The organism is Burkholderia sp. BKH01 (genome assembly GCF_025685725.1).
GTDB lineage: Bacteria > Pseudomonadota > Gammaproteobacteria > Burkholderiales > Burkholderiaceae > Burkholderia > Burkholderia pyrrocinia_C.
On sequence record NZ_JAOTQT010000014.1, the window covers coordinates 55,131 to 111,443 of the forward strand.

51 protein-coding genes and 1 pseudogene (2 of these 52 running past the window's edge) are annotated in these 56,313 nt (G+C 67.3%); 19 read left to right on the forward strand and 33 right to left on the reverse strand.

Annotation, left to right across the window (positions count from 1 at the left end; all coding sequences use genetic code 11):
• Positions 1–224, reverse strand: the 5' portion of a protein-coding gene (locus OEJ37_RS20590; RefSeq protein WP_263345266.1) for a flavin-containing monooxygenase. It extends 1,357 nt beyond the left edge of the window; 224 of the gene's 1,581 nt are visible here — the first part of the coding sequence; its start codon is at positions 222–224; its stop codon lies beyond the left edge, outside the window.
• Between the two features lie 246 nt (positions 225–470).
• Positions 471–1,142 carry a lysoplasmalogenase gene (locus tag OEJ37_RS20595; protein WP_263345267.1) on the reverse strand — a complete coding sequence of 224 codons (672 nt, stop codon included), beginning with the start codon at positions 1,140–1,142 and terminating at the stop codon, positions 471–473.
• 407 nt (positions 1,143–1,549) lie between these two features.
• Here OEJ37_RS20595 and speB point away from each other — a divergent pair, with 407 nt between their 5' ends.
• Complete coding sequence (gene speB / locus OEJ37_RS20600; protein ID WP_175918158.1) at positions 1,550–2,518, forward strand: agmatinase; 969 nt, start codon at positions 1,550–1,552, stop codon at positions 2,516–2,518.
• 244 nt (positions 2,519–2,762) lie between these two features.
• Here speB and OEJ37_RS20605 read toward each other — a convergent pair whose 3' ends face one another.
• Complete coding sequence (locus OEJ37_RS20605) at positions 2,763–2,924, reverse strand: chloramphenicol phosphotransferase CPT family protein (protein ID WP_263345268.1); 162 nt, start codon at positions 2,922–2,924, stop codon at positions 2,763–2,765.
• Between the two features lie 56 nt (positions 2,925–2,980).
• Here OEJ37_RS20605 and OEJ37_RS20610 point away from each other — a divergent pair, with 56 nt between their 5' ends.
• Complete coding sequence (locus OEJ37_RS20610; RefSeq protein ID WP_174416631.1) at positions 2,981–3,214, forward strand: hypothetical protein; 234 nt, start codon at positions 2,981–2,983, stop codon at positions 3,212–3,214.
• Positions 3,215–3,545: 331 nt separating this feature from the next.
• Here the strand turns inward: OEJ37_RS20610 and OEJ37_RS20615 are convergent, their stop codons facing one another.
• The 4 genes from OEJ37_RS20615 to OEJ37_RS20630 form a co-directional block, all read right to left on the reverse strand.
• Positions 3,546–4,526 carry a sulfonate ABC transporter substrate-binding protein gene (locus OEJ37_RS20615; protein WP_263345269.1) on the reverse strand — a complete coding sequence of 327 codons (981 nt, stop codon included), beginning with the start codon at positions 4,524–4,526 and terminating at the stop codon, positions 3,546–3,548.
• Positions 4,527–4,650: 124 nt separating this feature from the next.
• Positions 4,651–5,493 (reverse strand): MerR family transcriptional regulator, encoded by an 843-nt coding sequence (locus tag OEJ37_RS20620; RefSeq protein WP_263345270.1) that lies wholly within the window; start codon positions 5,491–5,493, stop codon positions 4,651–4,653.
• Between the two features lie 9 nt (positions 5,494–5,502).
• Positions 5,503–6,066 (reverse strand): GNAT family N-acetyltransferase, encoded by a 564-nt coding sequence (locus OEJ37_RS20625; RefSeq protein WP_263345271.1) that lies wholly within the window; start codon positions 6,064–6,066, stop codon positions 5,503–5,505.
• 98 nt (positions 6,067–6,164) lie between these two features.
• The gene (locus OEJ37_RS20630) at positions 6,165–7,184 is read right to left on the reverse strand and encodes an AraC family transcriptional regulator (RefSeq protein ID WP_263345272.1); all 1,020 of its coding nucleotides are present in this window, start codon (positions 7,182–7,184) and stop codon (positions 6,165–6,167) included.
• 428 nt (positions 7,185–7,612) lie between these two features.
• Between OEJ37_RS20630 and OEJ37_RS20635 the strand changes: the two genes are divergently transcribed.
• Entirely contained in the window at positions 7,613–8,977 is a 1,365-nt protein-coding gene (locus OEJ37_RS20635; protein WP_263345273.1) for an MFS transporter, read from the forward strand.
• A gap of 76 nt (positions 8,978–9,053) precedes the next feature.
• Here the strand turns inward: OEJ37_RS20635 and OEJ37_RS20640 are convergent, their stop codons facing one another.
• Positions 9,054–9,947 (reverse strand): LysR family transcriptional regulator, encoded by an 894-nt coding sequence (locus OEJ37_RS20640; RefSeq protein WP_263345274.1) that lies wholly within the window; start codon positions 9,945–9,947, stop codon positions 9,054–9,056.
• A 131-nt stretch (positions 9,948–10,078) separates the two neighbouring features.
• Here OEJ37_RS20640 and OEJ37_RS20645 point away from each other — a divergent pair, with 131 nt between their 5' ends.
• A complete protein-coding gene (locus OEJ37_RS20645; RefSeq protein WP_263345275.1) occupies positions 10,079–11,116 on the forward strand; it encodes a quinone oxidoreductase family protein in 1,038 nt (345 codons plus the stop codon).
• Positions 11,117–11,215: 99 nt separating this feature from the next.
• On the opposite strand, the gene OEJ37_RS20650 is transcribed toward OEJ37_RS20645, so the two are convergent.
• On the reverse strand, positions 11,216–12,730 hold the full coding sequence (locus OEJ37_RS20650) for an MDR family MFS transporter (protein ID WP_263345277.1): 1,515 nt from the start codon (positions 12,728–12,730) through the stop codon (positions 11,216–11,218).
• Positions 12,731–12,962: 232 nt separating this feature from the next.
• Between OEJ37_RS20650 and OEJ37_RS20655 the strand changes: the two genes are divergently transcribed.
• Positions 12,963–14,522 (forward strand): methyl-accepting chemotaxis protein, encoded by a 1,560-nt coding sequence (locus OEJ37_RS20655; RefSeq protein ID WP_174416926.1) that lies wholly within the window; start codon positions 12,963–12,965, stop codon positions 14,520–14,522.
• Between the two features lie 56 nt (positions 14,523–14,578).
• On the opposite strand, the gene OEJ37_RS20660 is transcribed toward OEJ37_RS20655, so the two are convergent.
• Together OEJ37_RS20660 and OEJ37_RS20665 are read right to left on the reverse strand one after the other, a co-directional pair.
• A complete protein-coding gene (locus OEJ37_RS20660) occupies positions 14,579–16,246 on the reverse strand; it encodes an ATP-dependent helicase (protein ID WP_263345278.1) in 1,668 nt (555 codons plus the stop codon).
• A gap of 123 nt (positions 16,247–16,369) precedes the next feature.
• Entirely contained in the window at positions 16,370–17,224 is an 855-nt protein-coding gene (locus OEJ37_RS20665) for a helix-turn-helix domain-containing protein (protein WP_174416924.1), read from the reverse strand.
• Between the two features lie 226 nt (positions 17,225–17,450).
• Here OEJ37_RS20665 and OEJ37_RS20670 point away from each other — a divergent pair, with 226 nt between their 5' ends.
• Both OEJ37_RS20670 and OEJ37_RS20675 read left to right on the forward strand, forming a co-directional pair.
• Positions 17,451–18,785 carry an NAD(P)/FAD-dependent oxidoreductase gene (locus OEJ37_RS20670; protein ID WP_263345279.1) on the forward strand — a complete coding sequence of 445 codons (1,335 nt, stop codon included), beginning with the start codon at positions 17,451–17,453 and terminating at the stop codon, positions 18,783–18,785.
• An 83-nt stretch (positions 18,786–18,868) separates the two neighbouring features.
• Positions 18,869–19,963: a potassium channel family protein gene (locus OEJ37_RS20675; RefSeq protein WP_263345280.1), complete on the forward strand. Its 1,095-nt coding sequence runs from the start codon at positions 18,869–18,871 to the stop codon at positions 19,961–19,963.
• 150 nt (positions 19,964–20,113) lie between these two features.
• Here OEJ37_RS20675 and OEJ37_RS20680 read toward each other — a convergent pair whose 3' ends face one another.
• Together OEJ37_RS20680 and OEJ37_RS20685 are read right to left on the reverse strand one after the other, a co-directional pair.
• Entirely contained in the window at positions 20,114–20,878 is a 765-nt protein-coding gene (locus OEJ37_RS20680) for an SDR family oxidoreductase (RefSeq protein WP_263345281.1), read from the reverse strand.
• A 131-nt stretch (positions 20,879–21,009) separates the two neighbouring features.
• Positions 21,010–21,954, reverse strand: a complete 945-nt coding sequence (locus OEJ37_RS20685) for a LysR family transcriptional regulator (protein ID WP_263345282.1) — start codon at positions 21,952–21,954, stop codon at positions 21,010–21,012.
• Between the two features lie 166 nt (positions 21,955–22,120).
• Between OEJ37_RS20685 and OEJ37_RS20690 the strand changes: the two genes are divergently transcribed.
• Positions 22,121–23,335, forward strand: coding sequence for an FAD-dependent monooxygenase (locus tag OEJ37_RS20690; protein ID WP_263345283.1), 1,215 nt, complete (start codon positions 22,121–22,123; stop codon positions 23,333–23,335).
• 116 nt (positions 23,336–23,451) lie between these two features.
• On the opposite strand, the gene OEJ37_RS20695 is transcribed toward OEJ37_RS20690, so the two are convergent.
• Positions 23,452–24,369: a LysR substrate-binding domain-containing protein gene (locus OEJ37_RS20695; protein WP_263345284.1), complete on the reverse strand. Its 918-nt coding sequence runs from the start codon at positions 24,367–24,369 to the stop codon at positions 23,452–23,454.
• 193 nt (positions 24,370–24,562) lie between these two features.
• On the opposite strand from OEJ37_RS20695, the gene OEJ37_RS20700 reads away from it, so the two are divergent.
• Positions 24,563–25,309, forward strand: a complete 747-nt coding sequence (locus OEJ37_RS20700; RefSeq protein WP_263345285.1) for an isochorismatase family protein — start codon at positions 24,563–24,565, stop codon at positions 25,307–25,309.
• Positions 25,310–25,401: 92 nt separating this feature from the next.
• The gene (locus OEJ37_RS20705) at positions 25,402–26,289 is read left to right on the forward strand and encodes a pirin family protein (protein ID WP_263345286.1); all 888 of its coding nucleotides are present in this window, start codon (positions 25,402–25,404) and stop codon (positions 26,287–26,289) included.
• Positions 26,290–26,380: 91 nt separating this feature from the next.
• Here OEJ37_RS20705 and OEJ37_RS20710 read toward each other — a convergent pair whose 3' ends face one another.
• Positions 26,381–27,310: an alpha/beta hydrolase gene (locus OEJ37_RS20710; protein WP_263345287.1), complete on the reverse strand. Its 930-nt coding sequence runs from the start codon at positions 27,308–27,310 to the stop codon at positions 26,381–26,383.
• Positions 27,311–27,371: 61 nt separating this feature from the next.
• Entirely contained in the window at positions 27,372–28,469 is a 1,098-nt protein-coding gene (locus OEJ37_RS20715) for an OpgC domain-containing protein (RefSeq protein WP_174416912.1), read from the reverse strand.
• Positions 28,470–28,850: 381 nt separating this feature from the next.
• On the opposite strand from OEJ37_RS20715, the gene OEJ37_RS20720 reads away from it, so the two are divergent.
• Positions 28,851–30,005: a porin gene (locus tag OEJ37_RS20720; protein WP_174416911.1), complete on the forward strand. Its 1,155-nt coding sequence runs from the start codon at positions 28,851–28,853 to the stop codon at positions 30,003–30,005.
• 39 nt (positions 30,006–30,044) lie between these two features.
• Here the strand turns inward: OEJ37_RS20720 and OEJ37_RS20725 are convergent, their stop codons facing one another.
• Positions 30,045–30,956 carry a LysR family transcriptional regulator gene (locus OEJ37_RS20725; RefSeq protein WP_174416910.1) on the reverse strand — a complete coding sequence of 304 codons (912 nt, stop codon included), beginning with the start codon at positions 30,954–30,956 and terminating at the stop codon, positions 30,045–30,047.
• Between the two features lie 139 nt (positions 30,957–31,095).
• Here OEJ37_RS20725 and OEJ37_RS20730 point away from each other — a divergent pair, with 139 nt between their 5' ends.
• Together OEJ37_RS20730 and OEJ37_RS20735 are read left to right on the forward strand one after the other, a co-directional pair.
• Positions 31,096–32,097 carry an aldo/keto reductase gene (locus OEJ37_RS20730; protein ID WP_174416909.1) on the forward strand — a complete coding sequence of 334 codons (1,002 nt, stop codon included), beginning with the start codon at positions 31,096–31,098 and terminating at the stop codon, positions 32,095–32,097.
• Between the two features lie 133 nt (positions 32,098–32,230).
• Positions 32,231–32,971 (forward strand): sulfite exporter TauE/SafE family protein, encoded by a 741-nt coding sequence (locus tag OEJ37_RS20735; protein ID WP_263345288.1) that lies wholly within the window; start codon positions 32,231–32,233, stop codon positions 32,969–32,971.
• Positions 32,972–33,072: 101 nt separating this feature from the next.
• Here the strand turns inward: OEJ37_RS20735 and OEJ37_RS20740 are convergent, their stop codons facing one another.
• Both OEJ37_RS20740 and OEJ37_RS20745 read right to left on the reverse strand, forming a co-directional pair.
• Positions 33,073–35,238 carry a hypothetical protein gene (locus tag OEJ37_RS20740; RefSeq protein ID WP_263345290.1) on the reverse strand — a complete coding sequence of 722 codons (2,166 nt, stop codon included), beginning with the start codon at positions 35,236–35,238 and terminating at the stop codon, positions 33,073–33,075.
• A gap of 607 nt (positions 35,239–35,845) precedes the next feature.
• Positions 35,846–36,742, reverse strand: coding sequence for a LysR substrate-binding domain-containing protein (locus OEJ37_RS20745; protein ID WP_263345292.1), 897 nt, complete (start codon positions 36,740–36,742; stop codon positions 35,846–35,848).
• A 501-nt stretch (positions 36,743–37,243) separates the two neighbouring features.
• Here OEJ37_RS20745 and OEJ37_RS20750 point away from each other — a divergent pair.
• From OEJ37_RS20750 to OEJ37_RS20760, 3 genes are all read left to right on the forward strand, one after another.
• Positions 37,244–38,104 (forward strand): peptidoglycan DD-metalloendopeptidase family protein, encoded by an 861-nt coding sequence (locus tag OEJ37_RS20750; RefSeq protein ID WP_175918135.1) that lies wholly within the window; start codon positions 37,244–37,246, stop codon positions 38,102–38,104.
• A 210-nt stretch (positions 38,105–38,314) separates the two neighbouring features.
• Positions 38,315–39,214 carry a class A beta-lactamase gene (bla, locus tag OEJ37_RS20755; RefSeq protein ID WP_263345293.1) on the forward strand — a complete coding sequence of 300 codons (900 nt, stop codon included), beginning with the start codon at positions 38,315–38,317 and terminating at the stop codon, positions 39,212–39,214.
• Between the two features lie 97 nt (positions 39,215–39,311).
• Positions 39,312–40,184: a LysR substrate-binding domain-containing protein gene (locus tag OEJ37_RS20760; protein WP_152857136.1), complete on the forward strand. Its 873-nt coding sequence runs from the start codon at positions 39,312–39,314 to the stop codon at positions 40,182–40,184.
• A 53-nt stretch (positions 40,185–40,237) separates the two neighbouring features.
• Here the strand turns inward: OEJ37_RS20760 and OEJ37_RS20765 are convergent, their stop codons facing one another.
• The 9 genes from OEJ37_RS20765 to sapR all read right to left on the reverse strand — a co-directional run bounded on the left by OEJ37_RS20765 (position 40,238) and on the right by sapR (position 48,202).
• Complete coding sequence (locus OEJ37_RS20765; protein WP_174416903.1) at positions 40,238–40,573, reverse strand: type 1 fimbrial protein; 336 nt, start codon at positions 40,571–40,573, stop codon at positions 40,238–40,240.
• A gap of 364 nt (positions 40,574–40,937) precedes the next feature.
• Positions 40,938–41,192 (reverse strand): GlsB/YeaQ/YmgE family stress response membrane protein, encoded by a 255-nt coding sequence (locus tag OEJ37_RS20770; protein ID WP_263345294.1) that lies wholly within the window; start codon positions 41,190–41,192, stop codon positions 40,938–40,940.
• A 129-nt stretch (positions 41,193–41,321) separates the two neighbouring features.
• Positions 41,322–42,098 (reverse strand): ABC transporter ATP-binding protein, encoded by a 777-nt coding sequence (locus tag OEJ37_RS20775; protein WP_174416902.1) that lies wholly within the window; start codon positions 42,096–42,098, stop codon positions 41,322–41,324.
• Entirely contained in the window at positions 42,095–43,009 is a 915-nt protein-coding gene (locus tag OEJ37_RS20780; RefSeq protein WP_174416901.1) for an ABC transporter ATP-binding protein, read from the reverse strand. Before OEJ37_RS20780 ends, OEJ37_RS20775 begins: the two co-directional genes overlap by 4 nt.
• 1 nt (position 43,010) lies before the next feature.
• Positions 43,011–43,925, reverse strand: coding sequence for a nickel transporter permease (nikC, locus tag OEJ37_RS20785; RefSeq protein ID WP_096474060.1), 915 nt, complete (start codon positions 43,923–43,925; stop codon positions 43,011–43,013).
• Between the two features lie 66 nt (positions 43,926–43,991).
• A complete protein-coding gene (locus OEJ37_RS20790) occupies positions 43,992–45,062 on the reverse strand; it encodes an ABC transporter permease (RefSeq protein WP_174416900.1) in 1,071 nt (356 codons plus the stop codon).
• A gap of 10 nt (positions 45,063–45,072) precedes the next feature.
• Positions 45,073–46,674: an ABC transporter substrate-binding protein gene (locus OEJ37_RS20795; RefSeq protein WP_263345295.1), complete on the reverse strand. Its 1,602-nt coding sequence runs from the start codon at positions 46,672–46,674 to the stop codon at positions 45,073–45,075.
• A 61-nt stretch (positions 46,675–46,735) separates the two neighbouring features.
• A complete protein-coding gene (ddpX, locus tag OEJ37_RS20800) occupies positions 46,736–47,299 on the reverse strand; it encodes a D-alanyl-D-alanine dipeptidase (RefSeq protein ID WP_174416898.1) in 564 nt (187 codons plus the stop codon).
• A gap of 27 nt (positions 47,300–47,326) precedes the next feature.
• Entirely contained in the window at positions 47,327–48,202 is an 876-nt protein-coding gene (gene sapR, locus OEJ37_RS20805) for a sap1 transcriptional regulator SapR (RefSeq protein ID WP_263345296.1), read from the reverse strand.
• A gap of 522 nt (positions 48,203–48,724) precedes the next feature.
• Between sapR and OEJ37_RS20810 the strand changes: the two genes are divergently transcribed.
• Positions 48,725–49,981, forward strand: a complete 1,257-nt coding sequence (locus tag OEJ37_RS20810; RefSeq protein ID WP_263345297.1) for an oxalate decarboxylase family bicupin — start codon at positions 48,725–48,727, stop codon at positions 49,979–49,981.
• Positions 49,982–50,077: 96 nt separating this feature from the next.
• On the forward strand, positions 50,078–51,385 hold the full coding sequence (locus tag OEJ37_RS20815) for an Nramp family divalent metal transporter (protein ID WP_263345298.1): 1,308 nt from the start codon (positions 50,078–50,080) through the stop codon (positions 51,383–51,385).
• A 215-nt stretch (positions 51,386–51,600) separates the two neighbouring features.
• On the opposite strand, the gene OEJ37_RS20820 is transcribed toward OEJ37_RS20815, so the two are convergent.
• The 5 genes and pseudogenes from OEJ37_RS20820 to OEJ37_RS20840 all read right to left on the reverse strand — a co-directional run bounded on the left by OEJ37_RS20820 (position 51,601) and on the right by OEJ37_RS20840 (position 55,903).
• Positions 51,601–53,190, reverse strand: a complete 1,590-nt coding sequence (locus tag OEJ37_RS20820) for an ABC transporter substrate-binding protein (protein ID WP_263345299.1) — start codon at positions 53,188–53,190, stop codon at positions 51,601–51,603.
• A gap of 126 nt (positions 53,191–53,316) precedes the next feature.
• Entirely contained in the window at positions 53,317–53,649 is a 333-nt protein-coding gene (locus OEJ37_RS20825) for a sugar ABC transporter ATPase (RefSeq protein WP_175946961.1), read from the reverse strand.
• A gap of 249 nt (positions 53,650–53,898) precedes the next feature.
• Entirely contained in the window at positions 53,899–54,228 is a 330-nt protein-coding gene (locus OEJ37_RS20830) for a hypothetical protein (RefSeq protein WP_175946962.1), read from the reverse strand.
• A 166-nt stretch (positions 54,229–54,394) separates the two neighbouring features.
• Positions 54,395–54,823 (reverse strand): annotated as a pseudogene (locus OEJ37_RS20835) (EmrB/QacA family drug resistance transporter); the annotation flags it as partial.
• Positions 54,824–55,000: 177 nt separating this feature from the next.
• Positions 55,001–55,903, reverse strand: a complete 903-nt coding sequence (locus OEJ37_RS20840; RefSeq protein ID WP_174416892.1) for a LysR family transcriptional regulator — start codon at positions 55,901–55,903, stop codon at positions 55,001–55,003.
• Between the two features lie 146 nt (positions 55,904–56,049).
• On the opposite strand from OEJ37_RS20840, the gene OEJ37_RS20845 reads away from it, so the two are divergent.
• Positions 56,050–56,313, forward strand: the 5' end (the start) of a protein-coding gene (locus OEJ37_RS20845; RefSeq protein ID WP_263345300.1) for an FUSC family protein. It continues 1,785 nt past the right edge of the window; the window shows 264 of its 2,049 coding nt (coding positions 1–264); it begins with the start codon at positions 56,050–56,052; its stop codon lies beyond the right edge, outside the window.

Below are 56,313 nucleotides of genomic sequence, written 5' to 3' on the forward strand. Positions count from 1 at the left end.
ACGTGCGATTGCACGTCGCATGCACACCCGGGGTAATGATTGTCGCGCCACGTGCCGCCAACCGACGCGGCCTTCTCGAGGACGACGAAGTCGGTCACGCCTGTTTGCCGCAGGCGGATCGCCATCCCGAGACCGGCGAAGCCGGTGCCGATGATGGCGATGTCGATGGTTTCGTCCAGGCCGTCGTGGCCGGGCGGACCGAAAGGCAACGTGCGAGCAGTCATCCGGGTGTCTCCGATTTGGCTCATTTTTTAATGTTACATTGGTTGATGTAACGATAGTGGGTGAGCCCGGAAACCGCAAGAGGCTAGAAGCGGCGCTCTAAGGGCCGGAAGCCAGGCGGGAAAAGGCTGAGCGGGGTTTGGAACGGGCCGTTTTCCGCATTGCGGAATTCGCGGAAAGGCCCGTCGATGGGGCAAGAGCAGCGGTGGACGAGACCGCCGCCATGCGGCGGTCTGTTTGAAACGGAATCAGGGGCGGATCGATCGGGCGGCCGACTCATGGAAAACCCCGGCCACGATCGTGACCTGCGCGAGCGCGTAGAGGGCCCAGATCAGGTAATCGATGCCCGGAAAACCGCCGAGGAACCGGCCGACGCCGATCAGCGTATCGGAGCCGACGAAGATCAGGCTGCCGACGGCCACCTGCGCGCCATGCGTGCGGGCGGCGAGCGCGAAGCTCGCCATCGCGCACAGCACGAGCATGTAGACGGCGACCGGCGCCAGCAGTTCGCCGAGGTGCGGCAGGAAGGCGAGGTAGAACGCCGGCGCGGCGATCCACAGTCCGACCAGCGCGGCGATGCGCCAGCCGTGCGGCCGCGCGCGCCAGCGGAAGAAAATCGCGCAATAGAACAGATGCGTGATCAGGAACGCGCCGAGGCCGAGGACGAACGACAGCGGCCAGTCGGGCAGCGCGAGCAGCACGTCGCCGAGCACGGCCGTCGCGAGCGCCGCGCACAGCCACGCACGTTCGCGCGCCGCGCCGCAGGTGCTGCCCGCCGCGAGCAGCAGGATGCCCATCGCGGCTTTCGCGGCGGCTTGGCCCGGATAGGGCGCGGCGGCGAGCGACAGCCCGTACAGCAGCGCGGCGGCGACGGCGAGCGGCCAGAGCCGGCGGTAGGTGGCGGGAAGCGTGGTGATCAAGGCGGGTGTCTCCGGATTGTTGTTGTCTGCGGTGGACGGCGCGCCGTCGGCGGCGCGGCTGCGGCCATTATCCGGAAGAAAGGGCAGGCGAAAACCGGCGAATCCTTCTAGGACGCGGTCGGGATGGTACGTGCAGGTGTGTGCCCGCCGCCGCGATCCGGTGCTGCCGGGTGACGATGCGCGGGCGCCGCCGCCGGATTTTTTCAACGCGTTGCCCCCGCTGAACCGGGGCAACGACTCCAATTCGGCTTGCTATGATCGCCGCGGTATTGCCGTTGTCGTTGTCCCGCCCGGCCGTGCGACTGGATGCGCAAGCCGGTGCGTGCCCGATGAATCCATGCCGTGCCTGGCCCGCGCGCCGATGCAGCGCGGGGCGGAGCCGGTTCCCCACGAACACAGGTCCGACCATGACCGAACTACTCCACGGCGACGGCGCGATCCGTCGCACGACGCCGTACGGCTCCTCGATCGAAAACACCTATGCGGGCGTGCTGTCGTTCATGCGCCGCAACTATTCGCGCGTGCTCGACGGCGTCGACGTCGCGATTTCCGGCGTACCGCTCGATCTCGCGACCACCTATCGCTCGGGCGCGCGGCTCGGCCCGGCCGCGATCCGCGCGGCGAGCGTGCAGCTCGCGGAGCTCAATCCGTATCCGTGGGGCTTCGATCCGTTCGAGGATCTCGCGGCCGTCGACTACGGCGACTGCTGGTTCGATGCGCACAACCCGCTGTCGATCAAGCCCGCGATCATCGAGCATGCGCGCACGATCCTGCGTTCGGGCGCGAAGATGCTGACGCTCGGCGGCGATCACTACATCACGTATCCGCTGCTGGTCGCGCACGCGGAGCGCTACGGCAAGCCGCTGTCGCTGATCCATTTCGACGCGCACTGCGATACGTGGGCCGACGACGATCCGGACAGTCTCAATCACGGCACGATGTTCTACAAGGCCGTGAAGGAAGGGCTGATCGATCCCGCAACGTCGGTGCAGGTCGGCATCCGCACGTGGAACGACGATTTTCTCGGGATCGAGCGGCTCGATGCCGCGTGGGTGCACGAGCATGGTCCGCGCGCGGCGGTCGAGCGGATCGTCGACATCGTCGGCGCGCGGCCCGCGTACCTGACGTTCGATATCGATTGCCTCGATCCGGCGTTCGCGCCCGGCACGGGCACGCCGGTCGCGGGCGGGCTGTCGTCCGCGCAGGCGCTCGCGATCGTGCGCGCGCTTGGGGCGGTGAATCTGGTTGGCGCGGATGTCGTTGAGGTGGCGCCTGCTTACGATCATGCGGACATTACTGCAATCGCGGCCGCGCATGTTGCGTGCGATCTGCTGTGTCTGTGGCGGCAGAAGAAGGTCGCGGGGGCGTTGAAGTAGGGCGGCGCGCACGGTCACGTAACGCAGAAGGCCGGCGGGTAATATGACCGCCGGCCTTTTTTCATGCGTCGCGCGTGACGTTCCGTGGGGCCGGCAGAACAGGGTGCTTCGCGGATTGCAGTGGTTGGCGCTGTCCGACTCCGAACGGACTCTCGCGCGATCAAAGCGGCCGAGACCTGTCCGCATTCAACACTGTTCGAAGACGATGAGCCCACAACGTAGTCGTAGTGTCGGTTAGCGTGAATCAGTGAAATTGAGACTCGGCCAGTCCGATCTTGCGGTCACCGCGGGTCTGTTCGCGCTCGATCAGAACTTCGAGCGCACAAAAAACATTCTTCGCGCGTTCATCCAACGCTTCATGGGGTATGCCGAGGAATTTCTCGGCAAGCTCAGCGGGCTCCGGCATTTTTGCCTCGGAATGGTTTTGTCAGTCGAAAACGGGGCTGCGCTACGGACAGATCGGTGAACACGCTTCGCGACGGTGAGCTGAAATCAGCGCATACTGTTTATGTATGCAAGCTTTCTGTCGAGCACCAATACCACTGGAGTAGTGTGATGGCAAAAGGTCAGTTGCGCAGCAATCGCGAAGCAAAGAAACCGAAGCAGCCGAAGAAGCCGCCGCCCGTTTTGTCACCTTCCAAATCGGTCCAGCCCAGCGTGCGGTTTAGTCCTGCGGAAGGGCAAAAAAAGCGCTGAGGATGAAGTTGTCCAGGCAAATCGTCGGCGTCGCATCGATGCCCGATAACGTTGTCTCAAGTTCACCCGTCGAGGCTTCAACGAAGCCTCGCTTATCACAACGCAGGCGTGGCTCTTCGTGCGCATGCCGTCACGCTTGGCAATGTCCTTTGTTACGTACATGGCCGACGTTTGCAGGTCCGGGCGGCGGCGTCAACGATTGTCCTCTTCCGGCCGCACACCGACAGTTCGCCCCACGTTCCCCGAAACTCCGAGAAGATCCCAAAAAGGCCGACGGGCAGGGTGCCCGTCGGCCTTTCTCGAATGAGTGCGCGCTATGCCGCGCCGCGCGTTACTTCGCCGCGAGCGCGCTCGCCACGCGCTTATCGCTCCACGCATTGTCCGCGACGCTCAGCTTCTGCGGAATCAGCTTCGCCGCATAAAACGCATCGGCGACACCCTGCTGAACCGCGACGATCTTCTCGTCGACCGGCACCGCACCGAACGGCACACGCTTGATCCACGTCTCGACGAGCGGCAGCGGCAGTCCGACCTTCGGCGCGATCAGCGCGGCGGTCTCGGCCGGATGTCCGTTGACCCACAGGCCCGTCTCGCGCGCCTGCTTCAGGATCGCGCCGACCACGTCGGCATGCTGCTCCACGAAATCCCGCGTCGCCTCGTAGAAGTTGTTCGCCGGCGTGAGGCCCGTGTAGTCGGACAGCGTGCGGATCTTCAGCGAATTCTGCGCGGCCGCGTAATACGGATCCCAGACGGCCCACGCGTCGACGTTGCCGCTTTCGAACGCGGCGCGCGCGTCGGCGGGCGGCAGGTACACGGGGCGGATCTCGTCGTAGCGCACGCCGGCCTTCTTCAGCGCTTCCAGCAGCAGGTAGTTCGCGCTCGAGCCCTTCTGCAGCGCGACCTTTTTGCCGCGCAGCTCGGCGAGCGAGCGGATCGGCGAATCGGCCTTCACGAACACGGCTTCGTTGTGCGGCGACGGCGGTTCCGCACCGACGTACACGAAGCGCACGCCGGCTGCCTGCGCGAACACCGGCGGCGGCGCGCCCGTGTAGCCGAAGTCGATGCTGTTCGCGTTCAGCGCTTCGAGCAGCTGCGGGCCGGCCGGGAATTCGAACCACTGGACGTTGTAGCCGAGCGGCTTGAGCCGCGCTTCGAGCGAGCCTTGCGCCTTGATGATCGACAGCAGGCCGGCCTTTTGATAGCCGATGCGCACGACCTTGTCGGCGCCGCCTTGCGCGAAGGCCGATGCGGCGGACAGCGCGACGAGCGTGACGGCGGCGGTGCGGGTGATCCAGCGGGTGAAACGAATCATCGAACGGACTCCATGCGAAACGTCTTCGGGAGAGCGGCCGGTGCCGCTCGGTTGGAAGAATCGTCGCATGGGCGATCGCGCCCGCAAACGAAGCATTGCCGATAAGAATATGACGGCGGCGGCCCTATGCTTTGTCGACGTCGCCTTGCGTATCGGGTGTGCCCGACTGACGCGCGGCCTCGTCGTCGCTGAGTTTCTTGTCGAGGATCGTCGCGACGCGGCCGCCGAGATACGCGCTCGCCGCGGTTTCGAGCGCGCGGTTCGTCTCGCCTTCGACGAACACGGCCGCGAGCGGGCGCAGGCGCCAGATCGCGTCGACCAGCTCGGGCACGTCGGTGGCCGGCGGCAGCGTGTCGGCGTCGTAGCGGTCGAGCCGCTTCACGACGAGATCGACGAGCAGCCGCGCGATCGCGTCGAAGTGCGGCCGCGCGAGGCTGATCACGTCGAGCAGCTCGCGCGGCGGGATCCCTTCCTTCGTCATCGCGGCAGCCGCCTCGAGCAGCGCGGGGCTCTTCGCGACGAACGACAGGCCGTGCCGTTCGAGCAGCCCGAGCTTGGTCACGCGCGAAAGCTGCGTGGTTGCCTGCGGGCCGAACATCTGCGCGAGCGCGGCGAGCGAATAGGTTTTCGGCAGTTCATGCGACCAACGGCCGCCGATCGCGTTTTCGAGGCCGAGGATCGAGCGCAGGTCGTGGCCTTCGTCGATCGCCTTGATCAGATCCTGGATGTTCGACAGCGTGTAGCCGCGCGCGAGCAGATGGTTGATCAGCTTCAGGCGCGCGACGTGCGTGTCGTCGTAGATGCCGACGCGCCCGCGCTTCTCGGGCGGCGCGAGCAAACCGCGATCCTGGTACGCGCGGACGTTGCGCACGGTCGTGTCGGACACGCGCGCCAGTTCGTCGACCGTGTACTCGTTGCGGGAATCCGCCGCGGCCTCGTCGGGGGTGGAATGAGTCTGTTTTGACATGCGGCCATTCTAGCGCGACGCGGCAGGCTCGGGCGAGGCGGGGAGCGTGCGTGCGCCGTCGCCGAGCGGGCGCTGCAGAAGCGCCGTGTCGATCCAGCGGCCGTGCTTGAAGCCGATCGCCTTCAGCGTGCCGGCCGGCTCGAAGCCGAACGCGCGATGCAGCGACGTCGAGCCGCCGGTGCCGCCGTCGGCGATCACCGCGATCATCTGCCGCCACGGGCCGGCCTCGCAGCGCGCGATCAGCGCCGCGAGCAGTGCGCGGCCGATCCCGCGCCCGCGCTGCGCATCGTCGATGTAGATCGAATCCTCGATCGTGAAGCGGTATGCGCTGCGCGTGCGGTACGGCGTTGCGTACGCGTAGCCGGCCACGCGGCCGTCGCATTCGGCGACGAGATACGGCAGCCCGTGGCCCAGTACCGCGTTGCGGCGTGCGCGCAGCTCGGCGGCGTCGGGCGGCGTTTCCTCGAACGACGCGACGCCGTGGCGGACGTGATGCGCATAGATCGCATGGATGGCGGCGAGATCGGCGTCGGTCGAATCGCGGACGACGCAGGCGGCTGGCGTGGCAGGCATGGTGATGGGGCGGCAGGGCGGGGATGCGGGCAAACCATTACTATGCGGGCGATTGCGTGACGCGTAAAGCGGCGGCCGCGCGTCCGGCGCCGCCGCGTTCAGTTCGGCGCTCGCTTCTTCTGTGTGTCGCGCGGCAACTCGTCGAAGCGGGCGAAGTAGTACGCGGAAAAGCGGCCGAGGTGCCCGAAGCCGAAGGTCAGCGCCGTATCGGTGATACTTGCCATCGGGTCGGTCAGCAACTGCACGCGCGCGGCGTCCAGCCGGATGTTGCGCAGCAGCTCCATCGGGGTCGCGCCGTGGTAGCGCCGGCACAGCACGTTCAGCGTTCGCAGGCTGACGCCGGCCGCCCTGGCGAGATCTTCGAGTGAGATCGGCGCGCAGAGCCGCGCGTGGATGAATTCGTGCAGCGCATCCATCTGCCGGATGCCGCCACGCGATCCGGCTTGCGCCGGCGCGCCGCGCGCTTGGGGTACCGCGCCGGCATGCGCGGCGGCGGGCGACGGCGGGCAATGCAAGAGCAGGAACAGCGCGAGGCTTCGTTCGAAGTGGTCGCGCCATTCGGCCCGTATGCCGCCGTCGTCGGCAACGGCGAGCACGTTGAGCAGCGACTGCACGATCAGATCCCATTGCGACGCAAGCGCCGTCGGCAACAGGAATCCCGGCGCAAGGCCAGGCGCCGCGTCGTCGGGCCGGCGGCCGCAGACCGCGCGCATCAGCGAATCGGGCACCTTGACGATCAGTTGCCGGGTGCCGGAGCGCCAGCGGAGGCGCACGTGCGTCCTCGGCGCCAGCACGGCGGTGCGCCCTTCGGACACGCGCATCACGTGCCCGTCGCAGTCGATTTCGGCGCCGCCCGCAAGCGACGTGTGGACGAGCGAAAAGCCGTCGAACGGGCGCGGGGCGACCTCGACTTCGGCGCCGTACTGCAGCGCGTAGACGCTCAGATGATTCAGTTCCCCCTTGAAAAGCGCTGCGTCCGGCACACCCTGCTTCCAGCGCAGTGCATGCTCGGCCAGTTCCAGCGAGACCTGCTCGTGCGCATCCGCGCGCAATCCGGATCGGAACACGCAATTCCGATACAGTGCGGACAGCACTTCCGTATTCGGGGTGAGGGGCATGGGGGCGTCTCCTGTGTGGCGGTTTTCGTGCAGCGCATCCGCCTGGGCGCGGATGCGCGTCGTGCCACATCGGTTTCTCTTGTGAGCGAGATATCCTGAAACGATGATATTGATCTTCGTCAGGCTTGTCTAAAGTATCGCAAGAATCGGATAGTCCCGCTCCCGCCGCGGAAAAATCCGGATAGCGCGCGGCGCGCGGCACGAGAAAAGCGGATTGAATTCGCGGGTTGTGTGCAAATTCCGGATAGTGAGAATCATTGTGGCTTTCTACACTGCGCCGGCATCCGGACGAAAAGCCGCACATTTCACGACGATATTTCGTACATCTACTAAATCGATGGGACGAGCGATCGTATTACTTCGAACGCGTGTGATGCGACGGCTGCCGCCGGGCCTGAATCCCCTCTGAAAAAATAGAAGGAAGCTCCATGCGTCAAATCAACCTGCAGGCGCTCTCCGACGATGCGCGGCTGGGCAAGCTGCACGGCGTCGTGCTGTTCTGGTGCGCGCTGATCATCGTGTTCGACGGCTACGACCTCGCGGTGGCCGGCATCGCGCTGCCGGCGATCATGAAGGAGATGGGCGTCAACCCGGCGCAGGCCGGCTTCATGGTCAGCTCGGCGCTGTTCGGCATGATGTTCGGCAACATCGTGTTCGGGACCGTCGCCGAGCGGATCGGGCGCCGTTGGGCCATCGCGGCCTGCCTGACGCTGTTCAGCGTCTTTACCGCGGCGGCCGGGCTGGCGCCGACGCCCACGCTGTTCGGCGCGGCCCGCTTCCTGGCGGGCATCGGTATCGGCGGCGTGATGCCGAACGTGATCGCCCACATGACCGAGTACGCGCCGCGACGCGTGCGCAGCACGCTGGTGACGCTGATGTTCAGCGGCTATTCGGTCGGCGGCATGCTGGCGGCGGTCATGGGCAAGGGGATGATCGAGGCGTACGGGTGGCAGTCCGTGTTCGTCGCGGCGGGCGCGCCGGTGCTGCTCGTTCCGCTGCTCGTGAAATGGATGCCGGAATCGCTGCCGTTCCTGATCCGGCGCGGCAGGACCGACGAGCTCGCGCGCATCGCGCGTCGGCTCGATCCCGGATACCGGCGTCAACCGGGCGACTGTTATGTCGTTCCGCGCGAAGGCAACGCCGGCAGCGCGCCGGTTCGCCAGCTGTTCGACGACGGTCGTGGATTCAGCACGGTCATGTTCTGGATCGCGTGCTTCATGTGCCTGTTCATGGTGTATGCGCTCAGCTCGTGGCTGACCCGGCTGATGGCGAGCGCCGGCTACAGCCTCGGCTCCGCATTGACCTTCGTGCTGGTGCTGAATGCCGGCGCGATGGTCGGCGCAATCGGCGGCGGCTGGCTGGCCGATCGCTTTCCGATCAAGACGGTGCTCGTGTCGATGTATCTGCTCGCCGCGGTGTCGATCACGCTGCTCGGCTACAAGATGCCGACCGCGCTGCTGTTCGTGCTGGTCGGCCTTGCGGGCGCATCGACGATCGGCACGCAGATCGTCAATTGCGCGTATGCGGGGCAGTTCTATCCGATGGCGAGCCGCTCGACCGGCATCGGCTGGACGCTGGGCGTGGGCCGCAGCGGCGCGATCCTGGCGCCGATCGTGATCGGTTTGCTGGTCGGCATCGATCTGCCTCTGGAACAGAACTTCATGGCGATCGGGCTGCCCGCGCTGGCGGCGGCCGTCGCGGTCGGCCTGATCGATCATCGGCGCTCGGCGTCGCATCGCGATCATCCGGCCTGCGCCGGAGAGCGTCAGGCGTCGCCTGTCCGGCAGTCCTGAGCGGCGCATCGGCGGGGCGCAACCGGGGCCGGGGTCACGGCCGGCCCGCAACGGCGGTTCCGAAGGGGCTGCGGCGTCAGAGCCGCCCGTCCGCCGCGCGCACCGCATCAGCGATCGCGTCCGCGACGCGCTGCACGCGCGGCGAGCGGCGCACGTCCGGGTGAACGACGAGCCAGATCTCGCGCTCGATGTCGCAGCGCGGCGCGGAAGTCAGTTCGACGAGCGGCGCGGGTGCGGACGACGGTGCCGCACCGGCTGCGGCGAGCGAATCGTCGACGAGAAACCGCGGCAACAGCGCGACCCCCGCGCCGGCGACACACGCGCGATGCAGCGCCGCGAGGTCGTTGGCGACGAACGCGAAACGGCGCCCGGCCGCGAAGCGTTCGAGCCATTGCTGCTGCGGCGTCTGCGCGAGCGCGTCGTCGTAGCCGACGAACGGCCAGGTGTCGGGCGACGCGTCCGCCCATTCCGGCGACGCGCACAGCGCGAAGCGCATCGTGCCGAGCCGGCGCGCGGCGAGCCCCGGCTCGCTCGGCCGCGACAGCCGCACCGCGAGATCGGCTTCGCGTGCATACAGGTTCGCCGCATGCATCTCGCCCATCAGGTCGATCCGCAGCGCCGGCCATGCGCGCTGCGCGCGGGCAAGGCGCGGCGCGAGGAAATGGCTGGCGAACACCGGCGACGCCGACACGCGCACGACGCCGTCGAGCGCCGCCGCACCCTGCGCGGCGCGCGCGAACGCGTGTGCATCGGTTTCGAGGCGCGAGGCGTGCTCGGCGAGGCGCAACCCTTCGTCGGTCGGCGGCCAGCCGCGCGGCAGCCGGTCGAACAGCCGGATGCCGAGCGCGGATTCCAGCGCGTCGATGCGCCGCGCGACCGTCGAATGCTGAACCTGCAGCGCGCGTGCGGCGGCCGACAGGCTGCCGCCACGCATCACCGCGAGGAAGTAGCGGATGTCGTCCCAGCTCATCGGCAGCGCTGACGCGGGGATGGGATCCAGATCGGTCGAATTTTGCACAGTAGGTGGGCGGTAAACGGGAATTCCGATCGATTATGCACGATGGGATGATCGTGTCACTTCATTCGATTGCGAGGAACGTCATGACCCAAACTGCCACCGCCATCCGGATCGGGATCGACCGCTACGGCGACGCCGGCGTGCTGCGCCGCGTCGATGCGCCCGTCGCGCCGCCCGGCGCCGGCGAGGTGCGGATTCGCCAGACCGCCGTCGGCGTGAATTTCGTCGACATCTATTTCAGGACGGGGGCGCACGCATTGCCCGCGCTGCCGGACGCGCTCGGCGTCGAAGCGGCCGGCGTGATCGACGCGGTCGGGCCCGGCGTGACGGATCTCGTGCCGGGCCAGCGCGTCGCGTATGCGGGTATGCCGACCGGCAGTTATGCGAGCCTGCGCACGATGCCGGCCGGGCGTGTGCTGCCGATACCCGACGGCCTGAGCGACGACGCGGTCGCCGCCGGGTTGCTGAAAGGGATCACCGTCTACATGCTGTTGCATCGCGTCCGGCAGGTCGGCGCCGGCGACACGGTGCTCGTGCATGCGGCGGCCGGCGGCGTCGGGCTGCTCGCGACGCAGTGGGCACGCGCGCTCGGCGCGCGGGTGATCGGCACGGTCGGGTCGGCCGCGAAAGCCGCGCTCGTGCGCACGCATGGCGCCGACGCGGTGGTCGATTATCGCGAAGAGGATTTCGTCGCGGCCGCGCGCGCGTTCGGCGGCGGCGCGGGTGTCGATTACGCGATCGACGGGATCGGCGGCGGCGCGGGTGTCGATTACGCGATCGACGGGATCGGCGGCGACGTGCTGACGCGCACGCTCGGTGCGATCCGTCCGTTCGGGATGGTCGCGAGCATCGGGCAGGTTGCCGCGATCGGCACGCGGCAGACGATCGATCTCGACGAACTGGGGCCGGCCCGCTCGATCGCGCTCGCGCGGCCGAGCGTGCTCGGTTTCATCGCGCGCGACGTCGCGGGGTATCGCGAAGCCGCGCGCGCGACGCTCGAACGGCTCGCGGGCGGAATGCACGTCGAGATCGGCGCGCGGCTGCCGCTCGCACAGGCCGCCGATGCGCACCGGCTGCTGGAGTCGCGCGCGACGACGGGCGCGGTCGTGCTGGTGCCGTAACGGCGGGCCGCGGCGGATGGGGCGCTCTGCGGGGCAACGGGCCAAAGGCCGCGGCGTGGCGCGCTTCCGGTGCCGGTCGCGGCGCGGCTCGCATGCCGATCAGTTGTGCGTGCGCAGCGGCGCATCCTCGACGAACCACGCGAGCACGAACGCGATCGCGACCACGGTGGCCGCCGCGAGGTACACGACGTGCAGCGAGCCCGCGAACGCATGCAGGTACGCGTCGCGCACCGCGTCCGGCAACTGGTGCACGGCACCGGGGCCGAGCGCGGGCGGCAGCTCCGTGCCGGCCGGCAGTGCCTGCAGCATCCGCGCCTGCAGCCCGTGCGAGAACAGCGCGCCGAACGCCGCGACGCCGATCGAGCTGCCGATCGAGCGGAACAGCGTCGCCCCCGATGTCGCGACGCCCATGTGCCGGAACTCGACCGTGTTCTGCACCGCGAGCGTGAGCACGGGCATCACCATCCCGAGGCCGATCCCGAGCAGCGCCATGTAGCCGTACATCGTCTGCAGCGGCGTATCGAGCGACAGCGTCGACAGCAGCGCCAGCGCGATCCCGCCGATCAGCGTGCCCGCGATCGGAAAGATCCGGTACGAGCCGAGCCGCGAGATCAGCCGGCCGCTGATCACCGACATCGCGAGCATCCCGCCCATCATCGGCAGCAACTGCATCCCGGCCTGCGACGGCGTCGAGCCCTTCACGACCTGCAGGTAGAGCGGAATGAACGTAACCGAGCCGAACAGCGCGGTGCCGACCACGAAGCCGATCAGGCTGACCAGCACGAAGGTGCGATGGCGGAACAGTTCGAGCGGGATGATCGGTTCGGCCGCGAGCCGTTCTTCATAAATGAAGCCGCCGATCGCGACGAGGCCGAGCACGAGCGTCATCCACAGTTGCGGCGACGTCCACGGCAGCAGCGAGCCGCCTTCGCTGGTGAACAGGATCACGCAGGTGAGGGCCGTCGCGAGGAACGCGGCGCCCATGTAGTCGATCCGGTGCTTCACGTGCGCGGCGTGCGGCCGGAACGCGATGCCGATCACCGCGAGCGCGAGAAAGCCGAGCGGCAGGTTGATCGTGAAGATCCAGCGCCACGACAGGTGCTCGACCAGGAAACCGCCGAGCAGCGGGCCGACGATCGTCGCGAGTCCGTACACGCCGCCGAACATCCCCTGGTAGCGCGCCCGGCGATCGGGTGGGACCAGATCGCCGATCGCGGCCATCGTGACGACCATCAGGCCGCCGCCGCCGAGCCCCTGCAGCGCGCGCAGCACGATCAGCTGCGTCATGTCCTGCGCAATGCCGCACAGCGCCGAGCCCGCGAGGAACAGCACGATCGCGGCCTGCAGCACGATCTTGCGGCCGTACAGGTCGCCGAGCTTGCCGTACAGCGGCAGCACGACGGTGGACGACAGCAGGTACGCGGTGACGACCCACGACAACTGGTCGAGCCCGCCGAGCTCGCCGACGATCGTCGGCAGCGCGGTCGACACGATCGTCTGGTCGAGCGCGGACAGCAGCATGACGAGCAGCAGCGCGGCGACGATCAGCCCGGTCGGCGCGTCGCGGCGGGCCGTTTCGGCGGCCGGCGGAGTAAGGAGGGTATCGGTTGTCATCGAAATGTCTGCCATGGCAGGGAATTGGTTCGAAATATAACGACCAGTGATTGACTAGTCAATTTCTGCCCAGCCTCGATATGTTGCAACCGTAACAGGAGATTGCCGGTGCGAAAAAATTGATCGGGATCAGACAGAAAGCGGGGCCGGACTCAAGTTTTCTGCAGGCAAACCGTAATCCAGAGTGCCGCGGACCGATTGCCGCGGCACTTTTCATCGCTCACGTGCCGCCATGAACCTGAACGCCCTGTTTTCCCGTTTCTCGATCCGCACGCGGATCTTCTCCACGCTCGGTCTCGTTGCCGCGCTGCTCGTCGTGTCGGGGCTGATCGGCCTCGCCGGGATGCAGAGCTCGAACCGTGCGCTCGACGAGGCTTATACGCAGCAACTCGCTGCGAAGACCGCGCTGTCCGCGGCGAGCCTGAACCTGACGATCGTGCGCACGACGCTCGACCGCGCGCTGCTGCATCCGGAAGCGGCGGAAGTGCCCGATCTCGTCAAGAAGGCCGAGGGCTATCTCGCGAAGGCCGACACCGCGTGGCGCGGCTACGCGGCGATGCCGCACGACGGCGACGAAGGCCCGCTCGCGAGCCGTCTCGACGCCGCGCGCCAGGCGCTGATCGGGCAGGCGCTGAAGCCGCTGATCGACGCGATCCGCGACGGCCGGCGCGACGAGGCCGACCGCTTGCTGATGTCGGTCGCGCCGCCGCTGTCGGTCGCGCTCACGCAGGCGACCGATGCGCTCGATTCGTACCAGGCGGCGCGCGGCAAGGATGTCTACGACACCGCGCAAACCTATTACGGCTGGATGCGCGCGGGCGCGATCGCGGGCATCGCGTTCGGCCTGGCCGCGTGCCTCGGCTGCGCGATCGGCCTGCATTACGCGATCACGCAGCCGGTGAACCGGCTGCTGTCGCATTTCCGCCGCCTGTCGGACGGCGACCTGACGTCGGAAGTGCGCTGGTCGTCGCGCGACGAGATGGCCGAACTGGTCAATGGCGTGACGGGCATGCAGCGCAGCCTCGCGGACACGGTGCGCCAGGTCAGCCAGGGTTCGGAAGCGATTTCGACGGCGACGCACCAGATCGCGGCCGGCAACACCGATCTTTCGCAACGCACCGAGGAACAGGCGTCCGCGCTGCAGGAGACGGCCGCGAGCATGGAGCAACTGACCGCGACCGTGAAGCAGAACGCCGATCATGCGCTCGAGGCGCAGGCCTGCGCGGACAGCGCGAGCGAGATCGCGACGCGCGGTGCGGCGGTGGTCGGCGAGGTGATCGGCACGATGACCGAGATCGACCAGAGCTCGCAGAAGGTCGCCGACATCATCGGCACGATCGAGGGGATCGCGTTCCAGACCAACATCCTCGCGCTGAATGCGGCAGTCGAAGCCGCGCGCGCGGGCGAGCAGGGCCGCGGCTTCGCGGTGGTCGCGGGCGAGGTGCGCACGCTCGCGCAACGCTCGGCGTCCGCGGCGAAGGAGATCCGCACGCTGATCGGCGAATCGGTCGAGCGCGTTGCGAACGGTTCGCGGCTCGTCGGCGTGGCCGGCACGACGATGCAGGACATCCAGCAGGCGATCGGGCGCGTGACGGGGATCATGACCGAGATTGCGGCCGCATCGAGCGAGCAGCGCGACGGGATCGAGCAGGTGAACCGCGCGGTGTCGCAGATGGACCAGGTGTCGCAGCAGAATGCGGCGCTCGTCGAGCAGGCTGCGGCTGCTGCTGCGTCGCTGGAGGAGCAGGCGGACGGGTTGCGTCGCGCGGTGGGGGCGTTCCGGGTGGCGTGATGGATGGCGGGCGGTGACGGGGCGGGCACGCGCCTGCCGGCTGCCCGCCCGCCGCGTCAGACGTCCGCGAGCTGCGCGGCCGCGCGCGACGACGCGACGATCAGCAGCTTCATCGTCGCGCGCGTCGCGCCGACGAACAGCTTGCGCGCGGCACGCGCGTCGAGCGTGTCGAAGTCGACTTCGGTGAGGATCACGCACGGCGCCGACTGGCCCTTGAAGCGGTAGATCGAATCGAGCAGCACGTCGCCTTCGCGATATTCGGGGTTGCCGAACAGGTCGTACTTGCCGGTGAAGCTCTTGATCCGATGCGGGCCGAGCTGGTCGAGCGGCGCGAGCACCGAGCCTTCGCGGCCGCGATACGACAGCACCGCGATGTCCTGCTTGCGGAAGCCGAGCGACAGCGCGTGCGTGATCGCGCGCTTGGTCGCGTCGATGCAGGCTTGCGCCAACGCGTCGCGCGACATGCCTTCTTCCCCGTATGCCGACACCGACGGATCGGACCCGTCGAACGGGCTTCCCGAGCGCAGTTCGGCCGCGAGCGGCTCGACGCGCCCGACGACGTCGCGCACGAATTCGAGCAGGTCGCGCGGGCTGCGGTAGTTCGTCAGCGCTTTCAGCGTGACCCAGCCGGGCAGTGCGACGGGCTCGCGCATGTACAGGTTCTGCAGCGGATCCTCGAGCCACCACCACGCGCCGTCCGGCGCCAGCAAACGCTCCAGTGCGGCCGCCCACGGCGCATGGAAATCCTGCCCTTCGTCGACGATCAGCACGTCGAAGCGCCAGCGCTCGGGGATCGGCGCCTGCGCGAAGCGCGTTTCGAGCCGCTCGAATTCGCCGGGCACCTGGAAGTCGGGCGTATAGCCGCCGTCGCGCGCAACCCAGTCGCACAGCTGGTGGTAGTTCGCGATCTTCGCGCCGGACGGCGCGATGCGCGCGATGTAGTCGGCGAGCGGCCGGTTGAAGCACACGTAGAGCACGCGCTTGCCGGCCGCGACGGCATCGCGCATCGCCTGCACCGCGAGCTGCGTCTTGCCCGACCCGGCCGTGCCGGTGACGCGCAGCCGGAACGGCGCGAATTCGAGCTGGCGCGCCCACGCGGCGAGGCCGCCCGAGAGCCGCGTGACGAGCGTGCCGGCCTGCCCGACGAGTGCGCTCGTGTCGGGCGTGAGCGCGAGCTCGTCCGCGAGGAAATGGTGGAGCTTCTGCGCGTTCGGGAGGCGCTCGTCGTCCTCGGGCAGGATCTGCAGGATCACCTGCGCGAGCTGCGCCTTGCGCGACGCGTCGACGATGCGGTCGGCCGCGACGCCGGCGATCGATGCCTGCCGGATCGAATAGTCGGGGCAGTACAGCAGCGCCTCGACGCCGTAGACGCCCGCGCCGAGCGCGGCCGTCAGGCGCCGGTGCAGCGTTTCCTGCGTGCGCGCGAGCTGGATCGAGACGTTGCGCTCGGTCTGCAGGTAGACCTTCACGAGCCCCTTCGGCGTTTCGCGCAGGAAGCCGGCCTTCTGCTCGATCAGCAGCACGCGGCCGGCCGGGCTCACGACGACGAACGCGGCCTCGCCGAACACCGAGAAGGCCTGGTCGGCGCGCGTCCAGTGCACGCCGTGATACACGGTGTAGGTGTCGGGCAGCGCGTGTTCGAGCGCGGCGAGCGTTTCGCGCTCGCGTTCGGCCGCGCCGGTCGCGGCGAGGCTTTTCCAGTCGTCGGGGATCAGGCGGGCCATGGAGTCGGGCGGCGAATGCCGGCGTGGGCGTGAACAGGTGCGGCTATTGTACTGAGGAACCTGTTCACGGCCGCCGTGCCGCGCGGACGTTGGCCGTCCGGAAGAGGAGCGGCGCGGCGGAAGTTACCCGCGCGCGAGCCGTTTCGCGAGGTCGGCGCTGAGGATCGCCATGCGCGCGGGTTTTTCGTAGCAGACGACGTCGAACGTGCGGATCACTTCGCTGATGTCGGCTTCGCTCGCGCGGCCGGTGAGCAGGTCGCCCGTCAGCACGAAAATCGGCGCGCCCGGGTTGTCGGACGTGCGCACGGCCTTGATCGCGGTCGCGGCCGTGCCGTCGTCGAACAGCCATTCGGTCAGTACTGCATCGAAAGCCTGGCCCTGCAGCGCGTCGACGAACGGCGCGAGGCCGTCGAACGCGGCCGTCGCGAAACCCTGCCGTTCGAGATAGCGGCACAGCTCGGTCGCGCTGACGCGATCGGGGTCGATCACGGCGACGACGAGCTTGTCGCTCTCCGCGCGGCGCGGATAGATTTCGATCTTGTGCACGTCATACGCGTTCTGGTACAGCACGCCCGTGTGGCGCAGCACGCGCCAGCGGCCGTTCTGTTCGTACGCGACGAACTCGGGGCGCGCGCCGGCTTCGAGCGGCGCGCCGATCCATGCGGTGCACGGAATCTCGGCGACGCCCGCATAAAGTACGGCCTCCTGCGAATGGGCGCCGACCATGCCGGGGTCGAGCGTTTGCGCGCCGAACAGTTGCGCGGCGGGTTCGCCGTACGCTTCGGCGACTTTCTTGATCTGCGCGAGCGTCCAGGGGCTGCTGCCACGCAGCTTACGATGGCCTTGCGAGAAACTCAGGTCGAGGATGCGGCACAGCTCGGTGGTCTGCTGGCGCTTGCCGATGCCGTTGCGGGTCATCAGCTCGCGCACGCGCTCGGCAACCGCGAGGGAATCCGTGGTGATTGCTTCAGTGGTCATGCTACGGGAACGGATCGTGACGTTCAGAACGACGCCTTGCGGCAGTCTCGACGGACAGTCTTCATGACGTCCAGTGGCGAGCCGACCGGCCACGCGCGGAAAAGATAACTTTACCGCAAAATGGTCGTCATTCAGTGTCATGAAAGGTGCGTTTGTGTGAAAGGTGTGTCACGACGTTACCGCGACAGCCCGTATCTCGAATGTATTAACCCCCCGACAGGAAGCAATGACGACAACCTATCCGCTGCACGATGCATTGACCCGCGCCGAAACGGCGCCTCCGGCCGAGGCCGACGTCGTGATCGCCGGCGCCGGCATCATGGGCTGCGCGGCCGCGTATTACCTCGGTCTACGTGGCCTGAAGGCCGTCGTGCTCGACAAATCGCGCATCGCCGGACAGCAGTCGACGCGCGCGTGGGGCTTCGTGCGGCAGCAGGGCCGCGAAGCCGCCGAAGTGCCGCTGATGATGGCCGGCATGCGGATCTGGGAGGGGTTAGAGGAAACCCTCGGTTTCGATCTCGAATGGCGGCAGGGCGGCTGTCTCTATATTGCGGACAACGAAACGGACTGGGCGTCGTTCAACGCGTGGCTCTCCGTTGCACGCGAGCACGGGCTCGATACGCGCACGCTGACGCGCGCGCAGATCGACGAGCGCGTCAGCGGCCTTTCGCCGCAGGCGCGCACGCTCGGCGGGCTGTATACCGCGACCGACGGGCAGGCCGAGCCGCGCCGCGTGGCCGCTGCGTTCGCCGCGCGTGCAATCGAGGCCGGCGCGCGCTTCTTCGAAGGCTGCGGCGTGACGGCGATCGAGACGGCCGGCGGCGCGGTCGTCGGCGTCGCGACCGAGCGCGGCACGATCCGCACGCGACGCGTGATCTGCGCGGCCGGCGCGACCAGCTTCCGGCTGCTCGACGGCGTCGGCATCCGGCTGCCGCAGCAGGCCGTGCGCGGCACCTGCATGCGCACCAACGTGGTGCCGCCGGTATCGGCGTCGACGGTGTGGGGGCACGGCCTCGGCATCCGGCAGCGCAAGAACGGCGCGATCAATCTCGCCGACGACATGCAGGTCGACGTCGACCTGACGCTTGGCCACCTGCGCGGGTTGAGCCTGTTCTGGCCGGAGTTCTGGTCGCAGCGCGACAAATTCCGGCTGCACCTGAATTCGGCCGCGTGGCGCGATGCGCTCGCGCGCATCAACGGCGCGACCGGACCGATCGAGCCGCGCGATCCGCAGCCGCAGCCGAATCGCGCGCATGCGCCGCGCGCGCTCGCGAAGCTCAAGGCGATCTTCCCCGCGCTGAAGGACGCGCAGATCGTCGAGGCATGGGCCGGCCTGATCGACGTGCTGCCCGACGGCATTCCGGTGATCGATGCGCCGGGCGTGCCGTCGGGGCTCGCGATCGCGACGGGGTTCTGCGGTCATGGTTTCGCGATGGGGCCGATCGTGGGCCGGCTGCTTGCCGAATGGATCGACACGGGTGCGCCGTCGCTCGACCTGTCGGCGTTTCGCGCGCAGCGTTTCGTCGACGGGACGATGGTGCGGCCGCGCAGCATGCTGTAGCGGACGAATCGATGCAATGATGTCGGGTCGGATCGCCGCCTTCCCGTCGTAGAATCGAGCCCGCATCCTTCAGGAGATTCCCGTTGGCCTCGCCTTCCGCCCAGCGCCGCTCGTTGCGCTCACGCCTGCGTCGCGCCCGCAATCCGTGGCAGGCGCCGCGTGCGCGCATGCTGTTCACGCGTCCCGCGACGTCGCCGCGACGCACGCTGCTGTTCCGTGTCGGTGCGGTCGCGCTGTTGTGCATGCTCGCGTTCCTCGTGCTGTATCTCGATCGCGACGGCCTGCGCGATTCGACCAAGAGCACGCCGATGACCGTCGCCGATCTCGTGTACTTCACGATGGTCACCGTCGCGACGGTCGGCTACGGCGACATCGTGCCCGTCACCGCGCGCGCCCGCCTGATCGATGCGTTCTTCATCGTGCCGATCCGCATCGTCATCTGGTTCATTTTCCTGGGCACGGCGTATCAGTTCGTGATCCAGCGCGTCATCGAGGAATTCCGCATGAAACGCCTGCAAAAGCAATTGTCCGATCATATCGTCGTGTGCGGTTACGGCCTGTCGGGGTCGATCGCCGTGCGCGAACTGCTCGAGAGCGGCGTCGATGCCGCGACGATCATCGTGATCGATTCGCAGCAGCAGGCGCTCGAGGCCGCGACGTCGCTTGGCGTGACGGGGCTGCTCGGCGATCCCGCGCACGAGGATCTGCTGCAGCAGGCACAGGTGCGCGCGGCGAAGGCCGTGATCATCTCGGTGACCGACGATCCGACCGCGATCCTGCTGACGCTGTCGGTGCGCAGCATCGCGCCCGAGACGAAGATCGTCGTGCGGATCCAGGAGAACCTGTATCAGCGACAGCTGCGGCAGGCCGGCGCGGACGTGATCGTGTCGTCGACGAAGATCGGCGCGTTGCTGCTCGCGGATGCGGTGCATAGCCGCTACATCGTGCCGTTCGTGAACGACATGCTGTCGACGCGCGGGCGCGCGACGCTGATCGAGCGCGAGGCGCTGCCGCACGAGATCGGCTGCATGACCAATGTCGTGCCGGGCGCGATCGTGGTCGGGCTCGATCGCTGCGGCAAGATCCAGTCGTTTTATGAAGACCCGCCGTGCCGGATCGAGAAGGGCGATACGCTGGTCGTGATCCAGTCGGCGCGGATTCCGGATCCGGATGTTTGAGTGAGTTTGTATTTATCCGGCAGCGCACGCGCATTGGCCTGAGCGACGGCGAGCATCGACTTCCAAGACGCGGTCCGCTGTAGCGGGTGGCGTCTCCCGGCGCGTGACGACACTTGCTCGCGCAGGGCCTGTCTCCCACACCGCCCGCGTTTATCCGCGCCCTACGAAAGGCATCGCGGTTGCCATGATCGTCATGTTCAGGATGTTCGCGTCCAGCGGCAGATTCGCCATCTGGACGACCGCGTTCGCGACATGCGCGACGTCCATGCGCGCCTCGGGCGCCAGGCTGCCGTCCGCCTGCGGGACGCCTTGCGTCATCCGCTCAGTGAACGACGTCGCCGCGTTACCGATGTCGATCTGGCCGCACGCGATATTGTACGCGCGGCCGTCCAGCGCGAGCGACTTGGTGATTCCGGTCACCGCATGCTTGGTGGCCGTGTACGCGATCGTATCGGGGCGCGGCGCGTGCGCCGAGATCGAGCCGTTGTTGATGATCCTGCCGCCCTGCGGCGTTTGCGCTTTCATCAGGCGCCATGCGGCCCGTGCGCACAGAAAGACGCCGGTCAGGTTCGTCGCGACGACGCCGTTCCACACGTCGAATTCGTATTCGCCGAGTGAAACGGGCGGGGCGTTGCGTCCGGCATTGTTGAACAGCACGTCCAGCCGGCCGAACTGCTGCGCGATTTGCGCAAACGCGTGGTCGACCGACGCTTCGTCGGTGACGTCGGCGGGAAACACGTGCGCGTCGCCGTCGCCGTCGGCGGCGCGGATGGCGTCCTGCGTTTCGCGCAACGATGCTTCATTGCGTCCTAGCAGCGCGACGGTGAATCCCGCTTGGGCGAGCGCGATGGCCGCCGCGCGGCCGATGCCGGATCCGGCGCCCGTGACGGCTGCGAATTTCTTCGTGACAGACATGGCTTGATTTCCTGCTGGTTGAATGAGGAAAGAGGCGGCGACCAATGTCATCGGAGGCAATGGATTCGAAGCGCACCGCGCGCAAGTTCAAGCGACATCGTACCGCCCGCTCGATTGCGCGATAGCCGCGACTATTTCTTCCGTCCGGGTGCAGCCTTCCGCGCCCGCGCGCCCGTCTCCGCGAACAGGTCGACCACCACGCCGCGCAACCACCGGTTCCCTTCGTCCTGATTGACTCGCGTGTGCCAGAGCATATGAATCGGCGCACCGGGCAATGTGACGGGCAGCGCGCGCCAGCCGAGCGAAAACGGCGCGGCGAGCTGCAGCGCGAGATGCTCCGGCACGGTCGCGATCAGGTCGGTGCGCTGCAGGATGTAGCCCACGCTCATGAAATGCGGCACCGTCAGCCGCACCCGGCGCTTCACGCGGCGCCGTTTCAGCCATTCGTCCACCTGCCCGTGGCCGGTGCCGGCGGACATCACGACCAGGTGCTCGGCGTCGCGCCATGCCTCGACCGTCAACGACGCATCCTCGAGCGGATGCCCGTGCCGGAACAGGCACACATAACGCTGATCGAACAGCCGGCGCTGATAGAACCCGCCCTTGAGCTGCGGCAGCAGGCCGATCGCGAGATCGACGCGGCCGTCGGCCATCTCGTCGCTCAGGTTGACGCTCGTGTTGCGCACGGTATTGAGTGCGATGCCCGGCGCCGCGTGCGACAGGTGTTCGAGCAGCGCGGGCAGGAACACGACTTCGCCGATATCGGTCATGCCGATCGTCAGCGTGCGGGTGGCGCGCAGCGGATCGAAACCGGTCTCGGGATTGAGCGCGGCGTGCAGCGTCGCGAGCGCGTGCGACACGGGCTCCGCCAGGCGCAGCGCGAACGGCGTCGGCACCACGCCGCCCGGCCCGCGCACGAACAGCGGATCGCCGAGCCGGCGGCGCAGCTTCGCGAGCGCATTGCTGACGCCCGGCTGGCTCATGTTCATCTGTTCGGCGACGCTCGATACGCGCCGCTCCTGCATCAGCCGCTGGAAAAGCAGCAACAGGTTCAGGTCGATCTCGCTCAGTTCCATGGGTCTCGCATTGCCGGGCTCATTGCATTCGGTGATGAAGCAGATTCATTTCATTTTATTGCGGGATGAATGTCCACTCCTGAAACTACCGATACGGCGCATGCATTCGACGCCACTGCTGCGCGGCCCACAGACCCCACATCTGAATATCGGAGACACCTTCATCATGCAGACGAACCTGAAGATCGCGATCGTCGGCGCCGGCATCGGCGGCCTGACGCTCGCGCTCGCCCTGCGCGAGCACGGCATCGACGCGCAGCTCTACGAGCAGACCGACGCGTTGCGCGAAGTCGGCGCGGCCGTCGCGCTGTCGGCCAACGCGACGCGCTTCTACGAACGCATGGGCTTGCGCGCGGCCTTCGACGCGGTGTGCGCGGACATCCCGGGCCTCGTGTATCGCGACGGGCGCAGCGGCGCGGTGATCGGCCATCATCGCGGCGAACCCGACTATCGCCGGCAATTCGGCGGCGCTTACTGGGGCGTGCATCGCGCCGATCTGCAGGCCGTGCTGTCGAAGGCGGTCGGTCTCGACTGCATCCATCTCGGCCATCGGCTGGTCGATCTCGCGCAGCACGACGATCGCGTCGTGCTGTCATTCGACAACGGCGAGCGCGTCGAAGCCGATCTCGTGATCGGCGCGGACGGCGCGCGCTCGATCACGCGGCGCTGGATGCTCGGTTACGACGATGTGCTGTATTCGGGCTGCTCGGGCTTTCGCGGCGTGGTGCCGGCCGAGCGCATGGACCTGCTGCCCGATCCCGACACGATCCAGTTCTGGGTCGGGCCGCACGGGCATCTGCTGCACTATCCGATCGGCGACAACGGCGACCAGAATTTCCTGCTGGTCGAGCGTCACCCGTCACCGTGGCCGTCGCGCGACTGGGTCATGCCGGCGGAAGAGGGCGAGCAACTGCGCGTGTTCAAGGGCTGGCATCCCGCGGTGGTGCAGATGATCACCGCCGTGCCGATCAGCCAGCGCTGGGGGCTGTTCCATCGGCCGCCGCTCGGCCGCTGGAGCCGCGGGCGCGTGACGCTGATCGGCGATGCCGCGCACGCGCTGGTGCCGCATCACGGGCAGGGCGCGAATCAATCGATCGAGGATGCGGTGGTATTGGCGGCGCAACTCGCGAAGGCCGGCCCGGGCAACTGGCGCGAAGCGCAGGAAGCGTACGAACGCCTGCGTCGCGGCCGTACGCGCAAGGTGCAGTACGCGTCGATTTCCGCGGCCGACGTGCTGCACCTGCCCGACGGGCCGGCCGCGCAGGCGCGCAACGCGCGTCTGGCCGAACGCGACAGCGTGCTGCATCACCTGGACTGGATTCACGATTTCGACGCGCTCGCCGAGGAGCCGAGCGAGCGGCAGGGCGGTACGTGGCTTTGAATCGGTCATGCCGGAGGGCGGCGATCTCCATGTCCACGTAGCCGGGCGAAGTCAGGCGGCCGTCCCGTGCAGCCATGTACGTGCCGCCGGCGTATCGCTTCATGCACCCGCATAGCTCAGCCCAGCAACGGCGGCAGTTCTTCCTTCAGAAAGTCGACCAGCGCGCGCACGGCCGGCATCATGCCGCGCCGCGTCGGGAACAGCAGCACGAGCCGTCCTTCCCGCGAGCGCCAGGTCGGCAGCACGACCTGCAGCGCGCCGGATGCGATTTCGGCGCGGCATGCATACAGTGGCAGGCTCGCGATCCCCATCCCGGCCAACGCGGCTTGCTTCAGCGTCGCGACATTGTCGCTCTGCACGCGCGGCCGGATCGTCCGCGTGACGACGTCGGCGTTGGCGCCGATCAACCGCAGCGCGGCGGCCGGGTCGCCGATCGGCGCATGGATCAGGAAATCGTCTTCGGGGAGCGCGGCGGGCGTATCGATCGGACCGGTTGCCGCCAGATACGCAGGGCTCGCGACCAGCCCCCAGCGCGCAGTGCACAACGGAACCTGAACGAGGCTCGACGATTCGACGTCGAAACCCATTCCGCGTACCACCACGTCGATGTGTTCGTCGACGAGATCGACTTGCCGATGGCTAGCCTGCAGCGCGAGCCGGACCTTCGGATAGCGCTGCATGAAACGGGGCAGCAGGCCGGCCAGCACGATATCCGTGATCGCGATCGGCATGCTCGCGCGCACCAGCCCCGACGGCTCGGCGGTGCGGCGTCGCACGGCTTCCTCGCCGGCCAGCGCCTCGTCGATCATCGCGCGGCAATGCACGTAGAGCGCTTCGCCGGCGTCCGTCAAGCTGAGCCGGCGCGAGGTGCGCTGCAGCAGCCGGGTGCCGAGACGGGCTTCCAGATCGGTGATGCGCCGGGAAATATGTGACTTGCTGACGCCGAGCGCGTCGCCCGCCGCGGTGAAGCCGCGATGCTCGATGACCTTCGCGAACAGGTAGAGGTCGTTCAGATCGGAGGAGGCCGGATTCATTCGGGATTCGCCAGGGAGAAAACGTCGACAAATCGTTTCTATATGGAAACGATGGGTTGATTTGCAGTGTATTTATCATTTGTCGTTGCGTAAATATCATTCTTTCCAACCGGCGCTGACAGGCACCGGGCGATTCGGCCGGCACATCGGTCCCGCCGATCCGTCACCCGACATCAACGTGAGGAAAGACATCATGAAACGCTTCTCCCTTCTGAAAGCCGCGGTTGCCGCCATCGCGGTTGCCGGTACGGCCGGCACGGCTGCGCTGGCTGCCGAAGCCGCACCGGCAACCGCGCCCGCGTCAGCACCCGTCGCGGTCGCACCGTCGGGCGCGCCGTATTCGCTGCTGTCGCGCGACAACACCGTGCTGCTGCTGGTCGATCACCAGGTTGGCCTGTTCACGGGCGTACGCGACATCGACGTCGGGCAGCTCCGACACAACGTGGTCGCGTTGGCAAAGGCCGCGAAGACGCTCGGCATCCCGGTCATCGTCACCGCGACGATGCCCGACGGCATGTGGGGCCCGACCATCCCCGAACTGAAGGCGGCGCTGCCCGGCGTGCCGGTGATCAGCCGCACGTCGATCAACGCGTGGGACGACCCGAACGTGCGGGCCGCGATCGAGAAGACGGGCCGCAAGCAGGTGGTCATCGCCGGCGTGTCGCTGGAGGTGTGCGCGACGTTCCCGGCGCTGTCGCTCAAGGCTGCCGGCTACGATCCGCGCGTGGTGCTCGACGCTTCCGGAACGTTCAGCGACGCGAAGCGCACAGCCGGGCTGCAGCGTCTCGCGGGCGTCGGCATTCCCGTGACCGACTACGCGACGGTGGGTGTCGAGCTGCTGCACGGCAACGTCGATCCGAAGGCGCAGCAGGTGTATGCGGACCTCGACATGCCGTTCGCGAACCTGGTCTGGCAGCTCAAGAGCGCATCGGGCAAGTGATGGGGCAGGTGGTTTCGCGAGGCCGGCGAGGGCGCGTGCCGTCCTCGCCCGGCAATCGTGAAGGAAACGGATATCCAGCAAGGAGCACCACGATGAACGAATTTGTGCGGATGTCGCGCGTCGTTACCGGTCGCGATCTGACCATCGGCGAATCATTCAGCGCCAGGAATTTCGACGAGGGCATGTTCGGCGGGGCGATGGACCCGGTCATCATGCTCGATCACTTCGAGATGACGGCGCCGACCTTCGACCCGCATCCGCATGCGGGCATCTCGGCCGTGACGTACGTGTTCGAGGATGCAACGGGCGCGCATGTCAATCACGACTCGCTCGGCAATCACGGGCCCATCGAACCGGGCGCGCTGCACTGGTTTGCCGCCGGCCGCGGCGCCGTGCATACGGAGCAGCCGGAAGGCGACGGGCATCGTGTCCATGCGCTGCAGATTTTCGTGAACCTCCCGGCCGCGAAAAAGTACGACGCACCTTATGCCGTCCATGTCGAGCCGCATGAAATCCCGGAATTCACGGCACCCGGCGTGCGGGTGCGTGTCGTCTCGGGCAGCAGCAACGGCGTGAGCGCGCCCGTCACGGAGAAACTTCCCGAGCCGTTCACGTTGCTGGACGGATTCCTGTCGCGCGCGTCGTCGTTCGACCATGTGTTGCCGCGCGGATGGAATGCAACGATCCATGCGGTTTCCGGGGCGCTGCGCGTGGAGGTCGACGCGGCCGCGAGCAGCCTGAAGGCCGGCGACGCGGTCGGCATCATGTTCGACCGTGACGCTCCGGGTGACGGTGCGTGGATTCGCATCGTTGCCGACGACGATGCGCACTTCGTCGTGCTGTCCGGTGCCGCGTTGCGGGAGCCGATCGCCAGGCACGGCCCGTTCGTGATGAATACGCGCGCGCAGCTCGACGACCGGATCGACGCCTACCAGAACGGGGCATTCGGGCAACTGGCCATGCCGTTCGTCGCGCGGTGATCGGTGCCTGGCACCACGGCGCGGCCAGCCCCGCGCGTTTGTGCCGGGAGACAACGGACGCAAGCAAGCGCGAGCCCGTCCGGACTGACCGTCACTTCACGCACTCGAGCGCGTACTTCAACCCCTGCCCGAGCAGCCCGCGCCACACGTCCCACGTATGCCCGCCGTCGACGATGCGCAGCTCGGCCGGGTTCTGCGCACGGCGCAGCTGCGTGTACAGCACGCTCGATTCCGCCTGGATCGTCAGGTCGTCGTCGCCGGCCGCGATGAACATCGGCACGCGCCAGCTACGCGCGAAATAGCCGCGCATCAGCGCCGGGTAGTTGAGCTCGTGCCACACGCGCGAGTCGAACTGCCGGTCGCCGAACACGCCGACATAGCGCGCGGCGGAATTCAGCGGCGGCTCGTTCGCATAGATCGCGGGGCTCAGCAGCATCGCGCCGCAGAACAGGCCGGGTTCGAGCAGCGAGAAGCGCAGCGCACCGAAGCCGCCCATCGACACGCCGCCGATCGCGCGGCCCGCGCGCTGGTTCGACACCGCGAAGTGCGCTTCGACTTCGGGCAGCAGGTCGTTGAGGAGCGCGCTCTGCATCTTCTCCTTGCGGTCGACGTACCAGTCGGTGCCGCCCTGCGGCATCACGATCACGACGGGCGGAATCTCGCGGCGCTCGATCAGTGTGTCGGTGGTGGCCTGCAGCCGGCCCTGCGTGATCCAGTCGTTCGCGTTGCCGGCATTGCCGTGCAGCAGGTACATCACCGGGTAGCGCGCGCCTTCCGGGTTATAGCCGGGCGGCAGGTAGACCGTGTACGACCAGTCGCGCTTCAGCGATGCCGACCGGAACGTGCGCAGCACGACGCTGCTGCCCGGATTGACCGGCGGCTCTTGGGCGGCCGTGACCTGGGCTGCCTGCGTGGCCAACGGCGGCGCGGGCGACACCGTCGGCGCGGGCGGCGTGGCGCGGGCGGTGGCGATGGAGCCGGCGATCAGGGCGGCGGCGAACGGTAGGGCGAGTCGGCGCATGGCGAATCGTTTCAGGAGAGGCGCCGGCTATCGTAGCAGCGGCGCGTGACGGCGCGGCGCATCATTGCCGCGAACGGAACGGCAGCCGCGCGACGAGCGGCCCGTAGAGTTTGGCGACGAGATACAGCAGGCCCATCGCGACCGCATCGGCGGTCAGGCCGAGCGGCACGTCGAGATAGCCTTCGGTCGCCTGGTAAAGCAGCGAATCGACCGCGAGCGAGATGCCGGTGCCCGCGACGAAGCACAGCAGCCCCTGCCGGCCGATCGTGCCGATCCACGGCATCGCGTGCGCGACCTTCTTCATCCAGCCGAGGTGCACGAGCTTGGCCGCGAGCCACGCGATCGCGAGGAAGTTCACGAGCCGCAGCGCGCCGAGATTCTGCTTGATCGACGGATCGGTCGGGAACGGCTCGATGCGCAGCCGGTAGTACGCGCCGGCGGCGACGATCGCGAGCGAGGCGGCCGTGAGCAGCCAGCCCTGCGGCTTGGGTGCGAGCGTCTGGTAGACGGGCTGGCAGCGCGCGATCACGCCGAGCACGAACAGGAACTGCCACGCGAACGGGTTGAAGTCCCACGGCGCGCCTTCGACGGTCGGCAAAAAGCGCGCGACGTGCGGCGCCGCGTACCACAGCGATCCGCTGAACGCGAGCATCAGCCACGGCTGCGTGCGCGCGAGCGGCAGTGCGAGCGGGACGAGCAGCGCGAAGAACGCGTACATCGGCAGCACCGACGCGAGGTACGGCTGGCGGCGGAACAGCAGGATGTCGCGCAGTGCGGCGAGCGGCTTGTGGAGCAGGCCGTCGAGGTCGTTGGTCGGCATGTTCGGGCCGTCGATCGCGAACGCGCTCAGCGCGGCCGTGATCAGCAGCATCAGGCCGGCCGTCACGAGGAACGCGCGGTAGATCTCGAACGCGCGCCGGATGAAGCGCTGGCGCGCGGCGGCCTCGTCGTGCCGCTCGGCGAGCGAGTTGTACGCGATCGCGGTCGCGAAGCCGCCGAGGAACACGAATACCTCGGCCGCGTCGCACAGCGCGTACGCGTGCAGCGTCACGCGCGACAGGATGCTGCCGCCGATGTGGTCGACGACGATGACGAGCAGCACGAGGCCGCGGAAGAAATCGAGCTCGGCGTAGCGGCCGGCCCGGGCAGGCGCGGTCATCGGACCGCCGCCCGGCGCGGGCCGCGTGCGCGGCCGGCACACGCCGCGCATGAATCTGGGTGAAGCATGACTTCGTGAAGAAATGGCGAACGGATGCGCATTGTGCCACCGATGCGGCGCCTATCGGGTTTACGCGGATGGCGGGCCGTTTCGCCGCTGCCGACAAGCCCGGTCAGGCTGTCGGCGCAACGGGGCAGTTGGGAGAGCGCAACGCTTTGCGCGCGGTTTCCTTACCCCGATGGACGGACGGTTTGCGACGTGACACCATTTTGTCGTTACGCGGCCGCACACCGCGTCGTCCGCCCTGCGGGCCACCTACAAAACAGACCAAACATTCGCCGGGCGCTCGGCCCGCCCGGCCCTCGGCTCCGGAGAACCGTCATGAAGAAGCACGTCATTTTTGCCGCCGCGCTCGCCGCTTTCGCCGCGCCGGCCTTTGCCCAGAACAGCGTGACGCTGTACGGCCTGATCGACGAAGGCTTCAATTACACGAACAACGTGAACGTCAATGGGGTCGGAAAGACGAATTACCAACTCGCGAGCGGTTTTGCGCAGGGCAGCCGCTGGGGCCTGAAGGGCAGCGAGGATCTCGGCGGCGGGCTCAAGGCGATCTTCACGCTGGAAAACGGTTTCGACGTGAACAACGGCCGGCTCAACCAGGGCGGCCGCATGTTCGGCCGCCAGGCGTTCGTCGGGCTGAGCGAGTCGCGCTTCGGCACGCTGACCTTCGGCCGCCAGTACGATTCCGTCGTCGACTATCTCGCGCCGCTGACCGCGAACGGCAACTGGGGCGGCACGCTGTTCTCGCACCCGTTCGACAACGACAACACGGACAACTCGTTCCGCGTCAACAACACGGTCAAGTACGCGAGCGCCGACTGGAACGGCCTGACGTTCGGCGGCACGTACAGCTTCAGCAACAGCACCGGTTTCTCGAACAACCGCCAGTACAGCATCGGCGCGCAGTATTCGCTGGCCGGGCTGCAGGTCGCGGCCGCCTACCTGCAGGCGAACAACCCGGGCGTCGGCAGCGCGGGCGCGATCGCGGCCGACGACGCGAACTTCGTCGCCGACCGCCTGCGCATCTTCGGCGGCGGCGTCAACTATACGTTCGGCCCGGCAACGGTCGGCTTCGTCTATACGAAGACGGACGTGAAGAACCCGGTGTCGACCGTCTACCTGCCGGCCTCGACGTTCGCCGGCCTCGGGCTGACCGCGACGAAGTTCCAGAACTTCGAGATCAACGGCAAGTACCAGCTCACACCCGATTTCTATCTCGGCGCGCAGTACGTGTACACGGACGGCAAGTTCGATGCCGCGGCCGGCTCGTTCAAGCCGAAGTACCACACGGTCGGCCTGATGGCGGACTACAGCCTGTCGAAGCGCACCGACGTCTATCTGCAGGGCGCGTGGCAGAAGGTCGGCGGCGACAAGACCGGCACGGCGGCCGACGGCGGCTACGTCGTCGGGACGGACGGCCCGTCGTCGTCGTCGAACCAGTTCGCGGTGCGCGCCGCGATCCGCCACAAGTTCTGACCGGGCGGCGGCCGGGGCCGAGTGCCCCGGTGCCGGTCGTCAGTTCGGCTGGCGCATGCCGCCGAGCGTTTCCGCGAGCCAGTCGACAAAGATCCGCACGCGCGGCGCGAGATGGCGCCCGTGCGGGAACACCACCGATACGGGCAGCGGCTCGGCATGCCATTCCGGCAGCACCTCGACCAGCGAGCCGTCGGCGAGCAGCGGCGCGAGCCCGTCGCGCGGCGCCTGGATCAGCCCGAGGCCCGCGAGACAGCACGCGAGATACGCCTGCGAGCTGTTGACCGACACGATGCTTTGCATCTTCACCGTGTGCAGCTCGCCCGTATCCATGTCCGCATATTCCCAGTCCAGCTCGCGGCCCGTGCGGCTCGAGAAATAGCCGACCGCGACGTGGTCGGGCAGCTCGTCCGGTGATCTCGGTGTGCCGTGGCGCGCGAGATACGCGGGCGACCCGCAGTTGATCTGCGCCATCTCGCCGATGCGCCGCGCGACGAGCGACGTGTCGGACAGCACGCCGACCCGCACCGCGCAGTCGATGCCGTCGGAGACGAGATCGACGAAGCGGTCGGTCGTGCTGATCGAGACGCGCAGGCCGGGGTAGCGCGCATGAAAATCCGGCAGCGCCGGGATCACCTGGTTCAGTGCGAAGCGCTCGGGCAGGTCGACGCGGATCACGCCGCGCGGCGACGCGCGGGCGTCCTCGAACAGCGATTCCGCATCGTCGAGATCGGCCAGCAGCTGCACGCAGCGCTCGTAATAGGTCGTGCCCTCGGCGGTCAGCGCGACGCGCCGCGTCGTGCGCTGCAGCAGGCGGATATTCAGGTGCTTTTCCAGATACTGGACGGCGTTGCTGACCGTCGGGCGCGGCAGTTGCAGTTGCTCGGCCGCTTTCGTGAAGCTGCCGAGATGGGCGACGCGCGCGAAGATGCGCATTGCTTGCAGATGGTCCATGCGGGGTGGGGCGTCGGCGGGTTGGAACAGGCTCCATTGTTAATCAGCGTCGAATGGTTTGGTGGAGCGTTTCGCGTTTATCGCGCGCCGCGATGCGCCGACAATCCGGTCCACCCACTCACCACTGAAGGAAATGGACATGGACACGCGTCAACTGGGCCGCACGGGCCCGCAGGTTTCGGCGCTCGCACTCGGCTGCATGGGAATGTCGGATTTCTACGGGCCGGCCGACCGCGACGAAAGCATCGCGACGCTGCACGCGGCGCTCGACAGCGGGATCACGATGCTCGACACCGGCGATTTCTACGGGATGGGCGACAACGAGATGCTGATCCGCGACGCACTGCGCGGCCGGGCGCGCGACCAGGTGCTGATCAGCGTGAAGTTCGGCGCGCTGCGCGATCCGGCCGGCGGGTTTGCCGGCTACGACGCGCGGCCCGACGCGATCCGGAACTTCGTCGCGTATTCGCTGAAGCGGCTCGGCACCGACTACATCGACATCTACCGGCCGTCGCGCGTCGATCCGGCCGTGCCGATCGAGGAGACGATCGGCGCGATCGCCGATCTCGTGAAGGCCGGGTACGTGCGCCATATCGGGCTGTCCGAAGCCGGCGCCGATACGATCCGCCGCGCGGCGGCCGTCGCGCCGATCTCCGACCTGCAGATCGAATACTCGCTGCTGTCGCGCGGTATCGAGGCCGAGATCCTGCCCGCGTGCCGCGAACTCGGGATCGGCGTGACGGCCTACGGCGTGCTGTCGCGCGGGCTGCTCGGCGGCCGCTGGAGCGCCGCGCGGCAGGGCGAGCGGGATTTCCGCGCGGCGAGCCCGCGCTTCCAGGGCGAGAACCTCGCGCACAACCTCGCGCTCGTCGATGCGCTGCGCGCGATCGCCGACGAGAAGGGCAGCAATCCGGCCCAGGTCGCGATCGCGTGGGTGCTGTCGCGCGGCGCCGACATCGTGCCGCTGATCGGCGCGCGCAAGCGCACGCAACTTCAGGATGCATTGCACGCGCCTGAATTGCAACTAACGGTCAATGATCTCGCACGCATCGAAGCGGCGGTTCCCGCCGGGGCGGCTGCCGGTGACCGCTATCCGGCCGCACAGATGGCTCACCTCGACAGCGAGCAGGCACGGGGGTAATCCATGGGGCCTGAACGGCGGGCCTGACAGGCCCGTCCGACAGGCCCTAGCCAGCCTCAGGCAAAACCAGATGGCGGGCGGGCCGACGGCGGTTCACCATCGGCGCCGTACTCGACCAGACGGAACGCCCTCCATGCAAACTTATACGCTGACGATCATCGTGCTGGTTTTCCTGCTGGCCGGCGCGGTGAAGGGAATGATCGGGCTCGGCCTGCCGACGATCGCGATGGGGCTGCTGACGCTCGCGATGCCGCCGTCGGCCGCGGCGAGCCTGCTGCTCGTGCCGTCGTTCATGACCAATGTGTGGCAGTTGTGGCTCGGCCCTTCGTTCGGGCCGCTGCTGCGCCGGCTGTGGCCACTGCTCGCCGGTCTCGCGATCGGCACGCTGACGGGTGGGCTGCCCGCGCTCGCGGCCGGCAGCACGTGGACGCATGCGGCGCTGGGCGTGGTACTGATCGCCTACGGGCTGTGGGGGCTGGCCGCCGCGCGGCTGCCCGCGCCGGGGCGTCACGAAACATGGCTGTCGGCCGTGGTCGGTTACCTGACGGGCGTCGTGACGGCCGCGACCGGCGTGTTCGTCGTGCCGGCCGTGCCGTACCTGCAGGCGCTGCGGCTGTCGAAGGACGACCTGATCCAGGCGCTCGGGCTGTCGTTTACCGCATCGACGATCGCGCTCGGCTTGCAGTTGCGCGTGACGGGCGCGCTGCAGACGGTCGATCTCGGCGTGTCGGCGCTCGCACTCGTGCCGGCGCTGGCCGGAATGGCCGGCGGGCAATACGCGCGGCGCGTGATGAGCGAGAAGGCGTTCAGGCGCAGCTTCTTTGTCGGGCTGATTGCGCTCGGCGCGTACATGGCCGCTTCGGGCCGGCTGTGAGCCAGCCTCGTCGAGGCGCGTGATGCTCGCTGGCCCGAACGTCCCGAAGCCGGTTTCTGCTGCCGGCTTCGGGAACCGTCACGGGATGGTGGTTACACCGCTCAGGCCGGATCGGCGTATTTCAGCGTCCAACCGAACGTGCGGGTCGCGCCCGCGCCGAGCGCAAACGGCTTCGTCGTGCACGCGAAGTTCGAATGCAACTGGCCGATCGGCGTCGTCGACAACGGATTCGTCGTGCCGTTCACCGTGTCGAAGGCGGACAGCACGCAGTTGTCGAACCCGGACGCCGCATAGCCGGTCGCGGCGCTGTTCGCGTACGTGACCGACACACCGTCGCCGTTGGCCTGCGTGGACGCGAAATCCGCGAACGACGTGAAGTCCGTCTCGACCGACAGGTTGCCGGCGAGCGTACCCGAACTCAGCGTATCGCTGCGCGCGACCGTGCCGTGCGCGAACGTCAGCACCGTATGCACCTGCAAGCCGAGATCGGTCGTGTACGCCGCGTTCTTCGACGCGAGGCGGAACTTCGTCGTATCGAACGACACGATTACCTGGCCGTTGGCCTGCTGCACGTTCAGGTTCTTGTAGTACGTGACGGGAATGTAGGTCTTCCCGTTGTACGACACCTGCGGCACCAGCAGCGCGTAGCCGAGATCGGTCGTGCCGTAGATCAGCTTGTCGGAGAACGGCACCGGGTAGTAAGGCGTGAACGAGTTGTAGTCGGGCGCCTGGCTGAGGTTCAGGTTGATCACGCGCCGGCCGTCGCGCACGGTGAGCAGCGCCGCGCTGTACGGGTGCGCGGTGTCGCCGGGCTGGTTGTACCAGGTGAGCGTGTAGCGCGGCAGCGCGTCGAGCCACGCGTTATAGTCCGCATCGGCCATCGGCGCCTTGCCGCCGAAGCCGAGCTTGTTCCACCACGCATTCACGTACAGATACTGGTGCAGCAGGCTGAAGTTCTCGCCCATCACGCGCGGCTTGCCGCGATACGCGTCCGTGCCGCGGCCCTTGACCCACATGTTCACCGACGGCGTCGGCAGCGACGGGTCGTACCAGTAGGTGTCGAAGCGATTCGCGGCCCGGTAGATAAACGCGTACGCGACCTGCTTCTCCTGGTCGGACAGCACGCCGGCGTTGGCCGCGGCCGTCAGCACTTCCATGAACGCGGAATCGCCGTACGGGCCGATCGAGCGGCCGTAGTTGAAGCCCTGGCCGTTGGTGTTCAGTTGCGGCAGGATCAGGTCGACCGACTTGCGCAAATAGCCCTTCAGTTCCGGCGTGAGATTCGCTTCGTTACCCATCTCGAACGTGCGCTCGACCACTTCGCCGATCAGCAGCGTGCTGTAGCGGTCGAAGCGGGCCTGGTCGTAATAGGTCGTGTGCGTGTTCGACGCTTCGTCCGAGAATCCGCCCGACGAATCCTTGCGGATGTGGTTCGTGAGCGTGTACAGCAGCGCGTCGCGTGCGCCCATCGTCGCGACGGACGGATCGGTCGCCGACGCGAACGACGGGCTGCTCCAGCCGAGCTTCTGCCGCAGCCCGGCGATTCCGTAGGACACCGCATAGTAGTTCTGTGCGGTGTTGAGCGACGCGATGTCGATCGGCGTGCCGGCGGCCGGGCACGTGCTGGCCTTGCCGCTCGCGTCGGGGCCGAACATGTCGCAGAAGGTGAGCCGCTGCTGCAGCGTCGCGAGCATTGCGTCGCTGAAGACTTCGTTGAGCATCCCGTGCGCCTTCAGGTTGTTCAGCGCGACCAGGTAGTAGTACTCGCCCCACGACGTATTCGCATACGAGTAGTTGCCGCCCGACTGCGCCATCATCGCGGTCGTGATCGTCTGGTACGTCGCGAGGTAGCTCGCGTATTGCGGGTCGCCCTTCGACTTCATGTCGATCAGGATGTACGACAGGCCGAGCGCGAGCTTGCCGGGCAGGAATTTGTCGCCGGTGTTCGTGTCGAGCACGTGCACCGGCGTGCCGTCGCCGAGATCCATCACGACCTGCGTGAAGTCGGGCGATTTCCGGATCAGGTCGAACAGCGCGCGCATCTGGCCCATCATCGTGACGGGAATGTTCGTGCCGGCCGGCACGCTGGTATCGGGCGCGCCGTAGACGAGCGCTTGCAGCGAGTTCGCCGCGAGCGCGGGTGTCGAAGACGGGGGCGGCGACGGCGGCGGCGTGTCGGTCACGTCGTTGCCGCCGCACGCGCTGACGAACAGGACGGAAAGGGCGCTGAGCGCGGCGCCGAACGCGAATCTGCTGCGCGGATGCATTGTGTCTCCAGTTTGAATAGTGATGAAGGACGGGCAGGTTGTGACCGTTGCCGCGCTCGACGCCCGTACCTGACCTCCGCCTTGCAACCCTGTTCCCTGACGACGGATGGCCTGAATCACAACTCGAGCGGGCAAGCGTTCTCCCTGCGCGGGCCGTGACCGGCGTCGCGCTGATGCATTGGAAAACGTTTTCCTAATTTAGGCATCGATCGGCGTGATGTCAATGAACTTTCACGCCGGAGGCGCAGGTAAAAACCCGGATAGTGGGAACGGAAGGGGTGGAGGAGAGATCGGAATTTCGCGGAAATTGCGGGGGATTTCTTCGTTTATTGGTGCGGCGCGGCACGGGGTGCAGGCGTGAATGCGGCAGGCGGGAAGGTTGTCTTGCTACGCGCTCTCGATGGATATTGAGAGAAAACGTTATCCCTAGTGATCGAAATGAATCAGGCCGGTGCTGCTAAAGCCGTGCGTCGATCGCCGCGTTGTCGGCCACTGGCCAGTCCTGCCGGTTCAGGCAGTCGATATAGCGCGGTAGCGGGTGGTAAGAGCGCTGTCGGTCATGGCCGTGCCCCCATGTGCCGATGGGGTAGATCGAATGCGGCGCGCTTCACCGCGGCGTTGCTCCGCCGGACAAAAACGCGACGAACTCCCGCGTGTACTTCGGCAATGCATCGAACGACCGCGCGCAGAGCGTCAGCTTTCGGTGGCTCCACGGATCGGACAACTCGACGAGCCGCACGTCCAGCGTCTGCATCGCACGCTCGGCCGCGTGCCGCGACACGATGCCGATGCCCACGCCGCTCGCGATCACGCGGCAGATCGCATCGAAGCTTTTCAGTTGCACGCGATAGCGGATCCGCTTGCCGAGCGCGCGCGCCTGGTCGGCGAGATGCACCTGCAGCGCGCTGCCGTCGGTAAGGCCGATGAAATCGGCATCGGCGATCGCGTCGAACGCGACCTTGTCGTGCGACGCGAGCGGATGCGCGGCCGGCACGACGGCGATCAGCCAGTCTTCGCGGAACGGCTTCTGTTCGAGCCCGCCGAGCCCGACCGAATCGGCAACGATGCCGACCTCGGCGGTCTTGTTGCGGATCGCATGCACGATCTCCTGGCTCGAGCGCTCCTCGACGCTGATCGACAGCTTCGGATGATGCGGCAGGTAGTCGGCCAGCGCGTCGGGCAGGTATTCGCTCAACGACGCCGTGTTGCACAGCAGCCGGATGTGGCCGCGCAGCCCCTGCCCGTATTGCTGCAGTTCGCCGCGCATGTGGTCGATCTGCTGCAGCACGGTGCGCGCGTGGTGTTCGAGCGCGCGGCCGGCATCGGTCGCCTGCACGCCCGACTTGGTCCGGTGCAGCAGTGGCACGCCGAGCTCGTCCTCCATGCCGCGGATGCGCTCGCTCGCGGCCTGCAACGTGATGTGCGTGCGCTCGGCGCCGCTCGTGATCGTGCCGGCCTCGCAGATGTTCAGGAAGAGCCGCAGGTCGGTCAGGTCGAAGCGCATGATGGGCGGGGAGCGATGGCGTTGGAATGGCCGATAACTTAGCAGGAACCGCAGTGTCGGTCTCAGGCGGAGCCTGAGGCCCGATTCGGCGGTTCCGCATTTTCGGGGCACGATCGATGCCCGATCATGGCCGCATCTCGACCGGGGAGCCCGTCATGCAGATCGATTCGTCGTGGGGAGTGTCGTTCAAGATCGCGTTGCATGTGTTGTTCCTGTGCATCGGCATCGCGTGGGCCTGTTCCGAATTCGTCGCATGGTTGCGTTGAGCGCGGCGGCACACTCCTATTGAAATCAATCCGCCATAGTCTGCCGAGACGAAAATTCTTCCGTTTTTACGTGAAAAGACCATCAAGTTTTTCGGGATCGGACCGTATTACCGGTAGTGAATGCCGGCCGGCGTCCGGTTCGTGATCGTTTGTCATCATTGTTTGCATCCGGTTACACGTCGGCTGTTCCGTTTTTGAGATGCTTGAAAGATTGTCAAATCGGAGTTGATCGTCCATGAAAACGCGCGAGATTTGCCGCAACGCGGCGTGGCTGCCGGGCCTGGCCGCCGTGCTCGTCATGGCCGGTTGTGCAAATACGCAGTCCGTCCCGCCGAGCGACACGCTGGCGGGGCAGTCGTCGCCGTCGAGCCAGCCCGTCGCTGCGCCGTCGGCCGCCACACCGCCGCCGGCGCCGATTCTCGTCGCGCAAAAGTACGTCGTGAAGCGCGGCGACACGCTGACGGGCATCGCGTCCGCGAATGGCTGCAGCGTTGCCGACCTGCGCACCTGGAACAAGCTGGGCGCGAACGGCAAGCTGCGCAAGGGGCAGGTGCTGCGCATCGTCAGGCAGCAGCCGCTGCCGCCGTCGGGCGCGGCCAGCACGCAGGCCGCCGCGCCGGCCGTCGCGAGCGGTGCGGTAGCCGGTAATCAGGCAACGGCACCGGCAACCGCATCGACGGCGAGCGACCGTCAGGTCGTCAAGGAAACGAAGCGGCATGCGGGCGGTGTCGCGCTCAAGTGGCCCGCAAACGGCAAGATCGTCGACGGGTTCCGGCCGGGGCAGAACCGCGGCATCCAGATCGCAGGCCGGCCGGGCGACCCGGTTCGTGCCGCGGCCGACGGCCGGGTGATGTACGCGGGCACCGGCCTGAACGATTACGGCAGCCTGATCATCGTTCAGCACAACGCGGATTTCCTGACCGCCTATGCGCACAATCGCAAGGTGCTCGTGAAGACGGGCGACATCGTGCGCCAGGGCGACGAGATCGCCGAGATGGGCGACATCGACAACTCGCGCGTCGCGCTGCTGTTCGAAGTGCGGCGCGACGGCAAGCCGGTGAATCCGATGCCGTACCTGCCTTCTTCGCAAGGATGAAGCCGGGCCGTTCTGCTGGAACGCGACGACGGTCGCTGCTAGGCTAGGGGCTGTTTGCGAGTCCCGCGCTTCGCGCGGGGCCGACGGGCGTCTCTCGGGGATGCGCGGCGAATGCCGTCGCGGGCCGGCCGTCGGCGTGAACGGGCGTGCATCGCCGATGCGCGCCCGTATTGCTTCGTGCCATCGTTTCCGACAGAACACACCTCATCCATGGAACACTCTCCGACACGCCGCTCGCTGTTGCTTGCCGCCGTTGCCGCACCGTTCGTCGCCGCGTGCACGTCCGCGCCAGTCGCCGACCAGGGGCGCGCCCACGCCGCGCAAGCCGAACTCGCCGCACTCGAGAAAGCGTCGAACGGCCGGCTCGGCATCGCCGCGCTCGATACGTCGAACGGCGTGCGCATCGCCCACCACGCGCGCGAGCGCTTTCCTCTGTGCGGCACGTATGCGGTCGTCGCGGCCGGCGCGATACTCGCGCGCGGCTCGCTCGACGCGTCGCTGCTGCCGCGCCGCATCCTGTACCGCCGCTACGAAGTCGTGTCGGGTTCGCCGATCACGGAAAGCCACGTCGACACGGGCATGACGATCGCGCAGCTTTGCGAGGCGATGCTGCGCTCGGGCGACAAGGGCGCGGGCAACCTGCTGATGGGCGTGCTCGGCGGCCCGCAGGCCGTCACGTCGTTCGCGCACGAGAGCGGCGACACGACGTTCCGCCTCGATCGCTGGGAACCCGAACTGAACAAGGCCGCGCCAGATGACGAACGCGACACGTCGACGCCGGTCGCGATGGTCGACACGCTGCAGCGGCTGCTGCTCGGCGACACGCTGCGCGAACCGCAGCGCGCGCAACTGACGGAGTGGATGGTCGGCGGCGCGCGCAGCGCGACCGGCATCGCGGCGGGCGTGCCGAGCGGCTGGCGCGTCGCGGACAAGGCCGGCACGGGCGGGTACGGCACGACGACCGACGTCGCGGTGCTGTGGCCGCCGTCGCGCGCGCCGATCGTGATGGCAGTGTCGTTCACGCAGCCGCAGGCCGACGCGGCGGCTCGCGCGGACGTCGTCGCATCGGCGGCGCGCATCGCGGCGGGTGCACTCGCCGCGACGGCCTGAGCGTCGCGCGCCTCGCGCAAAGCCGGCGTTTGGCTTATCGTGTCGGTCAGCGCGCGCCGGCGTCGGCGCGCGGACCTTCCGTTTCTTCTGCCTTTTCATGCGCCGACTTCCGCCCCTGCACGCGCTGCAGATATTCTCGACGGTGGCTCGCCACCGCAGCTTCACGCGCGCGGCCGAGCAGCTATGCATCACGCAGGGCGCGGTGAGCCGGCAGATCCAGACGCTCGAGGCGCATTACGGCTTTCCGCTATTCAAGCGCCATGCGAAGGGCCTCACGCTGACGGCGGAGGGCGAGCAGCTGCTGCCGGTGGTCAACGAGAGCTTCGCGCGGATCGAGGACATCTCGATGAAGCTCACGCGTCAGCGCACCGATCTCGCGCTGAAGGTGCCGACCTGCGTGATTCGATGGATGCTGCCGCGCATCATGCGCTTCCAGGGCGAGCATCCCGATCTCCATGTGCAGATCACGACCGCGTGGCAGCACGACGTCGATTTCTCGACCGAGCCGTTCGACGCGGCGATCGTCTACGGCACGTCGCCGGGCGCGGGGGTATTCGCGTTGCCGCTGTTCGACGAACGGCTGACGCCCGTGTGCGCGCCCGAGTTGCGGCAGGCGTCGCCGCTCGACGCGGTGGGCGATCTCGCGCGCCATACGCTGCTGCATCCGACTCGCGACCATCGCGACTGGCGTGCCTGGCTCGATCATGCGGGCGAGCGCGGCGTCGATCCCGCGCGCGGGCCGACCTTCGACACGCTCGATCTCGCGACGAACGCGGCGATGCAGGGCTTCGGCGTCGCGATCGGCGACGTGACGCTCGTCGACGACGACGTCAGCGCGCGCCGGCTCGAACGGCCGTTCGACATCGTGCTCGAGACCGGCGCACGCTACTTCTTCGTCTATCCCGAGAACATCGGCAACCAGCAGAAGATCCGCGCGTTCAGCGACTGGATCGCGCGCCATCGCGACTGACGTGTGGCCGCGCTGGCCCCGCCGCGTGCTGCGTGCCGCGAGCGCAACCGGTATTACTGGTACGTCACGACGGCGATCATTGGTGCGCGATTATTGCCCGGACGGTTCGGTAAAACGATTGCGCGCGAGGCCTGCGTAAAGGTCGTGGTCTTCAGCGAACGCTGGCTCGCCGCGTCGACGAACGCGATCTGGCCGGTCGCCGGCCGCGGGCAGTCGGGGCGCACGTTCGCACGAGCGGCGTCGGCCGCGTCGAGCGCGAACGAGCAGGGCGGCTCGACGATCATGCCGGAGAAGTAGATGGTGCCGGACGCACCGGCGGCAAAGGATGAGGACGTGGCCAGAAGCGAGCCGGCCAGGGCGAACGAGGCGGCGAACAGGCGATGCTTCATGACAGGCTCCAGAGAGGAAGCGCGTCGCAGCGGGGCCGCTCGGGTGGCAGTCCGTCAACGCTGCGATGCTGACTGCGTAAACGGCAAATCCATCGAGTCTCTTGAATGAAAAATTGGAAGTAATGGGAATAAGCAAACTGCGGCGTATTCCTTCAATCAATTTATCTCAAATTTGGGCGGCCGCAAGTTGGGGTAATGCCGGTGTAGTAGGCGGAGTGGGATGCTGCCGGCGGAAGCAGGCTGTTGCGGGTGAATCGTTGCGTAATCAACGAATCGGCAGTAGCCCGAATCGTCGTTCACCAAAAGAAAACGGCCGCTCGTGATGACGAGCGGCCGTTCTGCGTGATGCGGTGTGGCGGCGCGATCAGTTCATCCGCTTGCGCACCGCGCCGACGACCACCAGCAGCACGATCGCGCCGATGATCGATGCGACCCAGCCCGCACCCTGGCCCGGCGCGTACCAGCCGGCAGCGCGGCCGACGTAGCCTGCCACCAGCGAGCCGACGATGCCGAGCACGGCCGTCATCAGGATGCCCATCTTGTCGTCGCCGGGCTTGAGCGCGCGGGCGAGGAGGCCGACGATGAGCCCGACGACCAGGGTTTCGATGAATTGCAGCATGAACGCCTCCCTATTGCTGTTGATCTGTTGACGAAAGGAAATTGACCCGTGCGGCCCACAAGGGTTCCATGCGGCGGCAAGCCGGCGCGTGGCGTGCCGAGTATCGCATGCCGGCGCGGCGCGCAGATGTCAGGCGTGCGGTGCGCCAGTCACCGGTTCGAGACGGCGGTAGCCTTCGGTCGCTTGCAGCAGCGTGCGCGTGTAGTCGCGCGCGACCTGCCCGGCGCGCACGTCCTCGACCCGAAGCTGCTCGACGATCTCGCCATGCTGCATCACGGCGACGCGCTGGCACAGGAAGCCGATCACCGCGAGGTTGTGGCTGACGAGGATCATCGTCAGGTTGCGTTCGCGATGCAGGCGGCGCAACAGGTTCAGGATCTCGGCCTGCACGGATACGTCGAGCGCGGACGTCGGTTCGTCGAGCAGCAGCACGCGCGGCTCGACGATCAGCGCGCGTGCGATCGCGACGCGCTGCCGCTGGCCGCCCGATAACTGGTGCGGATAGCGGAAGCGGAACGCAGGGCCAAGGCCGACCTCGGCCAGCGCGCGGGCAATGCGCGCATCGGCGTCGCCGATCGCATGGATCGACAGCGGTTCGCGCAGCGTCTGGTCGACCGTGAAGCGCGGATGCAGCGACGCGTACGGATCCTGGAACACCATCTGCACGTGCCGGCGGAATGCTCGATCGAGCGTGCCGCCGACCGGCCGGCCGTCGATCGACAGGCTGCCGGCCGCGAGCGGCACGAGGCCCGTCAGCGCGCGCAGCAGCGTCGACTTGCCGGAGCCCGATTCGCCGACGAGCCCGAACACCTCGCCGTCGCGCACCGCGAAGCTCGCGTCGCGCACGGCGTCGACGTGACCCGTGCGGGTCGGGAAACGGATCGATGCGTGATCGACGTCGATCATCGTGCGGCCTCCTGGCGATCGGCGGGCGGGATGGAAGGCGGCGCGGGATCGAGCCAGGCCGGATCGCGCCGCAGCACGGGCAGTTCGTCCGGCGGGTTCGCGAGCGGCGGGTTCGCCGCGAGCAGCCCGCGCGTATACGGATGAGACGCGTCGCGCAGGTCGCGCGCGGCGCAGGTTTCGACCACGCGGCCCGCATACATCACCGCGACGCGATCGCAGAACGACATCACGAGCGGCAGGTCGTGGCTGATGAACATCAGGCCCGTGCCGTGCCGCGCGATCATCGCGTCGAGCACCGCGAGCACCTGCATCGACACCGCGACGTCGAGCGCGGACGTCGGTTCGTCGGCGATCAGCAGGCGCGGGCCGGTCGACACCATCATCGCGATCATCACGCGCTGGCCCATGCCGCCCGACAGCTCGTGCGGATACGCATCGGCGACGCGCGCCGGGTCGCGGATCTGCACGGCTGCGAGCGCATCGACGATCCGTTCGCGCAGCGCGCGGCCGCGCAGCCCGGGCTCGTGCAGCCGGAACGCTTCGCCCATCTGCTTCGCGACCGTCATCACCGGGTTCAGCGAATATTTCGGGTCCTGCAGGATCATGCCCATCTGGCTGCCGCACAGCCGCCGGCGTTCGCGCGGCGACATCGCGAGCAGGTCGTGGCCCGCGAAGCGCATCGTGCGCGCCGACCAGCGCGCGGCGTCGGGCAGCAGGCCGAGCAGTGCGCGGCCCGTCAGCGATTTGCCCGATCCCGATTCGCCGACGATGCCGAGCCGTTCGCCGGGCGCGAGCGTCAGCGACAGGTCGCGCACGGCATCGGACACGACGCCGTCGTGCCCGCGAAAGCCGATCTTCAGCCCGTCGATCTCGCAGAGCGGCGCGGGCGCGGTGGCGGAATTCATCGACATGTCACGCTCCATGGCGGGGATCGAAGACGTCGCGCAGCCCGTCGCCGAGCAGGTTGAACGCCAGGCTCACGAGCAGGATCGCGATGCCGGGCAGCGTCGCGACCCACCATGCGTCGAGCAGCACGTTGCGGCCCGACGCGACCATGAAGCCCCACTCGGGGCTCGGCGGCTGCGCGCCGAGGCCGAGGAAACCGAGGCCCGCGACGGTCAGGATGATGCCGGCCATGTCGAGCGTCGCGCGCACGATCACCGACGACATGCACAGCGGCACGATGTAGCGCAGCAGGATGCGCGGGCCCGATGCACCCTGCAGCCGCGCGGCATGGATGTAGTCGGCCTGCGCGATGCGGATCGTCTCGGCGCGCGCGAGCCGCGCATACGCGGGCCATGCGGTGATCGAGATCGCGACGACCGCATTGATCACGCCGGGCCCGAGCGCGGCCGCGAATGCGAGCGCGAGCACGATCTTCGGGAACGCGAGCGCGACGTCGGTGATGCGCATCAGCACGCTGTCGACGAAGCCGCCGCAATAGCCGGCCGTCGTGCCGATCAGCAGGCCGATCGGCACGACGATCACGACGACGAGCAGCGCGATGCCGAGCGTGAGGCGCGAGCCGGCGATCAGCCGCGAGAGAATGTCGCGGCCGAGCTGGTCGGTGCCGAACCAGTGCGACGGCGAGCCGGGCGGCAGCAGGCGGTCGGACAGCACCTGGCGCAGCGGATCGTGCGGCATGATCAGCGGGCCGACGATCGCGACGACGATCAGCGCGACGAGGATCGCGAGCCCGAACAGGTTGAGCGGATTCGTGGCGAAACGGCGCCAGCGTCGGTACGCGAGGCCGAGCGCGGCCTGCGAGCGCGACGCGGGTGCATCGGAAAGCAGCCACGCGCGCAGTGTGAGGCGCTCGGCGTTCATGATTGGACGACTTTCGGCATGGGCGATGAAAGAAGCAGGGTGGAAGCGGTCATGTCGACACGGCCCTCAGCGCGCACGCGGATCGAACACGCGGTACAGCGCGTCGGTCAGCAGGTTGACGGTGATGAACATCGCGCCGATCACGAGCGTCGCGCCGAGCACCGCGTTCATGTCGGCGTTCAGCAGCGCGCCGGTCAGGTACGAGCCGAGCCCCGGCCACGCGAACACGATCTCGGTCAGCACCGAGCCTTCGAGCAGGTTGCTGTACGTGAGCGCGATCACCGTGAGCAGCGGCACCGCGATGTTGCCGAACGCATGCCGCCAGATCACGCGGCGCTCGGACAAGCCCTTCGCGCGCGCGGTGACGATGTATTCCTGGCTCAACTGATCGAGCATGAACGAGCGCGTCATGCGGCTGAGATACGCGACCGAGTAGTAGCCGAGGATCGCGGCCGGCAGCGCGATGTGCGACACCGCGTTGCGGAACACGTCCCATTCGCCGGCGAGCGCCGCGTCGAGCAGCAGGCTGCCGGTGCGCGGATCGACCATCCCGTCGTACACGGGATCGAGCCGGCCGGGCCCGCCGACCCAGTGCAGCCGTGCGTAGAACAGCAGCAGCCCCATCAGCCCGAGCCAGAACACCGGCACGGAATTGCCGATCAGCCCGACGAAGCGCGCGATGTGATCGATCGGCCGGTTGTGCTTCACGGCGGCCGCGACGCCGAGCGGCACGCCGATCGCGATGCCGATCAGCGTCGCGATCGTCGCCAGTTCGAGCGTGGCCGGGAACACGCGCTTGATGTCGTCGAGCACGGGGTTCGCGGTCAGCAGCGACACGCCGAGGTTGCCGTGCAGCACGTCGCGCGCGTAGATCAGGAATTGCGTGACGAGCGGCTTGTCGAGCCCGAGCGCGATGCGTTCGGCCGCATACGCGTCGGCCGACGCGCGATCGCCGAGGATCGCGAGCACGGGGTCGATCGGCACCTTGCGGCCGATCACGAACGTCAGCGCGAGCAGCCCGGTGAACGTGACGGCGAGCGTGAGCGCCCAGCGCAGCCCGCGCAGTGCCCAGCGCACGGCCGGGCGCCGCGCGGGCAGCGTGCGCAGTGCTTCGAGGGAGGAGGCGGGAGTCGACATGCGGCGAATCTTATTGCTTCTTCAGGTTACGGTACGACACGAGATCGTTGATCGGCCCGACTTCGAGCCCGTTCACGCCGGGCCGCGTCGCCACCTGCGCGACTTTCTCGAACATGATCACGAACGGCGAGCGCGCGAGCACTTCCTTCTGCATCCCCTGGTAGAGCTGTGCGCGTTTCGCGGCGGTCGGTTCGGCGAGCGCGGTGTCGGTTTGCTTCGTGAGCTGCGGGATGTCCCAGCTGTTGCGCCAGGCCAGCATTTTATAGCTCGACTTGTCGGAATTGTCCGGATTCCACGCAAAGCCCTGCGCGTTGCTGTGCGGATCGATGTAGTCGGCCGACCATTCGCCGATGTAGATGTCGTGCTGGCGCGCGCGGTATTTCGCGAGCGTCTGCTTGTTGTCGCCGGGGATCAACTGCACCTTGATGCCGGCCTGCGCGAAGTTTGCCTGCACGGCCTGTGCGATCTCGGTGTACGGATAGTCGTTGCGCACGTCCATCGTCACCATGAAGCCCCCGGGCACGCCGGCCTTCGCGAGCAGCGCCTTCGCCTTCGCGACGTCGAGCTTGTACGGGTTCGTGTTCAGCGTGCCGAGGAAGCCTTCGGGCAGGAAGGTCTGGTGCACCTTGTAGGTCGTCTTCACGACATTGCCCTGGATACCGGCATAGTCGACGAGCCACTTCAGCGCTTCCTGCACGTCGGGCTTCGCGAGCGTCGGGTTCTTCGTGTTCAGGCCGAGATACAGCAGCGTCGCCTGCGGTGACGCCGCGACCTTCGCCTTGCCGGATTTCACGACGGAAGCGAGATCGTCGGGGCTCAGGTCGCGTGCGGCATCGACGTCGCCGTTTTCCAGCAGCAGGCGCTGGCTCGCGGCTTCGGGCACGTGGCGCAGCACGATGCGCTTCATCGCGAGCGGCAGCCGGTAGCCGTCGAAACGCTGCAGCACGATGCTGTCGCCGGCCGTCCACTTGACCAGCTTGTACGCGCCGGAGCCGGCCTCGTTGGTCTTCAGCCATGCGTTGCCGAAGTCGCTGCCCTGCTGGTGCGACAGCAGCAGCTTCTTGTCCAGCACCGACGCGGGCCATGAGCCGAGCACGTTCAGCACGAACGTCGGCGCGTATTTGCGGTCGGTCGTGACCGACACCGTCAGGTCGTCGAGCTTCTTCACGTTCGCCGCGACGTTCTCCTTCGTGAGGCCGATGCCGGTCAGCACGGCGGCCGGGCCCTTGTCGAGCAGCACCGCGCGCTGGATCGACCATGCGGCGTCGTCGGCCGTCAGCGGGTTGCCAGAATGGAACTTGAGACCGGGGCGCAGCTTGAACGTATAGGTCAGCCCGTCGGTGCTCACCGTCCACGATTGAGCGACATCGCCGTTGAATTTCGACGGATCGCGCAGGTCGACGCGCACGAGCCGGTCGTACGTGTTCGCGACGTACTCCTCCGGCACCAGCTCGTAGATCTCGCCCGGGTCGAGCGTCGTGAATTCGTCGAGCAGCGTGGCCATCACGAACAGGTCCTTCGGCGTTTCCGCGTACGCAGCGGAAAGCGGAACGGCGGCGAGAACGGACGCGGCGGCCAGCGCCGCGACGAGCCGAGATGTCAGGGGTTTCATGTGCGCTCCATCGTGAGGTGAACGTGCAATGGGTGAACGTAAAACGGCAACGGGACGTGCATCACATCAGGCGCCACGGGCCGCTCGCCGCGTTGTCGATCGGTGGCAACGCGTGCGAACCGGGCAGTTCGTAGTGCCACCATTCGCTGTCGATATGCGCGAAGCCGGCCGCGTGCATCACGCCGAGCAGCAGCAGGCGGTTGCGTTGCACGGCTTCGGGCAGCCCCGCGTGAAAGTGGCCGGACGCGGCGACCATCTCGTCGAAGCCCGTGCCCATGTCGAGCGGCTCGCCGTTCGCGCCGACCAGCGTCAGGTCGAGCGCGGTGCCGCGGCTGTGATTCGAGCCGCGGCCGAGATCGGCGATGAAGTTCGGATCGGGCAGGAAATCCCACAGCACCTGCTGCGCTTGCGGCGGCCGGTACGCGTCGTAGATGCGCAGCGTGAAGCCGGCCTGCGCGGCGACGTCGACCGCGCGGCGCAATGCGGCTTCGGCCGGCTCCAGCAGCAGGCAGTGCGCGCGGCGGTAGATCGGCTTGCCGGTCAGGTTGCGGTCGGTCGCGTAGACGAGATCGATGTCGACGCGATGCGCGGCTGGCGTGATTTCGACGAGGCGGTGGTCGTTCATCGGCGGTTCAGGTTCGTTCAGGCTCGCTCAGGATTCGAATTGGTCGAACGTGTGCTGCAGTTCGCGGTTGCGCGCGACGCGCCGGTCGATCGCAGGGCCGAGGCGGTCGACGACGGCCGTGATCAGCAGGTTGAACAGGCAGGTGAGCGGCGCGAGCGAATCCCAGAACTGGCCCACGTCGGTCTTCACCTGCAGCAGGTCGGCCGGCCATTCGCGCGCCCACGGGCACGAGAGATCGGTGACCAGCGCGAACGGCTGCCCGCGCTCGGCCGTCGCCTGGCAATAGCGGCGTGCGCTGCGCGAATACGCGCGCGTGTCGGTGACGATGCAGTACGGCCGATCGAATTCGGAGTTCAGCGAATCGACGTACGAACCCGACTGGCCGTCGGAATAGAACACGCGCGGGCGCAGGTATTCGAGGTAGCTGCTGAACGCGTTGCTGATCCCGCGCGTCGACTGGATGCCGAGGATGAACACGGCGTCGGCATGCGCGATGCGGTCGGCGACCTGCGCGAACACCGGGCCTTCGGCGAGCCGGTACACGTGGCGGATCGCATCGAGCTCGCGTTCGAGCGACGACGCGAGCGTACCGTCGCTGCCGCTGCCTTCGGCCGGTTGCGCGCCGGCGACGCGGCGGTATTCGTCGAGCCGGTCGGTGATCATCCACGGGCGATCGCCGCCGCCGCGCAATTCCCGCTTCAGGTCGTCGAGATTGCGGTAGCCGACGCTGCGCAGGAAGCGTCCGACCGAGATGCCGCTCGTGCCGGCCTGCTGCGCGATCTGGTCGGCCGTCTCGAGCCCGAGCCGGTCGAGGTTCGCGAGCATGTAGCTCGCGATGCGCTTGGCGGTCGGCGTCAGCTCGGCATAACGGGATTCGACGGTACGGGCGAACGCGCAGGTCATCGGCTGTTAGATCGTTGTCGTCTGATGATCGAATGTCATCCATCTAACAAAACCAAAATCATTCGCGCCAGCGGATAAAAACTATGGTGTGGGGATGGGTGATAGGGTCGGAAACGCGTTCAAGGGGCGGGTGAGGGCGTGCAAGGGTACGTTTTATGTCTGTCAGGCATATCTTGCGTTTATGCCTGTGAGGAATAATTTGCGTTTATGCCTGGCGTTACACGTCTGGATTTCCTCTTGTCGCCATCCGAGGCACCGCGACCGGACGCGGTCGTATTTCAACATTCACCGTACCTGACCGATTCGCCGACATCCGTCGCCGCCCTGCATCCCTCCGCACCGCAATAATTACAAAATTAAAGTCGATCAGATTAAATCATTAATTCAGGTTAATAATTCATTTAAGTTTTGCGGCGATTTGGATTTAACTTGCGTGACGGGATGTTCGATTTTCGATAATCCGAAAAACGGCAATTGTTCCGTAATGGGAATTCGCTCAATCGCAAGAATGAAGAGGAAATCATGACGAATCTTTCTCGACGCAAGATGCTGGCGGGTACGGCTGGCGCCATTGCCGCCGCGGGTATCGCCGTATCGGCCAAGGCCGCCTCGTTCGGTAATCCGGACAACCCGCCGGAAGGCGCGATGAATGCGCGTAACCGTCAGAGCCTGACCGACCCGGGCCCGAAAAATCCGGCAATCGCCAACCAGTTTCCGTCTTTTCAGGATCCGCCGGCCACCGATATCAACGGGATGCCATTATTCTGGGCGTCTTTCAATAATGCCCATAAACGAATTCAAAATGGCGGGTGGGCGCGCGAAGTCACGCAGGACGATTTTGCCATTTCGGAAACCATTTCCGGCGTCAACATGCGCCTGACGCGCGGTGGCATTCGCGAGATGCACTGGCACCAGCAGGCCGAGTGGGCAATCATGCTCGACGGCCGTTGCCGGATCACGGTACTCGACGAACTGGGGCGGCCGTCGGTGCAGGACGTGAAAACCGGTGATCTCTGGTATTTCCCGCCCGGCCTGCCGCATTCGCTGCAGGGCCTCGGCACCGACGGCGCCGAATTCCTGCTCGCGTTCGATAACGGCCGTGCGTCGGAATTCAATACGCTGCTGCTGACCGACTGGATCGCGCATACGCCGCCCGACGTGCTCGCGCTGAACTTCGGCGTGCCGGCCGATGCGTTCAGGAATGTTCCGCTCGACAACCTGTGGATCTTCCAGGGCGACGAGCCCGGCCCGCTCGCGCAAGCCCAGCGCGCGTCGGCTTCGTCGGCCGGTGCGCCGCCGCATCCGTTCATCTTCTCGCTCGGCGACATGAAGCCGGTCAGGAAGACGCGCGGCGGCGAAGTGCGGATCGCGGACAGCACCAACTTCAACGTGTCGACGACCGTCGCGGCGGCGCTCGTCACCGTGCATCCGGGCGGCATGCGCGAACTTCACTGGCACCCGAACGCGGACGAATGGCAGTACTACCTGCAGGGCGAGGCCCGGATGACCGTGTTCGACACGGGGCCGAAGGCGCAGACGGCCGACTTCCGCGCGGGCGACGTCGGCTACGTGAAGAAGAGTCTCGGCCACTACGTGCAGAACACCGGCAAGAGCGACCTGGTGTTCCTCGAGATCTTCAAGACCGACCGCTACGCCGAGGTATCGCTGTCCGACTGGCTCGCGCACACGCCGCCGAAGCTCGTCGAGGCGCACCTGAACCTCGCGCCGGACGTGATCGCGCAGTTTCCGCGCAACCGTCCCGACGTCGTGCCGTTGTAACGCCGCCGTCGTCCTGCCGTGGCCGGCAGGCGGCAGGCCGGCCGCGACGCCCGCTTCCGGGCAAGCCCTCCTTATCCGAACGGAACACAACACACCATGATTCCCGTCACGAGCAAATCCGCCGGCGGCTTCGCGCTGCCGGGCCTGTCTCCCGAGCGCGCCGACAGTGCCGCGCGCGCCGCGCTGGAAGGGCGCCGCACCGGCGTCGCCGCGTTGCTGCCGTTCGTCGGCCCGGCCGTGATCGCGTCGATCGGCTATATGGATCCCGGCAACTTCGCGACCAACATCCAGGCCGGCGCCGCGTACGGCTACCGGCTGTTGTGGGTCGTGCTGGCCGCGAACGCGATCGCGATGCTGTTCCAGGCGATGTCGGCGAAGCTCGGCATCGTGACCGGCCGCAATCTCGCGGAGCTGTGCCGCGACCGTTTCCCCGCGCCGGTCGTGTGGGGCATGTGGGCCGCATCCGAGATCGCCGCGATGGCGACCGATCTCGCCGAATTCCTCGGCGGCGCGCTCGCGTTCGGGCTGTTGTGCCACCTGTCGCTGTTCGCGGGAATGATCGCGACGGCATGCGCGACCTGCGCGATCCTCGCGCTCGAAAAGCGCGGCTTCCGGCCGCTGGAAGCCGCGATCGCGGCGCTGGTCGGCGTGATCGGCGCGTGTTATCTCGGCGAACTGCTGATTGCGCCGCAGGACTGGCACGCGGCCGCGTTCCACCTGGTCGTCCCGCAGATTCCGGACCATGCGGCGCTGACGATCGCGGTCGGGATCATCGGCGCGACGATCATGCCGCACACGCTGTATCTGCACTCGGGCCTGACGCAGGATCGCGCCGCGCCGCGCGACGAAGCGCAGCGGCGGCGGCTCGTGCGCTTCTCGAACCGCGAGGTGGTCGTCGCGCTCGGGCTGGCCGGGTTCGTGAATCTCGCGATGGTGATGATGGCGTCGTCGGCGTTCCACCTGAGCGCGCCGGGCATGACCGATATCGGCGACGCGTATCACACGCTGATCCCGGTGCTCGGGCCGGCGGCCGGCGCGCTGTTTCTCGTCGCGCTGCTGACGTCGGGCGTGTCGAGCTCGGTGGTCGGTACGATGGCCGGGCAGGTCGTGATGCAGGGTTTCATCCGCCGCCGCATGTCGGTATGGGTGCGGCGCGCGGTGACGATCGCACCCGCGTTCGCGGTGGTCGCATTCGGCTGCGACGTCACGCGTGCAATGGTGGCAAGCCAGGTCGTGCTGAGTTTCGTGCTGCCGATGCCGATGATCGCGCTGCTGATGCTGTCGGCGCGCGAGGACGTGATGGGCGCTTACGCGATGCGGATGCCGTTGCGGATCGTCGCCGGCGCGGCGACGATCGTGATCGTCGGGCTGAATGCGTATCTGGTGTGGGCGGCATTCAATTGAACGGCAGCAGGCGGCGACCGCCCGGCCGCCGCCTGCTGCTGCATGTCCTGCGCCTCGCACAGCCGCCAGATCGCATTGCACTGCTGGCCGCCGCGGCTCGTCGAGCGCAGCGTGATGACCGCGCCGGCCGCGACCCGATACCGGAAATGCGCCATCGGTTCGGTGCTTTTGCGCTGCGCCAGCCCGTCGGCCGGCACGTCGCGCCGCGGCGGCGATTACTTCGCGAGCGTCCGGTATGACACGAGGTCGTTGATCGGCCCGATTTCCGGCCCGGTCGTGCCGGGGCGCGTCGCGACCTGCACGACCTTCTCGAACATGATGATGAACGGCGAGTTCGCGAGCACGGCCTTCTGCAGCGCTTCGTAACGCTGCGCGCGTTTCGCGGGCGACGGCTCGACGAGCGCGGCCTCGGTGTCCTTCGTCAGTTGCGGAATGTCCCAGCTGTTGCGCCACGCGAGCATCTTGGTCGGCGACTGATCCGAGTTGTCGGGATTCCACGCGAAGCCGCGCGCGTTGCTGTTCGGGTCCATGTAGTCGGGCGACCATTCGCCGATGAAGATGTCGTGCTGGCGCGCGCGGTACTTGCCGATCGCCTGTTTCGCGTCGCCCGGGATCAGCTTCACGCGGATGCCGCCCTGCGCGAAGTTCGCCTGCAGCGCCTGCGCGATCTCGAGGTACGGATAGTCGTTCGGCATGTCCATCGTCACGTCGAAGCCGTTCGGCAAGCCGGCCTTCGCGAGCAGCGCCTTCGCCTTCGCGACGTCCTGCTTGTACGGCCGCGCGTTCAGCGTGCCGAGGAAGCCTTCGGGCAGGAAGCTTTCATGCACCTTGTAGGTGGTACTGACGATGTTGCGCTGGATGCCGTCGTAGTCGACTAGCCATTTCATCGCCTGCTGCACGTCGGGCTTCGCGAGATTCGGGTTCTTCGTGTTCAGGCTCAGGTACAGCAGCGCGGACACCGGCCACGACGCGACCTTGATCTTGCCGGCCTTCGTCAGCGCGGCGAGGCTGTCGGGGCTCAGGTTGCGCGCGGCGTCGGCGTCGCCGTTCTCCAGCAGCAGCCGCTGCGCGGACGCTTCGGGCACGTGGCGCAGCACGACGCGCTTCATCGGGTACGGCGTGCGGTATTTGTCGAAACGCTGCAGCACGATGCTTTCGTTCGGTGTCCACTTGACGAGCTGGTACGGGCCCGAGCCCGCGTCGTTGGTCCTGAGCCAGCCGCTGCCGAAATCGTTGCCCTGCTGGTGCGACAGCAGCAGCTTCTTGTCGAACACCGATGCCGGGCACGCGCTCAGCACGTTGAGCACGAAGCTCGGCGCGTACTTGCGGTCGGTTTCGAGCACGACGGTTTGCGGATCGATCGCGCGCACCTTCTGCATCACGTTCGCCTTCGTGAGGCCGAGATCGGCGAGCACGCCGGCCGGCCCCTTGTCGAGCAGGATGGTGCGCTGCAGCGACCACGCGACGTCGTCGGCGGTCACCGGGTTGCCGGAATGGAACGTGAGGCCGGGGCGCAGCTTGAACGTGTAGGTCACGCCGTCGGCGCCGACCGTCCACGATTGCGCGATCTGCCCGTCGAAGCGCGTAGGATCCTTCAGGTCGACGCGCACCAGGCGTTCGTAGGTGTTCGCGACGTACTCGGACGGCACCAGTTCGTAGATCCCGCTCGGGTCGAGGGTCGTGAATTCGCCGAGCTGCGTGGCGACGACGAAGATGCCGGGCGGCGTGGCAGCCTGCACCGGCAGCGCCGGAACAAGCGCGACGAGCGCGGCGCTGACGAACAGCCGGGACAGCAGGTGCTTCATGCGGGCTCCATCGAAAAGGAATCGTGGGTGCGATTCTCTCATCGACGGCTACCCGGATGAAAATATTCGATGTGCGCGCGGTGGCGCGCGGGAGCGGGCCGGGCTGGCGCCCGGCGCCGGCAGGCGTCAGATCACGCAGCGCGCGATCGCGAAGCGCATCGCTTCCTCGGGCGGTTCGCTGCCCGAGCCGCGCACGACCTTGACGACCGAACCGTTGCCCGACGGCGTCAGCGTGACGAAGTACGAATTCGATCCGATCGAGATGTCGGTCACGCCGTTGTGCTGCGACTGCTCGGTACCTGACAGACGGCTGTCGAGGCAGTTGGCGATCGCGTGGGCCGGGCGTTGCGACGACACATAGATCATCGGCGCTGCGCCGGATGAGGCCGAGTTGGACGAAGGGGCGGAACCGCAGGCGGCGAGCAGGGCGGCGGGGAGGAGCAGCAGGAATCGTTTCATGGTCGGATCGTCGAGTGTCTCGTATCGAGGCTGGGGCGCAGGGGAGGCGAAACGCGAAGCTTCGCGACGAAACCGCCCGGAATCGGGCCGTTTTTGACGGTCGAATACGGCGAGCGGCTGACGACGGAGTATACCCGCGGCATTTGACGCAGATCGCGCGTTGAAACGATTCGATACAACAAGCACCCGCTGCCGCATGGCGGCAGCGGGCGTTTCAGGCGATGGCGATTGGGCGCTTGTTGTGGTCGCTTACTGGCCGATCTTGTTGCTGACCGCATTTTCCTGCTGGTTCAGCACGCGCTGTTCGCTCTTGGTGATGTGGCTGTGATCCTGCGCAGCCATGTCCCGCTCTTCCTGGCGGATCTTGTGGTCGTCACGGTGCAGGCGCGCGGCCTGTGCGTGCGACATCTCGCCTTCCTTCACTTCGTGATGGATGCGGCGATTCTGGTTCGCGAGACGCTGGTTGACCTCTTCGCGGCGCGGATGCGCCTGCTGCCACGGCGTGTCGGCGAACGCGGTGCCGGTCAGCACCGACATCAGGGTGGCGGCGATCGCGAGATGGCGGGTAAGGGCTCGCATGGTGTTTTCTCCTGTCGTTGCGCGCCCGGATCGTGGGCGCTTGATGAAAAAACGCGGAGCGGGCACCGGCTGTTGACGTTTCCGCCTGTATCGATTGCAAGTCTTTATTACGTCTGCGCGTTGCGGCGCGGGCCCGGTGCGCGGAGCGTGGCCCGGCCGCCGCGAATCAATGCGCGCCGGCCGCCGCCGCATCGGCATCGCCGCCGCCCGAGCGCGACGGTTTCGTGATCCAGATGAGCGGAATGATCGCGATGAAGATGATCGCCGACACATGGAAGATGTCGTTCAGCCCCATCACGGCCGCCTGCGAATCGACCGATGCGTTGAACAACGCGAGTGCCGAATCGGGGCTCAAGTGCAGCAGCGAGCGCGTCGTGTCGACCTGCTGCGCGAAGATCGGGTTGGTGACGCTCGCCTGTTCGGTGAGCCGCACGTGATGCAGGATCGTGCGGTCGTTCCACGCATTGCTGATCAGCGACGTGCCGACCGCGCCGCAGAACGTGCGGCCGAAATTCGACAGGCCGGCTGCGGCCGGGATCTTTTCCGGCGGCAGGCCGGACAGGATGATCGACGTCAGCGGCACGGTCAGGGAGGCGCGACGCGCGTGACGCGTCGGCGGGCAGCGGGCACGTGGCTGCCGTAGCGGGTGTGGTCGTTTTTCATTGGCACAGGCTAACGATGCGGCGAACGACGATCAACGCTCGGCGCGCTCATTAAATCCTTTCGTATGCCGCAATAATCCGGATGCGACGTGCCGATTGCCGATTACTGATTACGGCGCGGTCCGCCACGCGGTGAAGACTTCCGTCAGGAACTCGACGAACGCGCGCACCTTGCTGTCGAGCGTCGCGCGCCGCGGGTAGAGCACGTGCAGCTCGACGTCGTCGGTGCGGTGCCAGTCGGGCAGCACGATTTCGAGTTCGTTCTTCGCGAGCCGCCGCGCGGTGTAGTGCGTGGAGATCAGCGCGATGCCGCCGCCGCTCGCGGCCTGGCGCAGCACCGTGACCGATTCGTTCGAGATCAGCACGGGCCGCACCGGCACGTCGGCCACGTCGCCGGCCGCGTTGGTGAGCCGCAGCGTCAGGCCGGGCATGTCGCGGCCGACGAACAGGATGTCGTGTTCGACGAGATCCTGCGGCGTCTGCGGCCGGCCGGCGCGGTCGAGGTAGAGCGGGCTGGCCGCGAGCTTCGCGTGCGACCAGCCGAGCGAGCGTGCGACATAACCGGAATCGTTCAGCACGCCCGCGCGCAGCGCGACGTCGAAGCCGTGTTCGACGAGGTCCAGCGCGCTGTTGTCGTAGATCAGCACGAGCTGGACCAACGGGTAACGCCGACGAAACTCGGCGAGCGCCGGCTCCAGCTCGAACAGGCCGATCGAGTAGGGCACCAGCACGCGCAGCGTCCCTTCGGGCTCCGTGCGCAGCGCGCGGGCCTGGCGGTCCGCATCGAGCAGGATGTCCTCGGCACGCAGGCAACGCTCGTAGTAGTCGCGCCCGGCTTCGGTGACGGACACGCGGCGCGTGGTGCGGTACAGCAGCTGGACGCCGAGCTCGTCCTCGAGCTGCCTGACCTTGCGGCTCACGCGGCTCAGCGGCATGTCGAGTTGCGTGGCGGCGGCGGTGAAGTTGCCGCGTTCCACCACGCGCAAGAATATCCGGATGCTCTCGAAGTCCATACGGCTCGTTTCAGTGTTCGGTCAGCGGGCATCTTACCGTCGCGCGCCGGATCGCTTCGTGTCGCGCCGATTATCCTGCGCGGTGCAATAACGCATCCCGTCGACGCCCCGTAGCGGCAGCCGGCGCGCGACCGTATGCTCGCCGGATGAAATTCGCTTTCCCCAGCCTGCCGCCGCTCGCGGCCGCCCGGGCCGCGCTGCGCGATGCGCACCCGGCGCTGCCGCCCGGCGCCGTCGCGTTCGCGCTGCGCAATACAGCCGCGTCGTTGCTCGCGCTCTACATTGCGTTCCGGATGAATCTCGACGATCCGAAATGGGCCGCGTCGACCGTATGGATCGTTGCGCAGGGCAGCCGCGGGATGGGGCTGTCGAAAAGCCAGTACCGGATTCTCGGCACCGCGATCGGCGCG

Bases quoted from the DNA above. Each gene is read 5' to 3' on its own strand.
- OEJ37_RS20745 (WP_263345292.1), bottom strand. From the start codon at position 36,742: ATGCGCTTCGACCTGACCGACCTGCGGCTCTTCCTGAACATCTGCGAG.
- OEJ37_RS20660 (WP_263345278.1), bottom strand. From the start codon at position 16,246: ATGGCCCGCCTGATCCCCGACGACTGGAAAAGCCTCGCCGCGACCGGC.
- OEJ37_RS20670 (WP_263345279.1), top strand. From the start codon at position 17,451: ATGACGACAACCTATCCGCTGCACGATGCATTGACCCGCGCCGAAACG.
- OEJ37_RS20680 (WP_263345281.1), bottom strand. From the start codon at position 20,878: ATGTCTGTCACGAAGAAATTCGCAGCCGTCACGGGCGCCGGATCCGGC.
- OEJ37_RS20790 (WP_174416900.1), bottom strand. From the start codon at position 45,062: ATGTCGACTCCCGCCTCCTCCCTCGAAGCACTGCGCACGCTGCCCGCG.
- OEJ37_RS20810 (WP_263345297.1), top strand. From the start codon at position 48,725: ATGACGAATCTTTCTCGACGCAAGATGCTGGCGGGTACGGCTGGCGCC.
- OEJ37_RS20655 (WP_174416926.1), top strand. From the start codon at position 12,963: ATGAACCTGAACGCCCTGTTTTCCCGTTTCTCGATCCGCACGCGGATC.
- OEJ37_RS20730 (WP_174416909.1), top strand. From the start codon at position 31,096: ATGGACACGCGTCAACTGGGCCGCACGGGCCCGCAGGTTTCGGCGCTC.
- OEJ37_RS20765 (WP_174416903.1), bottom strand. From the start codon at position 40,573: ATGAAGCATCGCCTGTTCGCCGCCTCGTTCGCCCTGGCCGGCTCGCTT.
- OEJ37_RS20665 (WP_174416924.1), bottom strand. From the start codon at position 17,224: ATGACCACTGAAGCAATCACCACGGATTCCCTCGCGGTTGCCGAGCGC.
- OEJ37_RS20715 (WP_174416912.1), bottom strand. From the start codon at position 28,469: ATGACCGCGCCTGCCCGGGCCGGCCGCTACGCCGAGCTCGATTTCTTC.
- OEJ37_RS20625 (WP_263345271.1), bottom strand. From the start codon at position 6,066: ATGCCTGCCACGCCAGCCGCCTGCGTCGTCCGCGATTCGACCGACGCC.
- OEJ37_RS20725 (WP_174416910.1), bottom strand. From the start codon at position 30,956: ATGGACCATCTGCAAGCAATGCGCATCTTCGCGCGCGTCGCCCATCTC.
- OEJ37_RS20710 (WP_263345287.1), bottom strand. From the start codon at position 27,310: ATGCGCCGACTCGCCCTACCGTTCGCCGCCGCCCTGATCGCCGGCTCC.
- OEJ37_RS20825 (WP_175946961.1), bottom strand. From the start codon at position 53,649: ATGAAACGATTCCTGCTGCTCCTCCCCGCCGCCCTGCTCGCCGCCTGC.
- OEJ37_RS20770 (WP_263345294.1), bottom strand. From the start codon at position 41,192: ATGCTGCAATTCATCGAAACCCTGGTCGTCGGGCTCATCGTCGGCCTC.
- OEJ37_RS20620 (WP_263345270.1), bottom strand. From the start codon at position 5,493: ATGTCAAAACAGACTCATTCCACCCCCGACGAGGCCGCGGCGGATTCC.
- ddpX (WP_174416898.1), bottom strand. From the start codon at position 47,299: ATGAACGACCACCGCCTCGTCGAAATCACGCCAGCCGCGCATCGCGTC.
- nikC (WP_096474060.1), bottom strand. From the start codon at position 43,925: ATGAACGCCGAGCGCCTCACACTGCGCGCGTGGCTGCTTTCCGATGCA.
- OEJ37_RS20760 (WP_152857136.1), top strand. From the start codon at position 39,312: ATGCGCCGACTTCCGCCCCTGCACGCGCTGCAGATATTCTCGACGGTG.
- OEJ37_RS20700 (WP_263345285.1), top strand. From the start codon at position 24,563: ATGAAACGCTTCTCCCTTCTGAAAGCCGCGGTTGCCGCCATCGCGGTT.
- OEJ37_RS20820 (WP_263345299.1), bottom strand. From the start codon at position 53,190: ATGAAGCACCTGCTGTCCCGGCTGTTCGTCAGCGCCGCGCTCGTCGCG.
- OEJ37_RS20750 (WP_175918135.1), top strand. From the start codon at position 37,244: ATGAAAACGCGCGAGATTTGCCGCAACGCGGCGTGGCTGCCGGGCCTG.
- OEJ37_RS20695 (WP_263345284.1), bottom strand. From the start codon at position 24,369: ATGAATCCGGCCTCCTCCGATCTGAACGACCTCTACCTGTTCGCGAAG.
- OEJ37_RS20705 (WP_263345286.1), top strand. From the start codon at position 25,402: ATGAACGAATTTGTGCGGATGTCGCGCGTCGTTACCGGTCGCGATCTG.
- OEJ37_RS20840 (WP_174416892.1), bottom strand. From the start codon at position 55,903: ATGGACTTCGAGAGCATCCGGATATTCTTGCGCGTGGTGGAACGCGGC.
- OEJ37_RS20690 (WP_263345283.1), top strand. From the start codon at position 22,121: ATGCAGACGAACCTGAAGATCGCGATCGTCGGCGCCGGCATCGGCGGC.
- OEJ37_RS20635 (WP_263345273.1), top strand. From the start codon at position 7,613: ATGCGTCAAATCAACCTGCAGGCGCTCTCCGACGATGCGCGGCTGGGC.
- OEJ37_RS20775 (WP_174416902.1), bottom strand. From the start codon at position 42,098: ATGATCGACGTCGATCACGCATCGATCCGTTTCCCGACCCGCACGGGT.
- OEJ37_RS20605 (WP_263345268.1), bottom strand. From the start codon at position 2,924: ATGCCGGAGCCCGCTGAGCTTGCCGAGAAATTCCTCGGCATACCCCAT.
- OEJ37_RS20645 (WP_263345275.1), top strand. From the start codon at position 10,079: ATGACCCAAACTGCCACCGCCATCCGGATCGGGATCGACCGCTACGGC.
- OEJ37_RS20795 (WP_263345295.1), bottom strand. From the start codon at position 46,674: ATGAAACCCCTGACATCTCGGCTCGTCGCGGCGCTGGCCGCCGCGTCC.
- OEJ37_RS20720 (WP_174416911.1), top strand. From the start codon at position 28,851: ATGAAGAAGCACGTCATTTTTGCCGCCGCGCTCGCCGCTTTCGCCGCG.
- OEJ37_RS20830 (WP_175946962.1), bottom strand. From the start codon at position 54,228: ATGCGAGCCCTTACCCGCCATCTCGCGATCGCCGCCACCCTGATGTCG.
- OEJ37_RS20735 (WP_263345288.1), top strand. From the start codon at position 32,231: ATGCAAACTTATACGCTGACGATCATCGTGCTGGTTTTCCTGCTGGCC.
- OEJ37_RS20740 (WP_263345290.1), bottom strand. From the start codon at position 35,238: ATGCATCCGCGCAGCAGATTCGCGTTCGGCGCCGCGCTCAGCGCCCTT.
- OEJ37_RS20650 (WP_263345277.1), bottom strand. From the start codon at position 12,730: ATGACAACCGATACCCTCCTTACTCCGCCGGCCGCCGAAACGGCCCGC.
- OEJ37_RS20640 (WP_263345274.1), bottom strand. From the start codon at position 9,947: ATGAGCTGGGACGACATCCGCTACTTCCTCGCGGTGATGCGTGGCGGC.
- OEJ37_RS20815 (WP_263345298.1), top strand. From the start codon at position 50,078: ATGATTCCCGTCACGAGCAAATCCGCCGGCGGCTTCGCGCTGCCGGGC.
- OEJ37_RS20630 (WP_263345272.1), bottom strand. From the start codon at position 7,184: ATGCCCCTCACCCCGAATACGGAAGTGCTGTCCGCACTGTATCGGAAT.
- sapR (WP_263345296.1), bottom strand. From the start codon at position 48,202: ATGACCTGCGCGTTCGCCCGTACCGTCGAATCCCGTTATGCCGAGCTG.
- speB (WP_175918158.1), top strand. From the start codon at position 1,550: ATGACCGAACTACTCCACGGCGACGGCGCGATCCGTCGCACGACGCCG.
- OEJ37_RS20780 (WP_174416901.1), bottom strand. From the start codon at position 43,009: ATGTCGATGAATTCCGCCACCGCGCCCGCGCCGCTCTGCGAGATCGAC.
- OEJ37_RS20685 (WP_263345282.1), bottom strand. From the start codon at position 21,954: ATGGAACTGAGCGAGATCGACCTGAACCTGTTGCTGCTTTTCCAGCGG.
- OEJ37_RS20615 (WP_263345269.1), bottom strand. From the start codon at position 4,526: ATGATTCGTTTCACCCGCTGGATCACCCGCACCGCCGCCGTCACGCTC.
- bla (WP_263345293.1), top strand. From the start codon at position 38,315: ATGGAACACTCTCCGACACGCCGCTCGCTGTTGCTTGCCGCCGTTGCC.